This window comes from Umezawaea endophytica, assembly GCF_025061645.1.
Lineage (GTDB): Bacteria > Actinomycetota > Actinomycetes > Mycobacteriales > Pseudonocardiaceae > Umezawaea > Umezawaea endophytica.
This window is the reverse complement of sequence record NZ_JANYMP010000010.1, coordinates 114,757-160,091: the sequence shown is the minus strand read 5'-3', so window position 1 is coordinate 160,091 and position 45,335 is coordinate 114,757. Positions and strand designations below refer to the sequence as shown.

At 72.8% G+C, this 45,335-nt stretch carries 35 protein-coding genes and 2 pseudogenes (1 of these 37 running past the window's edge); 24 read left to right on the top strand and 13 right to left on the bottom strand.

Annotation, left to right across the window (positions count from 1 at the left end):
• Positions 1–25 precede the first annotated feature (25 nt).
• Complete coding sequence (locus tag NZH93_RS49930) at positions 26–976, bottom strand: winged helix-turn-helix domain-containing protein (RefSeq protein ID WP_308214223.1); 951 nt, start codon at positions 974–976, stop codon at positions 26–28.
• 410 nt (positions 977–1,386) lie between these two features.
• Between NZH93_RS49930 and NZH93_RS21710 the strand changes: the two genes are divergently transcribed.
• Both NZH93_RS21710 and NZH93_RS21705 read left to right on the top strand, forming a co-directional pair.
• On the top strand, positions 1,387–2,958 hold the full coding sequence (locus NZH93_RS21710; RefSeq protein ID WP_259624986.1) for a glycoside hydrolase family 76 protein: 1,572 nt from the start codon (positions 1,387–1,389) through the stop codon (positions 2,956–2,958).
• 18 nt (positions 2,959–2,976) lie between these two features.
• Positions 2,977–3,318: a DUF6968 family protein gene (locus NZH93_RS21705; protein ID WP_259624985.1), complete on the top strand. Its 342-nt coding sequence runs from the start codon at positions 2,977–2,979 to the stop codon at positions 3,316–3,318.
• 55 nt (positions 3,319–3,373) lie between these two features.
• Here NZH93_RS21705 and NZH93_RS21700 read toward each other — a convergent pair whose 3' ends face one another.
• The gene (locus tag NZH93_RS21700; RefSeq protein ID WP_259624984.1) at positions 3,374–6,040 is read right to left on the bottom strand and encodes a LuxR C-terminal-related transcriptional regulator; all 2,667 of its coding nucleotides are present in this window, start codon (positions 6,038–6,040) and stop codon (positions 3,374–3,376) included.
• Positions 6,041–6,113: 73 nt separating this feature from the next.
• Here NZH93_RS21700 and NZH93_RS21695 point away from each other — a divergent pair, with 73 nt between their 5' ends.
• From NZH93_RS21695 to NZH93_RS21665, 7 genes are all read left to right on the top strand, one after another.
• Positions 6,114–7,007 carry an MBL fold metallo-hydrolase gene (locus tag NZH93_RS21695; RefSeq protein WP_259624983.1) on the top strand — a complete coding sequence of 298 codons (894 nt, stop codon included), beginning with the start codon at positions 6,114–6,116 and terminating at the stop codon, positions 7,005–7,007.
• On the top strand, positions 7,004–8,185 hold the full coding sequence (locus NZH93_RS21690; RefSeq protein ID WP_259624982.1) for a carboxylesterase family protein: 1,182 nt from the start codon (positions 7,004–7,006) through the stop codon (positions 8,183–8,185). Before NZH93_RS21695 ends, NZH93_RS21690 begins: the two co-directional genes overlap by 4 nt.
• 127 nt (positions 8,186–8,312) lie before the next feature.
• Positions 8,313–9,467 carry a sensor histidine kinase gene (locus NZH93_RS21685; RefSeq protein ID WP_259624981.1) on the top strand — a complete coding sequence of 385 codons (1,155 nt, stop codon included), beginning with the start codon at positions 8,313–8,315 and terminating at the stop codon, positions 9,465–9,467.
• The gene (locus tag NZH93_RS21680) at positions 9,464–10,129 is read left to right on the top strand and encodes a response regulator (protein ID WP_259624980.1); all 666 of its coding nucleotides are present in this window, start codon (positions 9,464–9,466) and stop codon (positions 10,127–10,129) included. Before NZH93_RS21685 ends, NZH93_RS21680 begins: the two co-directional genes overlap by 4 nt.
• 93 nt (positions 10,130–10,222) lie before the next feature.
• Complete coding sequence (locus tag NZH93_RS21675; RefSeq protein ID WP_259624979.1) at positions 10,223–10,624, top strand: hypothetical protein; 402 nt, start codon at positions 10,223–10,225, stop codon at positions 10,622–10,624.
• 2 nt (positions 10,625–10,626) lie between these two features.
• Positions 10,627–11,994 (top strand): DJ-1/PfpI family protein, encoded by a 1,368-nt coding sequence (locus NZH93_RS21670; RefSeq protein WP_259624978.1) that lies wholly within the window; start codon positions 10,627–10,629, stop codon positions 11,992–11,994.
• Between the two features lie 39 nt (positions 11,995–12,033).
• Complete coding sequence (locus tag NZH93_RS21665) at positions 12,034–13,533, top strand: nitrilase-related carbon-nitrogen hydrolase (RefSeq protein WP_259624977.1); 1,500 nt, start codon at positions 12,034–12,036, stop codon at positions 13,531–13,533.
• Here NZH93_RS21665 and NZH93_RS21660 read toward each other — a convergent pair.
• A complete protein-coding gene (locus tag NZH93_RS21660; protein WP_259624976.1) occupies positions 13,496–14,494 on the bottom strand; it encodes an AraC family transcriptional regulator in 999 nt (332 codons plus the stop codon). The genes NZH93_RS21665 and NZH93_RS21660 overlap by 38 nt on opposite strands.
• Before the next feature lie 126 nt (positions 14,495–14,620).
• On the opposite strand from NZH93_RS21660, the gene NZH93_RS21655 reads away from it, so the two are divergent.
• The 4 genes from NZH93_RS21655 to NZH93_RS21640 all read left to right on the top strand — a co-directional run bounded on the left by NZH93_RS21655 (position 14,621) and on the right by NZH93_RS21640 (position 18,224).
• Entirely contained in the window at positions 14,621–15,436 is an 816-nt protein-coding gene (locus NZH93_RS21655) for a glycosyl hydrolase (protein ID WP_259624975.1), read from the top strand.
• A gap of 90 nt (positions 15,437–15,526) precedes the next feature.
• On the top strand, positions 15,527–16,036 hold the full coding sequence (locus NZH93_RS21650; protein WP_259624974.1) for a MarR family winged helix-turn-helix transcriptional regulator: 510 nt from the start codon (positions 15,527–15,529) through the stop codon (positions 16,034–16,036).
• A gap of 174 nt (positions 16,037–16,210) precedes the next feature.
• Complete coding sequence (locus NZH93_RS21645; RefSeq protein WP_259624973.1) at positions 16,211–17,680, top strand: serine/threonine protein kinase; 1,470 nt, start codon at positions 16,211–16,213, stop codon at positions 17,678–17,680.
• 58 nt (positions 17,681–17,738) lie between these two features.
• On the top strand, positions 17,739–18,224 hold the full coding sequence (locus NZH93_RS21640; RefSeq protein ID WP_259624972.1) for an ATP-binding protein: 486 nt from the start codon (positions 17,739–17,741) through the stop codon (positions 18,222–18,224).
• Positions 18,225–18,228: 4 nt separating this feature from the next.
• Here NZH93_RS21640 and NZH93_RS21635 read toward each other — a convergent pair whose 3' ends face one another.
• The 3 genes and pseudogenes from NZH93_RS21635 to NZH93_RS21625 all read right to left on the bottom strand — a co-directional run.
• Positions 18,229–18,516: a DUF1905 domain-containing protein gene (locus NZH93_RS21635; protein ID WP_259624971.1), complete on the bottom strand. Its 288-nt coding sequence runs from the start codon at positions 18,514–18,516 to the stop codon at positions 18,229–18,231.
• A 158-nt stretch (positions 18,517–18,674) separates the two neighbouring features.
• Entirely contained in the window at positions 18,675–21,101 is a 2,427-nt protein-coding gene (locus NZH93_RS21630; RefSeq protein WP_259624970.1) for a PP2C family protein-serine/threonine phosphatase, read from the bottom strand.
• 22 nt (positions 21,102–21,123) lie between these two features.
• Positions 21,124–23,547, bottom strand: a pseudogene (locus tag NZH93_RS21625) (response regulator); the annotation flags it as partial.
• On the opposite strand from NZH93_RS21625, the pseudogene NZH93_RS21620 reads away from it, so the two are divergent.
• The 6 genes and pseudogenes from NZH93_RS21620 to NZH93_RS21595 all read left to right on the top strand — a co-directional run.
• Positions 23,500–24,285 (top strand): annotated as a pseudogene (locus NZH93_RS21620) (glycosyltransferase); the annotation flags it as partial. The pseudogenes NZH93_RS21625 and NZH93_RS21620 sit on opposite strands and share 48 nt — an antisense overlap.
• Before the next feature lie 42 nt (positions 24,286–24,327).
• Positions 24,328–24,546 carry a hypothetical protein gene (locus NZH93_RS21615; RefSeq protein ID WP_259624969.1) on the top strand — a complete coding sequence of 73 codons (219 nt, stop codon included), beginning with the start codon at positions 24,328–24,330 and terminating at the stop codon, positions 24,544–24,546.
• A gap of 162 nt (positions 24,547–24,708) precedes the next feature.
• Positions 24,709–25,386: a response regulator transcription factor gene (locus tag NZH93_RS21610; protein WP_259624968.1), complete on the top strand. Its 678-nt coding sequence runs from the start codon at positions 24,709–24,711 to the stop codon at positions 25,384–25,386.
• Between the two features lie 96 nt (positions 25,387–25,482).
• Positions 25,483–26,583, top strand: a complete 1,101-nt coding sequence (locus NZH93_RS21605; RefSeq protein ID WP_259624967.1) for an NAD(P)/FAD-dependent oxidoreductase — start codon at positions 25,483–25,485, stop codon at positions 26,581–26,583.
• Positions 26,584–26,666: 83 nt separating this feature from the next.
• Complete coding sequence (locus tag NZH93_RS50750; protein WP_259624966.1) at positions 26,667–30,101, top strand: WGR and DUF4132 domain-containing protein; 3,435 nt, start codon at positions 26,667–26,669, stop codon at positions 30,099–30,101.
• Between the two features lie 332 nt (positions 30,102–30,433).
• Complete coding sequence (locus NZH93_RS21595; RefSeq protein ID WP_259624965.1) at positions 30,434–31,003, top strand: LysM peptidoglycan-binding domain-containing protein; 570 nt, start codon at positions 30,434–30,436, stop codon at positions 31,001–31,003.
• A gap of 249 nt (positions 31,004–31,252) precedes the next feature.
• On the opposite strand, the gene NZH93_RS21590 is transcribed toward NZH93_RS21595, so the two are convergent.
• From NZH93_RS21590 to NZH93_RS21565, 6 genes are read right to left on the bottom strand one after another with little or no spacing between them, the layout of a single operon-like run.
• Positions 31,253–31,450, bottom strand: coding sequence for a ferredoxin (locus NZH93_RS21590; RefSeq protein WP_259624964.1), 198 nt, complete (start codon positions 31,448–31,450; stop codon positions 31,253–31,255).
• Positions 31,447–32,634 carry a cytochrome P450 gene (locus NZH93_RS21585; RefSeq protein ID WP_259624963.1) on the bottom strand — a complete coding sequence of 396 codons (1,188 nt, stop codon included), beginning with the start codon at positions 32,632–32,634 and terminating at the stop codon, positions 31,447–31,449. Before NZH93_RS21585 ends, NZH93_RS21590 begins: the two co-directional genes overlap by 4 nt.
• A gap of 23 nt (positions 32,635–32,657) precedes the next feature.
• Positions 32,658–33,437, bottom strand: coding sequence for an ABC transporter permease (locus NZH93_RS21580; RefSeq protein WP_259624962.1), 780 nt, complete (start codon positions 33,435–33,437; stop codon positions 32,658–32,660).
• Complete coding sequence (locus tag NZH93_RS21575) at positions 33,434–34,387, bottom strand: ATP-binding cassette domain-containing protein (RefSeq protein ID WP_259624961.1); 954 nt, start codon at positions 34,385–34,387, stop codon at positions 33,434–33,436. Before NZH93_RS21575 ends, NZH93_RS21580 begins: the two co-directional genes overlap by 4 nt.
• A gap of 17 nt (positions 34,388–34,404) precedes the next feature.
• Positions 34,405–35,247: a DUF4097 family beta strand repeat-containing protein gene (locus NZH93_RS21570; RefSeq protein ID WP_259624960.1), complete on the bottom strand. Its 843-nt coding sequence runs from the start codon at positions 35,245–35,247 to the stop codon at positions 34,405–34,407.
• A gap of 49 nt (positions 35,248–35,296) precedes the next feature.
• A complete protein-coding gene (locus NZH93_RS21565) occupies positions 35,297–35,812 on the bottom strand; it encodes a YlcI/YnfO family protein (RefSeq protein ID WP_259624959.1) in 516 nt (171 codons plus the stop codon).
• A 403-nt stretch (positions 35,813–36,215) separates the two neighbouring features.
• Here NZH93_RS21565 and NZH93_RS21560 point away from each other — a divergent pair, with 403 nt between their 5' ends.
• The 3 genes from NZH93_RS21560 (at position 36,216) to NZH93_RS21550 (ending at position 41,557) form a co-directional block, all read left to right on the top strand.
• The gene (locus tag NZH93_RS21560) at positions 36,216–37,865 is read left to right on the top strand and encodes a P-loop ATPase, Sll1717 family (protein ID WP_372506736.1); all 1,650 of its coding nucleotides are present in this window, start codon (positions 36,216–36,218) and stop codon (positions 37,863–37,865) included.
• Between the two features lie 12 nt (positions 37,866–37,877).
• A complete protein-coding gene (locus NZH93_RS21555) occupies positions 37,878–40,049 on the top strand; it encodes a hypothetical protein (RefSeq protein ID WP_259624957.1) in 2,172 nt (723 codons plus the stop codon).
• Between the two features lie 368 nt (positions 40,050–40,417).
• A complete protein-coding gene (locus NZH93_RS21550; RefSeq protein WP_259624956.1) occupies positions 40,418–41,557 on the top strand; it encodes a GNAT family N-acetyltransferase in 1,140 nt (379 codons plus the stop codon).
• Here the strand turns inward: NZH93_RS21550 and NZH93_RS21545 are convergent.
• Positions 41,545–42,744 (bottom strand): glycosyltransferase, encoded by a 1,200-nt coding sequence (locus NZH93_RS21545; RefSeq protein WP_259624955.1) that lies wholly within the window; start codon positions 42,742–42,744, stop codon positions 41,545–41,547. The genes NZH93_RS21550 and NZH93_RS21545 overlap by 13 nt on opposite strands.
• A gap of 127 nt (positions 42,745–42,871) precedes the next feature.
• On the opposite strand from NZH93_RS21545, the gene NZH93_RS21540 reads away from it, so the two are divergent.
• Both NZH93_RS21540 and NZH93_RS21535 read left to right on the top strand, forming a co-directional pair.
• Positions 42,872–43,708: a carbohydrate kinase family protein gene (locus tag NZH93_RS21540; RefSeq protein ID WP_259624954.1), complete on the top strand. Its 837-nt coding sequence runs from the start codon at positions 42,872–42,874 to the stop codon at positions 43,706–43,708.
• Between the two features lie 237 nt (positions 43,709–43,945).
• Positions 43,946–45,335 carry the 5' portion of an ABC-F family ATP-binding cassette domain-containing protein gene (locus NZH93_RS21535; protein ID WP_259625170.1) on the top strand. It continues 233 nt past the right edge of the window, so 1,390 of the gene's 1,623 nt are visible here — the first part of the coding sequence; the start codon lies at positions 43,946–43,948; its stop codon lies off the right edge, out of view.

Sequence of the window (45,335 nt, the reverse complement as noted above, 5' to 3'; positions counted from 1 at the left end):
CGGGCGCCCCCCCACCCCCGCGGGATCAGCCCGCGCCCAGGAGCGCGTGGCCCCGCGAGGTCAGGACGTGCAGCACCGAGTTCCCGCGGCGGGTGGTGGAAATCAGGCCCGCGTTGCGCAGCGTCGTGGCGTGCTCGCTCGCGCTGGAGGTGGACAGGTTCAGCACCCGGCCGATCTCGCTGGTGGAGCGCGGGGTGGTGAGCGCCTGCATCACGCCCGCGCGCGTCCGGCCCAGCAGGGCGACCAGGTCGGGTGAGGGTTCGCGGTCGACGGCCAGGGTCGGGAACACCAGGACCGGGTCGAGTTCGGGGTCCGCCAGCGTCACCGGGGTGCGGCGGCAGAAGTGGGACGGCACCAGCAGGAGCCCGCGCCCCCGCAGGTACAGGTCCTGGTCGCGGGGGTACGGCGCTTGCAGGACGGGTTCCCGCCACTGGAGGCCCGGTGCCAGGTCGGCCAGCACGTCGTGCGCCTCGCCGACCGGCACGGTCCGGGCGCGCGGCTCGGCCGCCACCGGCGATCCGACGCGCGCGAGGTGCGGGCCGACCACGAGGTCGTAGTACCGGCGCAGTGCCGCGACCACGACGGCGAGGTGCCGGGAGCCGCCCTCCGCCAGTTCCCGCACCCACAGCGGCAGCCGGACCCCCTCGGCCAGTACCGCCAGTTCGCCGCGCACCCGCCGCCCCGGCGTGCGGAGCACCGCGTCCAGGCCCTGCTCCAGGGTCGAGAACCCGGTCGGGGTCAGGAAGTCCGGGGTGTAGCCCTGCGGCGGCACCAGCGTGAGCAGCCTCGTGACCGCGGCGGACTGGCCGGAGGACCGCACGACCCGGCGCGCGTCCCGCTGCCAGCCCACGAGGTCGGGGTCGGGCCTGCGGTGCTGCCACTGGTGCAGGCTGAGCACCACTTCCCACAGCGGGTCCGGCGTCGTGGCGACCCTGATCCGGAGCAGGTCGTCGGCGGAGAAGTGGATTCGGAGCACGGCCCCTCCCGGAGGACGCGGTCTCACGTCGTGCCCGAGAGGGTAGCGAAGTCGGCGGTGCTCCTCACCGCGATCGGCCGCTTGTCGGGAAAACTCCCACCACGCTCATTCGGGCCTGTCCGAAAGGACGTGATGCGCCGATCGGCGCTGACTACGGTGGACCACGCCGCGACCCGTTCGACCGCCGCCGGACCACGCACGTCGGTGACCCGGACACCACCGCGGCAGCAGGGGGGTGGTGCCGCCCGCGCGCCCGGTCGGGAGCGCGGGCGACGTCCGCGCGACGCGCCGTTCGGGCGCTGTCCGAAATGCGACAATTCCTTGACGCCTCTGTTGAGCGAACCCTAACCTCAAAGGTGAGAGCGCTCTCACTTTTCCCACGGCCACCCACCCCTGCACCGGGAGGTCTTGTGCTGAAAGCTGCCGTTCTCACGTCCCTCGTCCTGTCCCTCGTGATCGTCGTGCCGCCCGAGCGGACGGTCGCGGCACCCGCCGCCGACTGCGGCGCCTACGCCTACTGCGACACCCGCGACCCCGCGCTGCCGTCGAGCGCCCAGCGGGCCGCCACCCGCCCCGACGTCCCCACCCGGCCGACCGGCGGCCCGCCGTCGACCTCGCCAGCGTCACCGGCCGCGGCGGCCGTCGTCTGCAACAGGTACTGCGACGCCCGCGACCCCGCCCTCTCCCCCGCCGACCGGCTGACCCAGACCCTCAGCGCGGGCACGCGGCAGATCTCCTTGCACTTCAACGACACCGACGCCATGGGCTGGGCGCGGATCACCCCCACCTCCCAGGGTGACGCCCTCTGGCTGGACCGGTCGTTCGACGCGGGCGTGAGCTGGAACTCGGGCTCGCGGCTCGGTGACACCCGCAGCCCGGCCGGGGTCGGCGACTGGCGCACGATGATGTTCAACGTCGACGACTGGGCCGCCCGCGGCGTCGGCCTGCTGCGCGCGTGCGCCCAGCCCGCCGGGTCGACCACCATCGTGTGCACGAGTTGGTACCGCACGACGTGGAACGCGTGGAGCCGGAGCACGGCCGCCGCGACGGCGCTGATGGAGCGCTACAACCAGGACTGGGGCCTGTTCGAGACCACGAGCTGGTGGAACGGGGCGAACGCGCTCACGGCGATCATCGACAACGCCAGGATCACCGGGATGGGCAGCTACCGCTACGCCATCGCCCACACCTACGACCTCAACCTCACGTCGTGGGACGGGAACTTCATCAACGAGTTCAAGGACGACGTCGGCTGGTGGGGCCTGGCCTGGGTCGCCGCCTACGACCTGACCGGCGAGAGCCGCTACCTCGCCACCGCCCGCATCGACGCCGACGACATGGCGCAGACGTGGGACTCGGTCTGCGGCGGCGGGATCTACTGGACGTCCGCCAAGACCTACAAGAACGCCATCACCAACGCGCTGTACATCCAGTTGAACGCCGCGCTGCACAACAGGATCCCCGGCGACACCGTGTACCTCCAGCGGGCCAGGACGGCGTGGACCTGGTTCCTGAACAGCGGGATGATCAACAGCTCCAACATCGTCAACGACGGCATCGACTCCGCCACGTGCGCCAACAACGGGCGGAACGGGTGGAGCTACAACCAGGGCGTGCCGCTGGCCGCGCTCGTCGAGCTGCACCGCGCCACGGGTGACGCGAGCTTCCTCGACAAGGCACGGGCGCTCGCGAACGCGTCCACGACCAACACCGCCCTCAACCCCGGCGGCATCCTGGTCGACAACGGCGGCGGCCCGGACGTCCCGTCGTTCAAGGGCGGTTACGTCCGCGGGCTCGGGTTGCTGAACCGGACGCTGGCCGACCGCCCGTACACCGCGTACCTGCGGCGGCAGGCCGACTCGGCGTACACGCGGGACCGGTCCAGCAGCGACTCCTACGACCAGCCGTGGGCGGGGCCCTTCCAGTTCAGCGACGGCGCGCGGCAGCACAGCGCGCTGGACCTGATGAACGCCGCCGAGTAGCGCCGGTACGGTGGATCGATGACGAGCTACGAACTCGGCGCGATCGTCGCCGAGCGCCAGTTGGAGGGCGTCACCGAGGACGGCGCCCGCACCACCGTGACGATCGCGGTCGGCACGCCGCGACCGGATCCCCTGAGCGCGAACGGCGACTGGTGCTGCCCGCACCGGATCGTCGGCTTGGGCGGTGAGGCGGTCGAGGCGTCGTTCGGCGTGGACTCGTTGCAGGCGCTGCTGTTGAGCGTCTACGGGCTGCGGGTGAAGCTCGCCGCGCGGGCGGAGGAGGCGGGCGTGATGCTCGACTGGCTGGGGATGGCCGACCTCGGGCTGGCGGTCGTGCCGGAGACCACCGGGGCCGTCTAGGACCGGAGGCGTTCAGGACCGGCGAACCACCGTCGGGCCGCTCGTGGCCGAGTGGTCACGAGCGACCCGACGGAACGCCGTCGTGTTTGTTGGACGGCACGCCGTCGCGCCCGTTGGACGGCACGCCGTCGTGCCCGATTGACGGCGCGCCGTCGACGATGTCCCGGAGCTGGGCCCTGGCGGTGATGCCCAGCTTCGGGAAGCTCCGGTACAGGTGCGAGCCGACCGTGCGCGGGGACAGGAACAGGCGTTCCCCGATCTCCCGGTTGGTCAGCCCGCGCGCCGCCAGCCGGATGATCTGCTGCTGTTGCGGGGTGAGCGAGGTCAGCGCGTCCGGCGCGGCGGGCTCGGAGTCGACGCCCGCGGCCCGCAGTTCGCCCTGGGCGCGGTCGAGCCACGGCTGCGCGCCGAGGCGGCGGAAGACCTCGTTGGCCGCGGCCAGCTTCGGTCGGGCCTCGGCGATCCGACGGCGGCGGCGCAGCCACTCGCCGTGGTCGAGGAGCACCTGGGCCCGCTCGAACGGCCACTGGTCCCCCAGCGGGTCGTCCAGCGCCTCCCGGAAGTGGCTCTCGGCGTCATCGGGTTCCAGCAGCGCCCGGCTGCGGTGCAGCAGGGCGTGCGTGCGCGCGGACGTGTTGCCCGCCAAGCGCTTCTCGGCGCGCGCGAGGATGTCGGCCGCCTCGGGCCCGTGCCCGGTGCGGACCGCGGCGGCCGTCAGCTCGGCCAGCGCCACGAAGGAGAAGTGGTAGTGGACGGGGTCGCCGTCGGCGGTGAACAGCAGCCGGAACTGCTCGTAGGCGGTGACGTGGTCGCCGTCGGCGACGGCCGCCATGCCGAGCGCCCACCGGGCCCGCGCGCCGACGGCCCTGCTGGTGGCCGGGTCGATCGTGGCGAGCGCGCGGCCCGCCAGGTCGCGGGCGCCCGCCGTGTCGCCGGTGAGGACGACGGCCGTGGCTTCGAGGACCAGGGTCGCCGCGGTGAGGTGCGGGAGGTCGGCGTCGGCGGCCAGCGCCGCCGCGCCGTCGGCCGCCAGCCGGGCCTGGGCCCAGTCGCCGTGGTCGAGGTAGGCCCAGCCCGCGGAGCAGCCCAGTCCGGTCGGGAGCCGCCCGGCCGCGCGCCAGCGGTGCAGGGCGTCGTCGAAGATCCGCACAGCGAGCGCCGTCTCGTCGAGCACCCACGCCATCGCGCCGAGCGAGGTGAGCAGGGCGGGGTCCGAGCCCGCCTGCTCGACCAGCTCGGGGATCTGCGCGGCCAGCGCCGCCCGGTCCTCGTGCGGGTCGACGACCGCCGCCGTCCACGGGTCCCCGCCGCCACGGGCGCGCACCAGGTCGCGATCCCGTTCGTCGCCGGAGTAGTAGCCGGTCACGGCCGCCGCCGCGAGCGCCTGGCCGGTCAGGGACGGCTCGTCGGCCGCGCCCATGAGCAGGCTGATCGCCTTGGCGTGCCGGGAGGTCAGGGTGAGGACTTGGCCGACCCTCAGCGCGGCCGTGGCGGCCAGGAACGGGTCGTCGGTGAGGTCGGTCGCCGCCGTCGCGAGCCGGTCGACCCACTGCGCCTGGCCGGTGTGGACGGCGGCCCCCGCGGCCAGCACCAGCCGCCGGGCCCGGTCCTCCGGCGCCGGGCTCAGCTCGGCGGCGCGTTCGAGCGCGCCCGCCGCCGCCGCGTGTCCGCCCCGGCACCGGGCGCGGCTCGCGGTGGCCTCCAGCGCGGCGGCCACGGCCTCGTCGGGCCCGGTGGCGGCCGCGGCGAGGTGCCAGGCCCGCCGGTCCGGCTCGGCGGCGAGCAGGTCCGCGAGCGCGCGGTGCGCCTCGGCTCGTGCCGCGAGCGGGGCCGCGTGGTAGATCGCCGACCGCACGAGCGGGTGCCGGAAGCGGACCCGACCGGCGGTGAGGCGCACCAGCCCCGCCTGTTCGGCGGGTGCCAGCTCGGCGGCGCGGGTGTGCGCGACGAGGTCGGCCGTGTCCGCCGCGACCAGCAGCAACGCGGTCCGCGTCGCGGCGGGCAACCGGTCGAGGTCGGCGGCGTAGATCCGTTCGAGCCGCTCGGTCAGCGGCAGGATGTCGTCGTCGGCGCAGCCCGCCCTGGCGAGTTCGACCAGGGCCAGCGGGTTCCCCGCGGCCTGCGCCAGCACCCGCACGCGGAGGGCGTCGGACGGCCGTGACGGCTGGGCGTCGAGCAGCGCCGCCGCCGCGAGCGGGTCGAGCGGACCCAGCGCGACCAGCGGGAAGCCGGGGAACTCTGTCTCGTCCCGCGCTCCGACGAGCACGGCGAGCGGCTCGTCGCCGACGCGCCGGGCGACGAACGCGAGCACGTCGCGGGACCCCTCGTCGATCCACCGCACGTCGTCCACCACGACCAGCACGGGACCGCGTTCGCTCAGCTCCGACAGCAGCGAGAGCACGGCGACGCCGATGATCAGCCGATCCGGGACCCCCGCGTCGCCGCCGAGGCCGATCGCGCCGAGCAGCGCCGACCGCTGCCGCTCGGGCAGCCCGTCGGCCTCGGCCAGCACGGGCCGCAGGAGCTGGTGCAGCCCGGAGAACGGCAGGGTCGCCTCGCCGCGGCTGCCGGTCGCGCGCAGCACCCGGCGGCCCGGCACGGTGTCCGCCGCGAGGTCGAGCAGCGTGCTCGTGCCGACCCCCGGCTCTCCGGCGACCACCAGGACCCCGCTGGTCAGCGCCAAGACCGAGGCGGTCACGGCCTCGCGGCCCGTTGCTCTCACCGGTCGACTGTATCGGCGACTGCGGTCACGTGACCGATACCTCCGGCCCGGCCGCCCGTCGAGACTCGACCGCATGGACACCATCATCCTCGGCGACGTCGAGATCACCCGAGTCATCGAGCAGCCGCCCGCGGGCCTGCCCCGCGAGTTCGTGTTCCCCGACGTGCCCCGGCAGGCCTGGGAAGCGAACGAGAGCTGGCTGGCGCCCGACCACTGGAACCCCGAGCAGGACACCATGCAGGCCGTCATGCAGACCTGGCTGGTGCGCAGCGGCGGCCGGACCATCCTCGTGGACACCGGCATCGGCAACGGCAAGGAACGGCCCTACATGCCGTTCTTCGCGCACCTGGACACCGGTTTCCTCGACAACCTCGCGCGGGCGGGCGTCCGGCCGGAGGACGTCGACGTCGTCGTGACCACGCACCTGCACGGCGACCACGTCGGCTGGAACACCCGACTGGAGGGGTCGGCGTGGGTGCCGACGTTCCCCAACGCCCAATACCTGCTGTCCCGCGCCGACTTCGACTACTGGAACCCGTTGAACGAGCACCGGACCCGCGCGGGGCGCGGGATGCAGAACGTGTTCGAGGACAGCGTCGCACCGGTGCACGAGGCCGGGCTGATCACCCTGTGGGAGGGCTCGCACGTCCTCGACGGGAACCTGCGGATCGACCCGGCGGCGGGTCACACGCCCGGCTCGTCGGTGCTCACCCTGACGTCGGGCACCGACCGCGCCGTGTTCGTCGGCGACCTGCTGCACAGCCCGTTGCAGTTCGTCGAGCCCGACCACTGCCCGTCCTTCGACGAGGACGAGGCGGCGGCCACGGCCACCCGCCGCCGGGTGCTCGGCTGGGCGGCGGACCACAACGCGCTCGTGCTGCCCGCGCACCTGGCCGGGTCGGGCGCGGCCGAGGTCCGGCGGGACGGCGAGAAGTTCGAGATCAAGGAATGGGCGGCGTTCGCGTGAAGATCTCCACCACCTCCGGTGTCGTGTCCAGCGACACCGGCGTGTTCCACGGCGTCCCCTACGCCGCGCCACCGGTCGGCGCGGGCCGGTTCGCCGCGCCCGCTCCCCCCGTTCCGTGGTCCGGCGTGCGCGACGCGAGCACGTCCGGCCCGTCGGCCCCGGCGCCCGACCGCCGCTGGTTCGGCAAGACCGACATGGGCCCGTTCATGGGCGTCGACCGGGTGGCGGGCGACGACTACCTGACCGTCACGGTGTCCACACCGGACACCGCCGGTTCGGCCCCGGTCATGGTGTTCGTGCACGGCGGCGGGTTCCTGTCCGGCACGGCCAGCGCACCCGGCTACGACGGGTCCGCCTTCACCCGCGACGGGATCGTCCTGGTGGCGCTGAACTACCGCCTCGGCGCTCCCGGCTGGGTCAGCCTGCCGGGCGCGCCGGACAACCGCGGCGCACTCGACGTGCTGGCCGCGCTGGGCTGGGTCCGCGACAACATCGCGAACTTCGGCGGCGACCCGGACCGGGTCACCCTGTTCGGCCACTCGGCGGGCGCGATGGTCGTCGGCTCCCTCGCCGTCGACCCGGCCGCGCGCGGGCTGTTCCACCGCGCGATCAGCCAGAGCGGCGGACTCGTCGAGCTGGCCCCCGAGGACGCGGCGAAGACCGCGGCGGACCTCGCAGGGCTGCTCGGGATCGAGCCCACCCCGTCGGCGTTCGCGGCCGTGCCCGACGAGCGGCTGATCGACGCGGTGGGGCGCCTGCGGTCCGCGGGCCTGGCCGGGGTGACGCCGTTCGGGCCCGTCCGCGCCGGGCACGAGGGGACGCACGTCGCCGACCTGCTCGTGGGCACCGCCACCGAGGAGGCCAGGCTCTACCAGGACCCGTCCCGGTCGGCGGCGATCGACGCGCTGTTCGAGACGGGCAAGCGCCGCCTGGTCGAGGCGCACGGCGACGCGCTCACCTACGAGTTCGACTGGCGGGGCGGCACGTACGGCGCCTGCCACGGCGTGGAGCTGCCGTTCGTGTTCGAGACCACGGAACTGCCCGCGCTGCGCGGATCGCACGGCCTGCTCGGTCCGGACGTGCCGCCGTCGCTGGCGGCCGAGGTGCACGGCGCGTGGGTCCGCTTCGCGACCACCGGCGACCCCGGCTGGACGGGCCACCACCGCTTCACGGCGTGACGGGCCCGCGGCCGGTCGGACCCCTCGCTCCGACCGGCCGCGGGTGTGCGGCGAACCGCCCCTGTCAGGTGTAGTCGTTCCGCGTTCTTCACGTTCGGCGTTCGCGCGGTGAACAACGGACCGGGCGGTGAACGGATCTTCGGCCGCCCGGTTGACCTCGGTGTTCGGCCTCCAGCACAGTGGGCGCGTGCAGAGGGCGCTGAGCATCCTGACGGTGGTCGCGTGGGTGACGCTGCCGCTGGGCTCGGCGACCTACGAGCAGCGGTTGGTGCCGACGTTGGTGGTGGGGCTGGTCTACGCCGTGCTGGCCGTTGTCGGGTTCCGGTTCGTCGAGGGCCGCGGACGGGTGGTCGCCCTCCTGTACACCGGGGTCCAGCTCGTGCTGGGTTTCACGCTGTTCTCGCTGTCGGGCGCGGCGGTCGGGTCGATCCTGCTGCTGGTGGTGCTGGTCGCGCAGTCCGTGCTGCTGCTGCCGTTGCCGGTCGCCGCCGCCGTGGCCGCGGTGATCCCCCTGGTGCACCTGGGGATGGAGTGGGGCGCCGGGCTGCGGGAAGGGCTCGGCAGCCTGGCCGTGTCGGTCTTCACGCTCGTGGTCACCGAGTTGCTGGTGCGGGAGCAGCGGGCCAGGGCCGAGTTGGCCGAGGCCCACGAGAGGCTGCGCGGGTACGCGGCGCAGGCCGAGCAGCTCGCGACCACGCAGGAGCGCAACCGGGTCGCCCGCGACATCCACGACGGGCTGGGGCACCACCTGACCGTCGTGCAGATGCTGCTGCAAGCAGCGCGGGCCGTGATCCGCACGGCTGACGTCGAGCGGCTCGACGGGATGCTCGCCAAGGCGCAGGACCAGTCGAAGGAGGCGCTCGCGGAGGTGCGCCGGTCGGTCTCCGCCCTGCGCGAGCCCCGGCAGGCGCCGCTGGTGGACGCCTTGCGGGCGTTGACGGGTGAGGTCGGGGTGCCCACCGGCCTCGAGGTGCTCGGTGTGGCGCGCGAGGTCCGCGCCGAGGTCGAGGAGTCGCTGTTCCGGGCGGCGCAGGAAGGGCTCACCAACGTGCGCAAGCACGCCGACGCGTCGGCGGTGACGGTCGTGCTCGACTTCGGCCGCGCGGACCTGGTCCGGTTGGAGGTCCGCGACGACGGTCGGGGCCTGCCGCCCGATCCGGTGCCGGACACCGGGTTCGGCCTGGTCGGGTTGCGGGAGCGGGTGGCGGACCTCGGTGGGCGGGTGTCCGTCGACTCCCCCGCCGGGCACGGCGTGACGCTGGTCGTGGAGGTGCCGGGGTGACCGCGCCGGAGTTCCCCGTCCGCGTCCTGATCGCCGACGACCAGGCCCTGTTCCGGGAGGCGCTGGCCATCCTGCTGGAGGTGCAGCCGGAGATCGAGGTCGTCGGCGAGGCCGGGAACGGCGAGCAGGCCGTCGCGCTGGCGGCCGAGTTGCGGCCCGACGTCGTGCTGATGGACCTGCGGATGCCGGTCCTCGACGGGATCGCGGCCACCACCCGGCTGGGGGTCGAGCAGCCGGGGGTGCGGGTGCTGGCGCTCACGACGTTCGACGACGACGAGGACGTGTTCGCGGCGCTGCGGGCGGGCGCGGTCGGCTACCTGCTCAAGGACGTGTCGTCGGCCAAGCTGGTGGAGGCGCTGGTCGCCGCCCGTCGCGGCGAGTCGGTGCTCCAGCCGTCCGTCGCCGCCAAGCTCGTCGCCAGGGTGGCGCGGCTGCCGCGGGAGGACGTGCCGCGGCGGCAGCCGCTGGTCGTGCCGCTGACGGAGCGCGAACTCGACGTGGTCCGGCTGCTGTCGGAGGGGCGGAGCAACCGCGAGATCGCCGGGAGCCTGTTCCTGGCCGAGGGCACGGTGAAGAACCTCGTCACCAGCGTCCTGTCCAAGCTCCAGGTGCGCGACCGCACCCAGGCGGCGCTGCGGGCCAGGGAACTCGGCCTGTTCTGAGGTCACATGACCTCGCACATGACCATCGGCACCTGACCGCGCTCCTCCGGCGGCAGAGGATCCGTTGCACCACAACGATCCCGAGGAGACCCGATGAGTCCCGAACAGAGGGCCGAGCCGCGCAACGCCCGTCCCGCGCTCCGCTTCGCCCTGCACTTCCTGGAGATGGTCGTCGCCATGGTGGCGGGCATGCTCGTCCTGGAACCGGTCTGGTCGTTCCTCTGGCCCGACCTGTCCGACGTCGTGACCGCGCACGTGCTGGTGATGGCCACCGACATGGCGCTGGGAATGGCGCTGTGGATGAGGATCCGCCACCACGGGTGGGCGGGCATCGCCGAGATGTCGGCCGCGATGTACGTGCCGTTCATCGTGCTCCTGCCGTTCCACTGGACCGGCGTGCTGTCCGGGATGGCGCTGATGACCGCCGGGCACGTGCTGATGGTCCCGGCCATGCTGGTCGCGATGCTGCGCCGCCGTCACGAGTACGGGTGCTGACCGTGCGAACCCCGCTACACCTCCTCCTGCTCCTGCTCGCCGCGCTGGTCCTGCCCGTCGGGCTCGGCACCGTCACGGCCGCCGCCGCGTTCGACGACCTCGAAACCCCGAGGTCGGACGGCGTCACGGCGACGCCCGCACCAGCCCCGCACGACCCCGCCAAGCCGACCGCGGTGGTCGTGGTGGGCGACCGGGGCGCGGTCACGTCCGACGTGCTGGCCCCCTACGAGGTCCTGGCCTCCACCGGCGCGGTCAACCTCTACACCGCCGCGCCGTCGAGGCACCCGGTCCCGTTGGTCGGCGGCCTGGACCTGGTGCCCGACTACACGTTCGACGAGGTGGACCGGCTGCTCGGCGAGGACGCGCCGGACGTCGTCGTCGTGCCCGCGCTGCCGGACGTCGGCGAGAGCACGGCGGACCCGGTCACCGACTGGCTCCGCCGCGCGCCCGCACGGGGTTCGCTGCTGCTCGGTGTGTGCAGCGGCTCCGCGGTCCTGGCCTCGGCGGGGCTGCTCGACGGCCGGACGGCCACCTCCCACTGGTTCCGCCTCGACGGGTTCGAGGACCGCCACCCGGCGGTCCGGTGGGTCAGGGGGACGCGGTACGTGGACGACGGCGACGTCGTCACGACGGCGGGCATCCTGTCCGGTGTGGACGGCACGCTGCACGTCGTCGAACGGCTGCTCGGACCGGACGCCGCGGCACGGGCGGCCGACGCCACCGGCTGGCCGCACTACCACCGCGGCACCGCCTCGGCCATGGCGCAGGCGAGCCTCGCCCCCGCCGACGCCGTCGTCGGCGTCAACACCGCCTTCCGCTGGGACCGCCCCACGACCGGGGTGCTGCTCACCGACGGCGTCGGCGAGATCGAGCTGGCGTCGGCGTTCGACACCTACGCCCAGTCGCTGGCCGTCCGGCCGGTGGCCGTCGGCTCCGGACCCGTGCGGTCTCGCCACGGCCTGACGTTCGTGCCGCGGGCCGACCCGGCGGCGGCCGAGCTGGACCGGCTGGTCGTGCCGGGCGCCGACGCCGCACGACGGCACGCGGCCGACCGGTACGCCGACCTGGACCCGGTCTACCTCCACCACGACCCCGGCTTCCCGTTCGACGGCGCGCTGCTCGACCTGGCGCGCACGACCGACGTCGCCACCGCGCGGTGGTCCGCGAAGGTGCTGGAGTACCCGGTCGACCGCCTCGACCTCACCGGCCCGGCGTGGCCGTGGACGCCCGCGCTGCGGCCGTTCGGCCTCGCCGTCCTCGGCGTGCTCGTGGCGCTGGGTCTCCTCCGGCTGCGGACCTCAACGGTCACGAAAGGTGCGAGGTCCGGTCACAGCGGTACCGGCCCACCCGCCGATAGCGTCGTTCCGTGACCTGAAACCCCAGTTCACGGGCGCGAAGGCGGAGAAGTGATGATCACCGAACAGCTCGAACGACGGCAGGTCGCCGAGGAGCGGCCACCCGACCGGCGGCGGTGGGCCTGGCTGGGTGTCGGCGCCCTGCTGTGGCTCCTCGCCGTGCACGGCCGCTTCGACGTCCCCGTGGCCGCCTGGCTGTTCCCCGTGTTCCTCCTGCGGTTCACCCGCGCGAGCCGTCCCACCGCCCTGCCGCTGGTGTGGCTCGCCTCGGTCGCGGCGGGGGTGTTCTGGACGGTCGAGACGGCCGTGCCGATGACCGTGATCACCGTCGTGGGCGTGGTCGCGCTGAGCACCGTGGTGGCCCTGCCGTTCGCGCTGGACCGACTCGTCGCGCCGAGGGCCGGGCGGGTGGTGGGGCTGCTGCTTTTCCCGGCGGCGCTGGCCGCCTGCGAGTTCCTGATGACGGTGATCAGCCCGTTCGGCGCGGCGTTCGGGGTGCTCGCCCCGACGCAGCACGGAACCCTCGCGCTGCTCCAGGTGATCGGCGTGACGGGCCCGTACGGCGTCGCGTTCCTGATCGGCTGGGCCGCCACCGCGGCCAACGACGTGTGGGAGCGCGGAGTGGACCGCCGGGTCGTCGGCGTCTACGCGCTGGTGCTCACCCTCGTGCTGCTCGGCGGCGGCGCGGTGCTCGCGGCCTCCTCCCCCGGCTCCACGGTGCGGGTGGCCGGGATCAGCCCGGACACCTCCGTCACCCGTGAGCTGCGCGACCTCATCGGCGACGAGTTCACGCCGCAGGGCGTCGTGGACCGCGATCCCGCGCAGGTGCGGCCCGCGTTCGAGGAGGTCACCGCGAACCTGCTCACCAGGACGCGGGAGGCGGCACGGGCGGGCGCGAAGATCGTCGTCTGGTCCGAGCAGGCCGCGAACGTGCTCGCCGCCGACGAGGACGCCTTCCTCGCACGAGCCGCCGCGACCGCGCGGGAGGAGCGGATCTACCTCCAGGTCGCCGTGTACCTGTACCTCCCCGACGCGCCGTACGCGGCGAACCGCACGTACCTGTTCGACCCGACCGGCGGCCGGGTGTGGACCTACGACAAGTCGCACCCCATCCCCGGACTGGAGGGCTACCCGGCGGGTGAGGGCGTCGTCCCGGCGGTCGACACGCCCTACGGGCGGCTGGCCACGGTCACCTGCTTCGACGCCGACTTCCCGGCGCTGACCCGCGTGGACGCCGACATCCTGCTCGTGCCCGCGCGGGACTGGGCCGAGGTCGGCACCGTGCACAGCCAGAAAGCGGGCCTGCGGGCCGTGGAGAACGGGTACTCGGTCGTCCGCCAGGCGGAGTTCGGCACGTCCGGCGCGGTCGACCAGCGCGGCCGGGTCCTCGCGGCCCACGACTACGCGGGCTCCGAGACCCACGTCGTCCACTCCGACGTGCCGACCGAACGGGCCACCACCGCCTACGCCGTGCTCGGCGACCTGTTCGCCTGGCTGTGCGTGGCCGCCGTCGTCGTCATGACCGCGATCGGGGTGCGCCGCCCCCGGACCTGAGCGCGTGCCGCGCGCGGTACTCGCCCGGTGGACTGCCGACCCACCGGGCGAACGCGCGGCGGAACGCGCTGGGCTCGGAGAACCCCAGCCGCCGGGACAGGTCGTCGACGGACTCCCGGCCGCGTTCCAGACCGGCGACCGCGATGCCGCGCAGGACGTCCTCGCGGATCTCCTGGAACGACGTGCCCTCCCGGCGCAGGAGCCTGCGCAGGTGCTGGGCGCTGAACGCGAGCCGGGCGGCCACGGCGTCGACCCGGCCGCCGGGGTCCTGCTCGACGATCCGGCGCACGCGGTCGGCGGTCGTGGTGCCGTGGTCGCGGAGCATGATCACGTCCACCGGCGCCTCCCGGAGGAACACCTCCAGCGCCGCCTCGTCCCGCACGACCGGCGCGGTGAGGTGGGCGGCGTCGAAGCTCAGCGACGCCGCGGGCGCGTGGAACCCCGCGGCCACCCCGAAGACGTCCTCGTACTCGGCGCTGTGCTCGGGTTCGGCGAACGGGAACGCGAGTCCGGTCAGGACGATCCGCCGCCCCACCAGCCACCCGGCGAACCGGTGCGCGAAGGCGAGGACCGCCTCCAGCGCCAGCGGTTCGTCCACCACGTCCGGGTCCGAGGCGAACTCCACCCGGCAGACCCCGCCGTCCACCACCAGCCTGCCGCGCGTGTACCCGGTGGTCAGCGCGGCGAACTCGACCACGCGGCCCAGCGCCGTGCGCAGGTCCGGCGCGTGCACCACCGCCAGCGCGATCAGCCGGACGGTGCCGAGCGGGACCGGCCGCGGCCCGAGGCCGAGCAGCTCGTCACCGGTGAGCCGCCACAGCGACCGCACCAGCTCGACCACCCGGTCGCAGTCCACCCGCGACGCCCCGGCGTCGACGCCGACCTCGCGCAGCACCCGGCGGACGTCGGCACCACCCGCGGCCAGGGCGGGACGGACGAACTGGATCGCGACTCCGGACACGGGCACCCTCCACGTGGACACCACCAGCGTGCCATCCCCGGCGCGGGACGACACGGGGCCGTCCACTGCGGCACGATGTGATCAGCCCCGGCCCGCCGCCGCGCTGTCGTGGAAGGGACGTCCCGCATGCGCTCCGCACACCGGTCGCTGTCAATTCTGCTGGCCCTGCTCGCCGCGCTCACCCTGGTGCCCTCACCGGCGTCGTCCGTGCCCGCCGTGAAGAAGAAAGGGGTGAGCGCCGCCAACTTCTCCGGTGTCACGACCGCGCTCAGCGACGTGGGCGCCGGGTGGTTCTACACCTGGGCGTCGGACAAGCAGGGCATCAACAACCCGTCGAGCAGCGAGTTCGTGCCGATGATCTGGGGTTCCGGCGCGGTCAACCCGACCCAGCTCAACCAGGCGAAGTCACTGGGCACCAGCCTGCTCGCCTTCAACGAGCCGGACATGGCGGGCCAGGCCAACATGTCCGTCGACCAGGCGCTCCAGCTCTGGCCCCAGCTCCAGGGCACCGGGCTGCGGCTGAGCGCGCCCGCCGTGGCGTTCGGCGGCGACACGCCGGGCGGCTGGCTCGACCGGTTCATGAGCGGAGCCTCCTCCCGCGGCTACCGCGTCGACTTCATCCCCCTGCACTGGTACGGCAGCGACTTCTCCGCCGCGGCAGTCGACCACCTCAAGGGCTACCTCCAGGCCGTGTACAACCGCTACCGCAAGCCGATCTGGCTCACCGAGTACGCGCTGATCGACTTCACCACCAGCACGCCGCGCTACCCGTCGTCCGACCAGCAGGCCGCGTTCGCGAAGAACTCCGCCCTGATGCTCCAGGGACTGTCGTTCGTGGAGCGCTACTCGTGGTTCACCCTGTCCACCAGCACGCACCGCACCGGTCTGTACACCGGCACCACGCCCAACGCCACGGGCGTCGCCTACCGCTCGGTGGGCTGAGCCGGTCCGACGACCTCGCCCGCCGGGTACGCGGCGGGCGAGGTCGCCCGACCACGTCACGCTACGAATTCGAAGCAGTAGGATGAGGCCGTGACGGACGACGCACCACCGCTGGACGGCGAACAGCTCGGCGCCTACTTCGCGCTCATGGAGGTCGGCAGCCTCCTCCAGCACGCCGTGGAACAACAGCTCCGCGCCTCCGGCGACCTGAGCTGGGTGCAGTTCCAGCTCCTCGCGAGGCTCGCCGACGCCCCACGGGGCAGCAGGCGGATGACCGACCTGGCCGACGACGTCGTCTACAGCCGCAGCGGACTGACCTACCAGGCGGGCCTGCTCGACAAGGCAGGCCTGATCACCCGGCAGCCGTCGACCGACGACGAGCGCAGCACCACCGTCACGATCACCGGAGCGGGCCGCGCCGTGGTGGCGCGCGTCCTGCCCGGCCACGTCGACGTGGTGCGGCAACTCCTGTTCGACCCGCTGTCCCGCCACGACCTCGGCACCCTCGGCTCCGTCCTCACCCGCGTCCGCGACCACATGCGCGCCGCCCCACCGCGGTCGGCCAAACCCCGCTCCCGGACCAAACCCCGCCCGGAGTAGCGGCGCGAACCCGTTGGCGGACAACGAGATCCCACCCGAACAGCGCCGGGCACCCGTTCCGCGGACATCTTTTCGCCAACCTCCACCCCCACCGCCCTCACCACGCCATCCCACCCCCACCGCGCTCCACTACCATCGCCGCACCGCCAGAGCCCGCCAGACCAGGAGTCGCACGTGAGCCAGCAGAACCGGCTGATCGCCGGCCGTTACGAGCTGCGCGACCAGATCGGCGCGGGCGCCATGGGAGTGGTGTGGCGCGCGGGCGACCTGAAGCTCGAACGCGTCGTGGCCGTCAAGGAACTCCTGCTGCCGTCCCACTTCGACGCCCAAGCGGTCCAGCAGGCCAGGCGGCGCGCCCAGCGCGAAGCGCGCATCGCCGCGCGACTCCACCACCCCAACGCCATCACCGTCCACGACGTCGTCGAGCAGGACGGCCAACCGTGGCTGATCATGGAGTACCTGCCGTCCCAGAGCCTCGCGGCGATCCTCGCGGAACGCGGCCCCCTCCCGGTCGGCGACGCCGTGCGGATCGGCAAGCACATGGCCGACGCGCTGGCCGCCGCCCACAAGGCCTCCGTCGTGCACCGCGACGTCAAGCCCGGCAACGTCCTGCTCGGCGCCGAGGGCACAGTGAAGATCACCGACTTCGGCATCTCCCGCGCGCTCGACGACACCACGGCGACCGCCACCGGCCACTACGCGGGCACCCCGGCGTTCTTCGCCCCCGAGGTCGCCAGGGGCCAGGAAGCGGGCTACCCGTCCGACGTCTTCTCCCTCGGCGCCACGCTCTACAACGCCGTCGAGGGCGTGCCGCCGTTCGGCATCACCGACAACTCGATCGCCCAGCTCTACCGCGCCGCCGCGGGCACCATCCGGCCGCCGGAACGCGCCGGGGCGCTGACCCCGCTGCTCGCCAGGCTGCTCGACCTGGACCCCCGCGCCAGACCCACGATGGCCGAGGCCGCCGAAGCCCTCGACGTCCTCGCCAGGAGCACCGCACCCACCCCGACCCTCGTGGTGGACCTGCGGGACCAGCTCACCTCGTCCTTCACCCTGCCGCCCCGCTCCCCCTCGCACGAACAGCGCAGCAGGCGCCGAGCCGCCGCGGGCCTCGCCGTCGCACTGGTGGTGCTGATCGCGGTCGTCTCGGGCGCGTTCTACTACGCCAACGTCGCCAAGCGCTCCGAAGCCTCGACCCCACCACCGAGCAGCTCGTCCAGCGCTCCGCCGAAGTCCACCTCCGCCAAACCGCCCGTCACCGCGCCGCTCGTCGTGGAGTCGTCCGGCAAGTGCCTCGACGTGCCGGGCAAGGCGACCGAGAACGGCACCGCGGTCACCATCTTCGACTGCAACGGCGGGGACAACCAGCTCTGGACCCCCACCGCCGCGGGCGAACTGCGGGTCTACAACGGCGCCAAGTGCCTGGACGCCCGACTGGCGGGCACCGAGCCGGGCACGAGCGTCGACATCCACGACTGCAACGGCGGCGCCAACCAGAAGTGGGCCCTCAACGCGGACCGGTCGATCACCGGCAAGCAGTCCGGGCTGTGCCTCGACGTCCTCGCCTCCGGCACCGACTACGGCACCCCCGTCGTCCTCTGGACCTGCGCCGGAGGCACCAACCAGCGCTGGTCGCACCGCTGACCCGAAACCGGTCCGGAAAAAACCGAACCGAGGGCACCACTCCCGACGAACCAACGGGATGGACCTCTCCGAGCCCGACGGCGCGCCGGAGCCACTGGTGACCGGCTCGCTGAGCCAGGCCGTGGCCCGGCTGGTCGCCGAGGCCCAGGACGTCCTCGCCCTCGTGGTCCTGCCCTGGGAGAACGACCTCCGCGCCCGCCCCGACCTGCGCTCGGTCCGCGCGGGGGTGCGGCGGCACCTGGCGGACGCCGTCCACCCCGACGTGCTCGGCGACGTGCTGCTGGTGGTCGGGGAACTGGTCGAGAACGCCTACCGCCACACCGCGGCCCCGCACCGGCTGCGGGTCAACCGCGAGGGGTGCGCCGTGCGCGTCGAGGTCACCGACGGCGACCCGACCGAACCGGTCCTCCACGTCGCCGCTCCCGGCGAACGCCACCGCCACGGACTCCTGCTCGTCCACCAGGTGTGCCGGGAGTGGGGCTTCCGCCCCACCGTCGACGGCAAGACCATGTGGGGCGTGCTCAGCGGGCACCCCGCGTGCTGACGCGTCACACGTGGACGGTCAGCGTCACCGTCGGGGTGTCGCCCTCCTCCAGCCCCTCGGCGCGGCGCACCGCGGCCTTCACCGGCACGACGTAGCGACCGTCCTTGGGGAACAGCGACGTCGTCCACTCGCTGTCCCCGATCCGGGCGGCGACCGGGATCATGCCCCAGCCGTAGCTCACGGCCGACGACTCGGCCTGGATGAGCGCGCAGTCCTCCTCCGGCACGGTGATGAAGTACCAGGGCGCGGGACCCCGCCAGAACCACAGCTCGCCGTCGAACTCGAACTCCACCGGTCACCCTCCTCAGCGGACCAAGGCCCACGACAGTACCGACAGGACTCGTCGTGGCCTGCGGGTTCCCGTTTGTTCCCGGAGGACTGTTTTTGGTTGACACTGAAGCAATTGTGACCACTGGTCAATTTTTTTGCCCGAGCGCACGCCTCCCGTGCTCAGCCGAGGTGGAGGCCGACGATGCAGGCGTCGTCGTCGGTGTCGGACTCGCTGCGGGCGAGCAGGTCGTCCAAGCGCCGCTCCAACGAGCCGGTGAAGGCCTCGGACGCCGTGACCAGCCACCGGACGCAGTCGTCGAGGTCGACGTTCCGGCGTTCGACCAGCCCGTCGGTGTACAGCAGCAGGGTGTCCCCCGGCCGCAGCTCGACCCGCCCCTCCTCGTACTCGGCCTCCGCGAGCGCGCCGAGCATCACCCCGCGGAGCATCGGCAAGGTGCTTGCCCGCCCGCCGCGGACGAGCACCGGCGGCAGGTGCCCCGCCCGCGCCCACCGCAGCACCCTCGTGTCCGGGTCGTACAGACCGCAGACGGCCGTGGCGAAGAGGTGGTCGGCCAGGTGGTGGGCGACGAGGTTGAGCCACGTCAGCAGTTGGCCGGGCCCGGCGCCGGTCGCGGCGAGACCGCGCAGCGCGTTGCGCAGCACCACCATCCCCGTCGCGCTCTTGATGCCGTGACCGGTGATGTCGCCGACGGACACGAGGACCCGTTCGGACGGCAGGACGGCGGCGTCGTACCAGTCGCCGCCGACCAGGTGCTCGATCTCGGCCGGGCGGTAGCGGACGGAGATGCGCAGGTCGAACGCGTCGACCGTCCGCTGGGCGGGCGGCATGATGGCCTGCTGGAGTTGCAGCGCCAGCCGGTTCTGCTCGGCCGCGAGCCGCTCGGAGTGGGCGAGCTGGTCGCGGGTGGCCGACAGCGCGACCTCGGTCCAGTGCTGCGCGGAGGCGTCCTGGTAGGCGCCGCGCACGGCCACCAGCCGTCCGTCCGGGTCGAGCACCGGTTCGGCGATGACCCGGATGTGGCGGGTGATCTCGTCCGGGCGGCGCAGGCGGAACGCGGTCGACGCGGGCTTGCGGTGGTGCAGGACGGTCCGCAGGAACCCGTGCAGCGCGGCGGCGTCGTCCGGGTGGGCGTGGGCGGGCAGCTCGGCCAGCGGAACGGGCGTGGCGAGCCCGTGCAGCGCGTACAGCGAGCTGTTCCAGGTCACCAGGCCCTTCGTCACGTCCTCCTCGAACCCGCCGATGCGGCCGAGCCGCTGCGCGTGCTGCAACAGGTCGGCGAGCAGCGCGGTCTCGTCCAGCGGGCGCCAGACGAGCAGGACGCGGTCGCCGTGCCTGCTGAGGCCCGCGCTCGCGGTCACGGTCAGCGGGACGTCGTCGACCTGGACGGTGAGCGCCATCCGTTCCGCCCGGAACGGCTCACCGGTCGCGTGGACGCGCTCGACCGCGTCGAACAGCCCTCCCCCGGTCGCGGCGAGCGGGTACGCCTCCAGCAGCCGCGCCCCGGTGAGGGACGCCCGCGACCGGCCCGCCAGGTCCTTGAAGTGGGCGTTGAGGTGGTGCAGGCGGAAGTCGACGACCCGGCCGTCCCCTGCCGTCTCCGGGAGCAGCACCAGCGCCGGGTCGAGGAGCCCGTCGGCGAGGTCCACCAGCTCCACGAGCGACGGCCCGTGCGGAGCCGGTCCGGCGAGGGCGTCGCTCTCCACCGCGTGGGCACACAGCTCCGCCAGCGCCTCGACCTGGCGGACGACCGACGGCGGCCGTCGCGGCGGCGGACCGGGCCAGCAGATCTCCAGCACGCCGAGCACCCGCCCACCCGCGGCGGCGAGCGCCACCACCCGACCGCCGGGCAGGTGCCGGTCGCCGATCGACACCAGCCCCGCCCCGGCGAGGTCCTCGATCCGCACGGTGCCCCGCTCGGTGAGCGCCCGCCGAGCCGCGGTGGGCACCCCCGGCGGCACGTACCGCCACCGCCCGGCCTCCCCGACCGCGAACCCCGCCGCACCCGCCAACGACAGCGAGGAATCCGCGCCAACCGCCCAGACCGCCACCGCGACAGCACCCAACGGCCCGAGCGCATGCCCCAACACCGCCTCGGCCACAGCCTGACAGTCCCCCGCCCCGAGCACAGCACTCTCCGCCACCCGCAACCGCACCGAGGCGGACCACGTCTCCTCCCCCGCTGACGCAACACGACCATCGCCGCCGACGACCCGCCGCCCCTCACCCGCTGCCGCCCCGGCGGTGTCGGGACGGCGTTCGGCACCGTCCCCGCGCCCGTCCCCGGCGGCGTCGGCGAGTCGGTCCTGTGCCGCTCGACCCACGATGTCCGCGGCCAGTTCCAGTTCCGCCACCCCCGCCCGCTCGGCGAGCGCGGCGAGCTGCCGGGCCGCCTGCGCCGGGCCGCAGCGGAGGCGTTCCACGAGCACTCCCCTGGCCAGTTCGACGACCGCGCGCCCGTCGGCGGCGGCGCGGGTGCGGCGGAGTTCGGCCGACAGCCGTTCTACCGTCGCGGCCATCCTGCGCAGCGCCGACGCCTCCGAGACCCGCGCGACCCGCCCGTCCGCCGGGTCTTCCCGGATGTCCACCGGACTCGTCCTCCGCGGTCGCTCAGGTGTCCAGCCAGCGCTGGATGCACGCCACGAGGTCGTCCGCGTCCACGGGCTTGGTGACGTAGTCGTTCGCCCCGGACGCGAGGCTCTTCTCCCGGTCGCCCGGCATGGCCTTCGCCGTCACCGCGATGATCGGCAGTCGCGCCAGCTCGGGCATGGCGCGGATCGCGGTGGTGGCCGCGTAGCCGTCCATCTCGGGCATCATCACGTCCATCAGGATCAGGTCGACCGACGCCGGTCCCGACAGCGCCTCGATGGCCTCGCGGCCGTTCTCGGCGTGCACGACGTCCACCCCGTGCAGTTCCAGGATGCTGCTCAGCGCGAACAGGTTGCGGGCGTCGTCGTCGACGATCAGCACGGTCCGGCCCGTCAGCTTCCCATCGTGCCGCCGCGGGGCCGGGACGACGGGTTCCTCGGCGCGCACCAGTGGGAGCACATCGCCCGGCGCCTCGGCGGTGAGGTGCAGGGCGATGCGCTCCCGGAGTTCGTCCAAACCGGACAGCAGCTCCAGCGGTCTGCTGCCCGTGCGCGACTGGAGGCGGCGCTCCTGCTCCGGGTCGAGGCGCCGGTTGTTGTGCGCCAGCACCGGAACGCCGCGCAGCGCCGCGTCGCCGTCCATCGCCTCCAGGAACGCCACCGCCGCCCCGTCCGGCATGTCCAGCTCCAGCACGACGCAGTGGCACGCCTGCGCGGCCAGCGCGGCCGCCGCGTCGGCGGCTCCGACCGCGGTGACGACCTCGACGGGGCCGCGCGGGTCGCGGCTGTCGGCGAGGGCCGTGACGGCGCTCTCGGCGACCAGCGAGAGCAGGCCGCGCGCCCGTTCCTCCACGACCAGCAGCCTGCGCTGGTGCGGGGTCTCGGCCTGCGGCTCGGGGGCGGGCGTCCGGACGAAGCGGGTGGGCAGGACGGGGTGCGCCCTCGCGGGCCGCTGCGGCGCCTGGAAGTCCGGGCGCGCCACGGGCAGGTAGAGCGTGAAGGCGCTCCCCCGGCCGAGGGTGCTCTCGGCCTCGATGGCCCCGCCGAGCAGGTAGGCGATCTCCCGGCTGATCGACAGCCCCAGCCCGGTCCCGCCGTACTTGCGGCTGGTGGTGCCGTCGGCCTGCTGGAACGCGCCGAAGATCGACTCCAGTTGCTGCTCGGCGATGCCGATCCCGGTGTCGACCACGCGGAACGCGATGGCCGAACCGTGGTGGCGCACCGACGCGGGCAGCTCGGCCGAGTCGACGGGTTCGATGCGCAGGTGGACGCTGCCCGTCTCGGTGAACTTCACCGCGTTGGACAGCAGGTTGCGCAGCACCTGGCGCAGCCGCGGGTCGTCGGTGAGCAGTTCGGCGGGGACACCGGGTGCGGTCGTCACCTCGAACCCGAGGTTCTTCTGCGTGGTCATCGGCCGGAACGTCACCTCGACGTAGTCGAGCAGCCTGCGCAGCGGCACCTGTTCGGGGGTGATGTCCATCTTCCCCGCCTCGACCTTCGACAGGTCCAGGATGTCGTTGATCAACTGGAGCAGGTCCGAGCCGGCGGAGTGGATGATCCCCGCGTACTCGACCTGCTTCGGGGTGAGGTTGCGGCCGGGGTTCTGGGCCAGGAGCTGGGCGAGGATCAGCAGGCTGTTGAGCGGGGTGCGCAACTCGTGGCTCATGTTGGCCAGGAACTCCGACTTGTACTTCGACGCCAGCGCCAACTGCTGCGCACGGGCCTCCAACTCCTGGCGGGCCTGCTCGATCTCCAGGTTCTTGGCCTCGATGTCGCGGTTCTGGGTGGCCAGCAGCGCCGCCTTCTCCTCCAGTTCCGCGTTGGAGCGCTGGAGCTCCTCCTGCCGGACCTGGAGTTCTCCCGACCTGGCCTGGAGTTCCGCCGCCAGGCGCTGCGACTCGCCGAGCAGCTCGTCGGTGCGGGCGTTGGCCACGATGGTGTTGACGTTGACCCCGACGGTCTCCATGAGCTGGTCGAGGAAGTCGCGGTGGATCGCGGTGAACCGGTGCACCGACGCCAGTTCGATGACGCCCAGCACCTGCTCCTCGACCACGATGGGCAGCACGACCAGGTTCGCGGGCGCGGTCCGGCCGAGCCCGGAGGACACCGTGATGTAGTCCGCGGGCACGTCGTCCACCGCGATCGTGCGACGGCTGCGCGCGGCCTGGCCGACCAGCGACTGGCCGAAGCGGAACCGCGTGCGGCGGTGGTCGTCCGGGCCGTCGGGGTGGCCGTAGGAGCTGATCAGCCGCAGCTCGGGGTCGTCGGGGCTGTCGTCGGCCAGGTAGAAGCCGCCGTACTGCGCGGACACCAGCGGCGTCAGCTCGTCCATGATCAGCTCGGCGACGACGGCGAGGTCGCGGCGCCCCTGCATCAGGCCGGAGATGCGCGCCAGGTTCGACTTCAGCCAGTCCTGGTCCTGGTTGGCCTTGGTGGTCTCGCGCACGAGTGGGGCCTGCCCGCGGGAGCGGTCGCCGCGCGGCGAGCGGGCATCCCGAGCCTCTGGCACGGCTTCGGCCGCATGTTCCCGGACGACATCGGCCTCGCCGTCCCGGCGCCCGGCGCCCCGCACGTCGACATCTGCCCGCCGTCCTTGCAGGATAAGGACTTCCTCGCCACCGCGGACCGGATCGCCCTGCGCCCCGTCCCGTACTCCACGCCGAGCGGCTGGACCGCCCCGAGCGGGTCGCGACCGCTGGTCTACCTGACGCTCGGCACCGCGTTCGGCACGGCGGAACTGCTCACCACGGCCATCCGGGGGCTGACCACCCTCGGCGTGCGCGTCGTGGTCGCCACCGGCCGGGTGCCGGTGAAGGAGCTCGGCGACCTGCCGGACGGCGTGACCGCGGAGGCCTGGGTGCCGCAGGCGGACCTGCTGCCGCACGTCTCGCTGGTCGTGCACCACGGCGGCAGCGGCACCACGCTCGGCGCGCTCGCCGTGGGCGCCCCGCAGTTGCTCCTCCCGCAGGGTGCCGACCAGTTCGCCAACGCCGACGCGGTCACGGCGGCGGGTGCCGGGCTCAGCCTCGCGCCGGTGGACGTCACCGCGGACGCCGTCGCCGACCAGGTCCTGTCCCTGCTGGGGCACGCCGGGCACCGCGAAGCCGCCCGCGCGGTCGCCGAGGAGATCGCGCTCATGCCGTCCCCGGACGAGGTCGCCCGCGCCCTGCCCGACCACGTCTGAGCCGACCTGCCCGCACCGCCGACCGGTGGCAGACTCGGGATCATGAGCCCACGTGAGGACGAGGTGGCGTCCCGCGCCCACCTGCTGCCGGAGGAAGAAGCCGCGGGTGGGAGCGCGGACCCGGAGGCGCAGGCCGAGGCCGTGCTGCGGGAGTCGGAGGAACGGGGCGACGCCCTGCTCCCACTGGCCGACGGCGAGCAGGGTCCACGGCCCGAGGACCCGGACGACCGGGAGCACCGCCGGTCCGAGGAGACCACCTGACGAGCGGGCACCCGGCCCACCGACCGTCCTCCCTATACTCCCGGCCGTGATGTCCCGACCGCGTGGGAGCGCTCTCCCCTGGCACGCGCGGCCTGCTGACGGGCGCCGCGACGGCGACGGGTTCGTCCCGCACGCGCGGGTGCCGATCCGACCGGAGGTCGTGTGACCACGAGGGTGCTGGTGTGCGACGACCAGGCCATGATGCGCGCGGGGTACGTGACCATCCTGTCCTCGCAGAGCGACCTGGAGGTCGTCGGCGAGGCCGCTGACGGCGTCCAGGCGGTGACCGAGGCCCTGCGGCTGCGGCCCGACGTCGTCGTCATGGACATCAGGATGCCGAAGCTGGACGGCATCGAGGCCACCCGGCGGATCGCCGGGCCGGACGCGGTCGACCGCGCCAAGGTGCTCGTGGTGACGACGTTCAACCTCGACGAGTACGTGTTCGAGGCCCTGCGGGCGGGGGCGAGCGGGTTCCTGCTCAAGGACACCCCGCCGGAGGAGATGATCGCGGCGGTGCGGACCGTGGCCTCCGGCAACGCGCTGCTGGCGCCCGAGGTCACCCGTGCCCTGATCGGCAGGTTCGGCGAGCGGATCCGCGACGACGGAGGCACGCGACGGCGGCGGGAGGAGACCCTGGCGGGCCTGACCGCGCGGGAGGTCGAGGTGCTGCGGCTGGTCGCCGACGGGCTCTCGAACGCCGAGATCGCCGCGGCGCTCTTCCTCGGCAGGGAGACCGTGAAGACGTACGTGTCGCGCATCTTCGCCAAGCTGGACCTGCGCGACCGCGTCCAGGCCGTCGTGCTGGCCCACCGGATCGGGCTCGCCGACCCGGACGCGTGAGCACGGCCCGTTCCCCCCGAAGCGTGAGCCGAAGTCCTTTGTCCGCAACGACTCCTGGCGGTTGACTGGGCCCGGCGGCCGTGCCAGGTTTCGAGGGTGGTCGAGCACGTGGTGGTGATCGGTGCCGGTGTCTACGGCGCCGCGGTGGCGGCATCCCTGACCAGGCGCGGCGCCCGCGCCACCGTCGTGGACTCGGGAGCGCCCGCGGGCGGCACCTCGGGCGCCACGTTCTCGTGGACCAACTCGTGCGGCAAGGAACCCAGGGCGTACCACGACCTCAGCGTGGCGAGCATGGAGGCCCACCGGCGGCTGGCGACGCTCGGCGACTGGTACCACGAGGGCGGCAACCTGGAGTGGGCCGACGACGACGCCGGTCGCGAGCGGCTGCGCGGGAAGGTCGCGGGCGTCCAGTCCTACGGGTACGAGGCGCGGTGGCTGGACCGGGCGGACGTGCTGCGCCTGGAACCCGACATGGACCCGGCCGCGCTGCCGGAGGACGGGATCGCCTACTTCCCGCGCGAGGGTTGGGTCGAGCCGACCCGGCTGGTGGGCCACCTGCTCGCGGCGGCGGCCTCGCGCGGCGCCGAGGTCGTGCGCGGCGACGCCGTCACCGCGCTGGAGACCGGTTCGGGCGCGGTGCGCGCGGTCCGGCTCGCGTCGGGTCGGGAGATCGACGCGGACGCGGTCGTGAACTGCGCGGGCCCGCGGGCGGCCGAGGTCGCCGCGATGGTGGGCCTGTCGCTGCCGATGAGCAACACGCACGGGGTGCTGGTGTACACCGCGCCGGCCGCCGTGTGGGTGTCCCGCGTCGTGCACGCGCCACGGGTGCACCTCCGCCCCGACGGTGCCGGGCGGCTGCTGCTGCACACGCACGACGGCGACAGCGCGGTGCACGTGTCCGACACCGGCGACATCACCGTCGACCGGTCGGCGGTCGACGACGTGGTCGCGGCGGGGCGCGCGCTCTACCCCGGTCTCGGGGACACGGCCGTGGAGAGCGTCCGGGTGGGCGAACGCCCGATCCCGGCCGACGGCCTGCCCGTGCTGGGCCGGGCGGAGGCGGTGCCCGGCTTCCACTTCGCCGTCTCGCACAGCGGCGCGACGCTGAGCGTGCACGCGGGTGACCTGGTGGCCGCCGAGGTGCTCGGCGACGACCAGGGCGGCGTGCTGGCCCCGTTCCGGTTCGAACGCTTCTGACCTGCGCCGTCCGCTCGTCCCCCGGAATTGTCGGACCCCGTCGGTAGGGTTCCGCCGAATCCGGACAGGACAAGGGGAGCGGCGTGCGCAGGTGGGAACTCGTCAACGGCGGAACGGCCAGGTTCTGGGAGGTCGGCCGCGCGGAGCAGGAGGTCTCCGTCCGCTTTGGACGGTCGGGGGCGGCCGGGCGGTCGACGACCGCGGTGTTCGACTCGGAGGCGGCCGCGGTCGCGCACGTCGAGGAATCGGTGCTGGAGAAGGAAGCCGAGGGGTACGTCGAGGTGGGCGGGCCGAGACCCTCCGCGGAGGCGGTGTTCGCCGTGCCCAAGGCGTGGCGGCCGCACGTGCACGTGCGGCGCGGAGGCGGGGTGCCTGCCGCCGTGGCGGTCGATCCCACCGCGCCGGAGAAGGTGCGGGCCGCGCTGGCGGAGTCGATGGCCGACATCGAGGGCGTGCTCGCCGGGCCGGAGAGCGAGGCGCCGCTGGTCGCCGCGGCCCGCGCCTACCTGGCCGGTGAGGCGACACCGCTCGGCGCGGCGGCGGTCGCCGTCCTGGCGGAGGAGAACCCCGCGACGCGGGACGTGCTCGGGCTGGTGGCGTCCGCCTGGGTCGCGGAGCACGGGCTGCCGTTCGCCGCGCGGGCGGCCGTCGAGGCGTTCAGCGTGCAGGTGTACCGGGAGCACTACCCGCGGAAGCGGCACGTGCTGTGGCACATCCCGCCGGAGGGCAGGCCGAACGGCACGTCCTGGCCCGTGCGCGGGGTGATGCGCCAGGTGCGGTCGTTCCTGGCCGCCGCCCCGGAGGCCGAGTACGAGGCCGCGGTGTCCGCCGTGGGGCCGCTGCGCACCGGGATCCGGCCCGTGGTCGCCGCGGCGTACCTGCTGCCCAGCGAACGGGGCTGGGTGGACGAGGCGTACGAACGGGTCGAGTGGACGAGCACCCAGACGGACAAGTACGCGCTGCTGTTCTCGATCGGCTCGGTCGAGAACCTGGACCGGGCGGTCAAGACGCACGCGATGTGGTGGAGCTTCCACGACAAGGAGGTGGTGTTCACCGTCGCCGACGCGGTGGGCGTCGCGCTCGCCCCCACGCTCGTGCCCCTCCTGAACCCCGACCTGGAGGCGTACTTCCGCGAGCGGATCCTGGAGACGGTGGTCGAGTTCCCGACCGCGGAGGCGTTCGACCTGCTGCTGGCCAGGGTGGCCGAGCAGGGTGTGCTGCCCGCCCTGCTCGACATGGGCCGCCGCTACCCCGCGCTCGCGCTGGAGCGCTTCGCCGTCGCGGGCGGGCCCGTGCTGAGGCACCACCTGAGGTCCTACCCCGATCTGGCCGCCGAGGCCGACCTCCCCGAGGAGGCGCGCGCGTTCGTCGAGGAGGCGCGCGCGGCGCGGGCGGCCGTCCGGGAGGCGCCCGCCGCCGCCCTGCCCGCCGTCCTGGTCGATCCACCGTGGACGGTGGCGCGGAAGCCCGTGAAACCCGCGGTGGTCAAGGGGCTCACCGCCGCGGACCACCGGGCGGTGGAGTGGGAGCCGGGCGAGCGCGAGGCGTGGGCGGAGGTGACGTTCCCCCACTACCTGGGGGACGTGGTGTGGGAGGACGAGATCGAGGCGTACCGCTCCGGCGGGCGGCCGAGGTACGGCGACGACGTGCTGTTCTTCGCGGGCCCGGTCGAGGCGCTCCGGCCGCTGGTGTCGGGGTGGCGTCCCCAGGCGCGGTGGTCGAGCGGGTTGATGGCCAAGGCGGTGCTGGCGCGCTTCGGCGTCGACGCGCTCCCGGTCGCCCTCCACCTCGCCCCGAACCGGCGCGACGAGATGGAGGACCTGGTGCTGCCGCTGGTGTCGCTGGACACCGCGCGGCTCGTCGCGGACTGGTTGCTGCGGCTCAAGACGGCCCGCGACATCGGCACCCGGTGGCTGCGGCGCCACCCGCTGGCCGCCGCCAGGTTCCTCGTGCCGGACGCGGTGGGGCCCGCGGGGGCGCAGCGCCGGGCCGCCGAGAAGGCGTTGCGGCTGATCCCGGTGGAGGCGCGGGCGGCGGCGGGCGAGTACGGGCCCGCCGCGGAGGAGGCGATCGACCGGTTCCTGTCGGTGGACCCGCTGCTGGTGCTGCCCAAGGCGGTCCCGGTGCCCGGCGAGTGGGCGGCGCCTGCCGTGCTGCCGCCGGTCGTCCTGCGCGGAACGGGGCTCGCGCTGCCCGCGGACTCCGTCCGCCACCTGCTGACCGTACTGGCGCTGTGCACCCTGGACGACGTGTACGCCGGTCTGGAGGTGGTGCGCGCGGCGTGCGACGAGGAGTCGCTGGCGCGGTTCTCGTGGGAGCTCTTCGAGCTGTGGAGGCTGAACGGGATGCCGTCGAAGGACGGCTGGGTGCTGACCGCGCTCGGTCTCCTCGGCGACGACGCCGTGGCGCGCGCGTTGACGCCGCTGATCCGGGCGTGGCCGGGCGAGGCCCAGCACAAGAGGGCGGTGACCGGGCTGGACGTGCTGGCCGCGATCGGCACCGACGCGGCGCTGGGGGCGTTGAACAGCATCGCGCAGCGGGTGAGGTTCGCCGGTCTCAAGGAGCGCGCGCGGGAGAAGATCGGCGAGGTCGCCGCGGCGCTGGGGCTCACCGCCGAGCAGTTGGCCGACCGGCTCGTCCCCGACTTCGGCCTGGACGACGCGTCCACGCTGACGATCGACTACGGGCCGCGCCGGTTCACCGTCGGCTTCGACGAGAACCTCAAGCCGTTCGTGCTGGACGAGACCGGCAAGCGGCTCAAGGACCTGCCGAAGCCGGGGGCCAAGGACAACCCGGAGCTGGCTCCGGCCGAGCACAAGCGGTTCGGGCAGGTGAAGAAGGACGTCCGCACGATCGCGGGCGACCAGATCAGCAGGCTGGAACGGTCGATGGTGACGCTGCGCCGCTGGCCCGCGGCCGAGTTCCGCGAGTACCTGGCGGGCCACCCGCTGCTGTGGCACGTGGTCCGGCGGCTCGTGTGGACGACGGCCGACGGCCGCTCGTTCCGGACGGCGGAGGACCGTTCCCTGGCGGACGTGCACGACAACCGGTTCGACCTGCCGGACGACGCGCTGGTGGGCGTCGCGCACCCGCTGCACCTGGGCGCCGAGGTGGCCGCGTGGGCCGAGGTGTTCGCGGACTACGAGATCCTCCAACCGTTCCGGCAGTTGGGGCGTCCCGTGCACCGGCTGGAGGAGGACGAGCGGACGGCGGTGGTGCTCGACCGCTTCAAGGGGCTCCAGGTCGACGTGGGCAGGCTGCTGGGCCTGACCAAGCGCGGCTGGTCGCGCGGCGCGCCGATGGACGCGGGCTTCGAGCACGAGATCACCAGGCCGCTGCCGGGAGGCGGCGTGGTGGAGGTGGCGCTCTCGCCGGGCATCGCGGTGGGCGTGCCGCACGAGTGGCCGGTGCAGCACCTGCTCGGGGTCAGCCTCCACGCGGGCGGCCAGACCTTCGACGACCTGGACCCGGTCACGACCTCGGAGGTGCTGGCCGAACTGACCAGCCTCACGGACTGACCCGCCCGTCCTCCTGGTGGGGCCCCACCAGGAGGACGGGCGGCCACACGAGCGGGTCACGCCGACCGCCCGAAACCGCCAGACTGCTTGCCACACGGTGAGATCGACCGCCACCCCCGCCACCGCCGCCAAGTCGACTTCCCCACGCCAGAACCACTTCCGCCTGCACACCAACCGTCACGCCGCCAGGCCGACTGCTCCCGCGCCGTCCGCACCATCCGCCTCGTCCTGCCGCCCGGTGGGGTGATGTCGTGGGGCGCCGTCCGGTGGCGTGGTCCGAATGGCGGTAAGGTCGCGGTGATTCGTTGATCAATTCGGAAGAGGCTCAACAAGTGGACACCTTGCAGGCAGGGCAGAACCTCGCGGTCGGTCAGTCGCTCGACTCGGAGAACGGCTACTCGCTCGTCTTCCAGGCGGACGGCAACCTGGTCCTGAACGACGGCGGCGACGTGGTCTGGGCTTCCGGCACCAACGGTTCCGAGGCGACCACCGCCACCCTGCAAGAGGACGGCAACTTCGTCCTCTACACGGCTTCCGGCAACTCCGTGTGGTCGAGCGACACCAGCGGCAACCCCGGTTCCCGGCTCGTCGTGCAGGCCGACCGCAACGTGGTCGTCTACAACAGCGGCGGCACGAGCACCTGGGCGTCGGGCACGAACACCGACAACCCCCGCCCGGTCCCGACCCCGGCCGCCGTCGAGACGCCCGCTCCCGCCGCGGTCGAGGAAGCACCCGCCGCCCCGGCCCAGCAGACGTGGACCGTCGACCCCGGCGACACCCTGTGGGCCATCGCCGAGAAGGCCTACGGCGACGGCAACCAGTACCAGCGCATCGCCGACGCCAACGGCCTCGACAACCCGGACCTGATCCAGCCCGGCCAGGTCCTCGTCATCCCGGCCTGACGTCTCGTCCACCGTGGAGCTTCCGCGCGCCGGAAGCTCCACACCGGACGTACAGCGCCCGCACGCTCACCCCTCCAGGCAGGTGACCGCCCCCGCGGCCTCGCCCACCTGCCGCTCCACAACGGACGGTCGGCGCCCACGCGGCCTCGCGCGCCACCTGCCGCCTCACAGCGGACCGTCAGCTCACCGTCCTCGACGGCGACCGCCCCGCAGCCTCCCCCACCTGCCGCCCCACAACGGACCGCCAGCTCACCCGTCCAGCAGGGTGACCGCCCCGGAGGGGCACACCGCCGCGGCCTCCCGCACGCCCGCCCGCCGCTCCACCGCGGGTGTCGGGTCGAGCAGCAGCACGGTGCCGTCGCCCTCGTCCTGGTCGAACACCGTGGCCTCCGCCAGCACGCACATGCCCGCCCCGACGCACCTCTCCCGGTCCACCGAGACCCTCACGGCACGTCCCAGGTGACCGGAAGGCGTTGCACGCCCAGGATGTCGACGTCCGACCGCAGCGGCACGTCCCGCGGCGCGACGGTCGGCCGCAGGGTCGGGAAGCGCTCGAACAGCGCGGGCAGGGCGACGCGCATCTCGACGCGCGCCAACTGCTGGCCGAGGCACTGGTGGATCCCGTGGCCGAAGGACAGGTGGCCCGCGGCGTGCCTGGACAGGTCGAGGCGGTCGGGGTCGGGGAACTTCGCCGGGTCGCGGTTGCCCGCTTCCAGGGAGATCGTGACCGTCTGGCCCGCCTTGATCAGGTGCCCGTCCAGCTCGACGTCCGCCAGCGCGACGCGGACTCCCGTGTGGGCGATGCTCAGGTAGCGCAGCAGCTCTTCGACGGCTCGGTCCGGGTCGGCGCGCAGCAGCGCGATCTGGTCGGGGTTGGTGAACAGCGCGAGCGTGCCCAGCGCGATCATGTTGGCGGTGGTGTCGAGCCCCGCTCCCAGCAGCAGGAACGCGACGTTCGCCAGTTCCTCGTCGGTCAAGTCGGTCTCGGTGAGGTCGCTGAGCAGGTCGTCCGTCGGCCGGGCGCGCTTGGCCAGCACGAGGTCGTGCAGGAAGCCGCCGAACGCCGCCATCGACTCCGCCTGCCGCTCCGCCGTGGCCTCGTGGTCGTTGAACGTGGCCGTGTGCTCCAGGAAGAAGTCCCGGTCGGCGTAGGGCGCTCCCAGCAGCTCGCAGATCATCAGCGCGGGGATCGGTTGGGCGAACGCCGTCACCAGGTCCGTCGACGGGCCTCGGCGTTCCATGGCGTCGAGGTGTTCGACGGTCACCTCCTCGACGCGCGCGGACAGCAGGCGCATGCGGCGGACGGTGAACCTGCCGGTCAGCAGACCGCGGTAGCGGGTGTGCTCCGGCGCGTCGGCGTTGATGAACATGCCGGGCGGGACGGGCGGCATCTCACCGTCGAACCCCTCGCGGGGCAACGGGAAGTGCGCCAGTTCCGGCCGGGAGCTGAACCGCGGGTCGGCTAGGACCGCGCGGATCGCGGCGTGGCCGGTGGCCAGCCAGCCGACGTGGCCGTCGGGGTAGAGCAGCGGGCGCAGCGGCTGTTCGTCGCGCAATGCCGCGAGTTCGGCGGGTGGGTCGAAGGGGCAGCCCGTCGGGCGTCCCGTCGGCATGGTCGTGGTGTGGTGCATGGCTTCTCCCCCAGGGACTTCGGTCAGCGCGTGCGGTTGTAGAGCTTCTTCGCCCACAGGTAGCCGCCGAGGGCGATGACGACGCACCAGCCGAGAGCGAGGTACGCGCTGCCGCCGATCGGCGTGCCTAGTAGCAGACCGCGCAGCGTCTCGATGACGGGCGTGAACGGCTGGTACTCGGCGAACCACCGCAGCGCGGTGGGCATCGAGTCGGTGGGCACGAAACCGCTGCCCAGGAACGGGAGCAGGATCAGCGGCATGGGCAGGTTGCTCGCGGTCTCGACGCTCTCGGACACCATGCCCAGCGCGACCGAGAGCCAGATGAGCGCGAACGTGAGCAGCACCAGCACCCCGATCACCGCGAGCCACTCGACCGGCGTTGCGGTGGGCCGGAAGCCGATCAGCAGCGCGACGCCGAGCACGATCACCATGCTGATCATCGTCTGGACGAGGCTGCCGAGCACGTGCCCGGTCAGCACGGAGGCGCGGGAGATCGCCATGGTGCGGAACCGGTTGACGATGCCCTCGGTCATGTCCATGGCGACCGAGATCGCCGTTCCCTGCGCGGCGGCGGCCACGGTCATCAGGATGACGCCGGGCACCAGGTAGTCGATGTAGTCGGCCCGGCCGCCGGTCGGACCGCCGATGCCCGCTCCCAGCGCGCCGCCGAAGACGTAGGCGAACAGGAGCAGGAACACGACGGGCATGCCGGCGAGCATGAACGTCAGGGACGGGTAGCGCTTCATGTGCCGCAACTGGCGGCGCAGCATCGTGGCGGAGTCCGCCAGGGCGTGGGTGGTCATCTCACGGATTCCTTCTCGTGCTGGGGTTCACCGGTGATGGCGAGGAAGACGTCGTCCAGGTCGGGGGTGTGCACGGTCAGCTCCGCGACCTCGATGGCCTGCTCGTCGAGGCGGGCGAGCAGGCCGCGCAGGGACGCCACTCCCCCGTCGCTCGGCACCCGCAGGACCAGGGCGTCGTCGTCGCGGGGGACGTCGCCGAAGGTGCGGACGGCGGCGTCGAACGTGGTGGGGTCGGTGAAGCGCAGGCTCACGTGACCGCCGGGGACCAGGCGCTTCAGCTCGCCCGCCGTGCCCTCCGCGACCAGCTTCCCGTGGTCCAGCACCGCGATCCGGTCCGCGAGCTGGTCGGCCTCCTCCAGGTACTGGGTGGTGAGGAAGATCGTCACGCCGCCCGCGACGAGGTCTCGGATCATCTGCCACATGTCGCGGCGGCTGCGCGGGTCGAGCCCGGTGGTCGGCTCGTCGAGGAACACGACGCGCGGGTCGCCGACCAGGCCCATGGCGAGGTCGAGCCGCCGCCGCATGCCGCCGGAGAACGTCGACGCCAGGTTCTTCGCCGAGTCGGTGAGGTCGAAGCGCGCCAGCAGGGCGGCGGCGCGGCGCCTGCCCTCGGGCCTGCCCAGGTGGTGCAGGTCCGCCATGAGGATCAGGTTCTCCTCGGCGGTCAGCAGGTTGTCGACGGCCGAGAACTGGCCGGTGACGCCGATCGCGGCGCGCACGGCGTCCGGTTCGCGGGCGGGGTCGTGGCCGTCGACCGAGATCAGGCCGCCGTCCGCGCCGATCAGCGTGGACAGGATCTGCACGGTGGTGGTCTTGCCCGCGCCGTTGGGGCCGAGCAGCGCGAAGATCGTGCCGCGCGGGACGTGGAGGTCGATGCCGTCGAGGACGACTTTGTCGCCGTAGGACTTGCGCAGCCCGGTGACGACGATCGCCGGTGGTCTGGTGTTCATGGGATCCGCCTTCGTGGTCAGGAGCGGTGGATGGTGATGTCGCCGCACGACGTGTCCGCGCGCACCTCGACGGTGTCGGTCGCCTCGGGCCGTGCCGCGGACTCGTCCAGCGAGTTGCGCAGACGACCGGAGGAGGTGTGCACGTCGAGCCAGGCGGCCGTGCCCTCGCTGATGCCGAGGTCGATGTCGCCCATCGCGGACTTGAGCACGACGGTGCCGCGGACCACCTCGCCGATCCGGATGGACCCGTTGGCGGACTTGGCGTCCACGCCCGCGCCCGCCTCGGTGACGGTGATGTCGCCGTTGGACGCGCGGAGCTTCAGGTCACCCGCGATCCTGCCGATCGTGCTGGGCCCGTTGGAGTTCTTCACCACGGCGCCGCCGCCGACCTCGCCGATCCGGAGGGTGCCGGACGCCGTCGAGACGTCGGCGTCACCGTCGATCGCTTCCACGGTGACGTTGCCCGTCGAGGTGTGCAGCCGCAGCGGGCCGGTCCGGTCCACGTCGACGTGCCCGGTGCCGGTCTTGATCCGGCACTCCCCCAGCACGCCGGTGAAGCGGACGTCGCCCATCCCCGTCTGGCCGCGGACGCTCGACCCGGTGGGCACCTCGACCCGGACGTCGACCGCCCACTTCTTCCAGACGTAGGTCAGCCCGCCCGTGGGCGTCTTGACCAGCAGCCTGCCGTTCTCGTACTCGACGCGGGTCTGGTCGGCGCCCTCCACGTCCTTCGGGCTCTGGTCGTCGGCGGGGCGGACCTCGACCACGGTGTCGGCGCGGTCGGTCGCGATGACGCGGATGTCCCCCCACGGGATCTCGATGGTCACGTCGATGGGCGATGGCGTGTCGAAAATGGGCATGGCTGTCCCCTGTGAGTGTGTCGGATTCGAGTTCTGGCTGGTGGGAGGGTTACTGCACCCAGCCGGTGAAGCGCTGCTGGGTGCGCTTGCCGGTGCTTTCCGGCGCGGGGCGGCGGTCCGGCTGCTGGAGGGCGGCCGACGCGGCTCGCACGAGCCACGCGTTGACCGAACGCCCCTCCTTGGCGGCGGCCTCCTCGATGGCGGCCTTCAACTGCTCCGGGAGCCGGACGTTGATCCTGGACGTGGCGCCGTCCTCGGCCACCGGGACGTCCTCGACCCGCACGGCGGGAGCGGCTTCCGGGGCCGCCTCCGGCTGCTCGGACGGCGGGGGTGTGACGACGAAGTTCGGGTCGCGGCCCCGCAGGCGCAGCTCGACCGAACCGGGTGCCAGGTCGAGGGTGATCTCGTCGGCGGCGGCCGACAGCGTCTCCAGCAGCGTCAACCGGATCGCCGATTCCAGCGCTCCGCTCAGGCGCTCGACCAGCGCACGGGCGTCGTCCCCGCCGGTCTCGGCCAGGAGCGCCAGTTCGCGACCAAGGTTGTCGACATATGTGCTCAGGTCCATGGCACAACTATGACGCATCGATGGCACCACCGCAAGTCCAGTTGGCACCATTTTGGCACCACGAGTGGCAACTACGGCCATCCGCGCAGGTCAGCAGGCATGAGCCAGGGTGGCTCACCAGGTGCCACAGTCCAGCGGAGGCTTCACGTCCGACGCGAACCGCCGACGCGCAACGGACGCCACCGGGTCACGAACCGATTCACCCGATTCCTTTTCAATTGGACTCGAACAACGCGACAATGCGGATTCCGCGATATCACGGCACATACCATCCGATCGTGGGAACAATTCTGCTCCATCCGAGTGAGCCGACCTCGAAAATCAACCACCGAATACGACCGGGAAGGGTATAAAAACGTCGAGAACCCCGCATCGAACCACCAGTCAGACCAGTGGAGAAGCAGTGGTCAGCAGGAGCAAACCACACCAGCACAACGGTCTGAGGCAGGTGTTGACCGACCAGCGGCCTTTCGGGCCCGGTGACACGGAATCCGTCGTCCACCACGGGCTGGCCAATGTCGATCGCCTCTTCGACCGGACGAACCTGATCTACGCGCAAACCGTGGCGGACACGCGGCCGACGTACATCATCGGGCGCAAAGGAGCGGGCAAGACCGCGTTCCTCGTCGGCTCGTCGATCTCCGGCAGGCCGTTGAGCGAAGTGCTCAAGACCGACAGCGTCTACCACGCGATGTCGAAGGTCCTGCGCGAGTACAGCCGGGCGCACGGGCCCCTCTTCGTCGACCAGAGGGCGGACATCTGGCAGGCGCTGTTCGAGCAGATCGCGCTCGTCCACGCCTGGCGGACGGCGTCCCGCCGCGATCCCGCGCGCGAATTGCAGATCCTGTCCGACTACGTCGGCAGGCCGACCGGGCCCGCGGACCCCACGATCGTGGCGGAGCACTTCCTGGCCGAACTGCTGCGCCACGCGGCCGAGCGGCCCTCGATCGGCCTCCAGGAGACCATCGCGGGCGTCACGAGCGGCGGGATCCGCTTCGACGAGGCCAGGGCCGCGATGCACACCGTGCTGGACGGCCGGGTGGAGACGCCGGTCATCGTGATGGACAACCTGGAGGACCTGCACGTCCGGCTGCACGAGCTGACCGAGGTGCTGGCGGGCCTGTTCCGGTGCGTCGGCAGGCTGATCGCGATGAACCCCGGCAACCGCCCGTTCGGCACGCAGATCTGCCTGCCGTCCGAGCTGTTCGACAAGATCCACGAGATCGCGGCCGCACCGGAGAAGGACCTCCAGGGCCGGTACCTGAAGATCTACTGGACGGCGCCGGAACTGCTGCGGCTCACCGGCACGAGGCTCATGCTCTTCCTCCAGACCCGTCACCCCGAGCAGTTGGAGCGGCTGCGGCGGCGGGCCGACCAGGTGGACGAGTCCGACCCGGCCATCGCCCTGCTCCGGGCCGCGCTGCCCGCGCGGATGCTCAGCGGCCTGGACATCGAGGAGGACCCGCTGGCGTACCTGCTGCGCCACACCCAACTGCTGCCCAGACACCTGATCCAGATCCTCAACAGCGTGTTCTGCCGGACCGACCGGGGGTCGACGCCGTGGGCAGTGACCGCCGACGCCGTGCGCGCGGGCACGAGGCACGCGGAGCAGCTCCTCGTCAGCGGCATCTTCAACGCGCACCTCGCGTCGTTCCCGTTCGCCTCGGCGGGGGTGCGGCAGCTCACCGGCAGGCTCGACATCTCCTTCCCGGCGAGCGAGCTGCACAAGGTCTACAACCAGCAGGGCATCCGGAGGCTGACCGGCCTCGACTTCGACGACTTCCTCTCGATGCTGTTCACCCTCGGCGCCGTCGGCGTCCGGTTCGGCCAGACCGGCAGGTACAACAAGGCGCACTTCCAGTACACGTTCGACTACAACCTGACCGTCCAGGAGGATGTCGACGTCCTCTGCTTCCACCCGCTCTTCACCCGCTTCCTGCACGAGCGGTCGCTGCCGCGGCTGCGGGCGGCCCGCGCGCACGCGACGTACCCCTACGGCTGCGACCCGAAGGGCGAGGACTACCGACACTCGTTCGGCTACACCGGAACGTGAACCGGGACTGACATGCCATTAGCACCACGCACCACGCACGACCTGCCCAGCCTCGCCGAGGAGTACGCCGACTCGCCGCCCCAGGACATCCGGATCGGGATCGCCCTGTCCGGCGGCGGGATCAGGTCGGCGGCCTTCAACCTCGGCGCCCTCCAGGCGTTGCAGCAGCAGGGAGTCCTGCAAAGCGCCGAATACCTCGCCGCGGTGTCCGGCGGCAACTACGTCGCCAGCGCGCTGACGATCTCCGCGGCCCACACCGACCCGGACTGCGAGAACGGGAAACCGCCGTGGGGCCGGGGTTCCCCCGAGGAGCGGTACCTGCGCCAGCACACCGACTACCTCGCGCCCGGCCGCGCGGGCAAGCTGTGGATGGCGGCGAGCGTCGTCTACGGGTTCGTCCTCAACTACCTGCCGTTCGTGCTGTGCGCCATGATCATCGGGCGGGTCGCGGGCTGGCTCCTGCACCTGCTCGGCGTCCGGTTGGCCGACCTCCGGCTCAACGGACTGGCGCTGCCCAAGTCCTCGCTGCTCACCGTCCTGCTGATCGCCGCGTCGGTGTGCGTCGGCCTGGCGATCCTGCTGGTCGCGTACCGGCGCTGGTTCAAGGACGGGCATCCGGGCAACTACGGCGAGTCCCACGCCGAACGCATGGCGTCGCTGCTGCTCACCGGCGCCGCGGCGGTCGGCGTCTGCCTGCTCCTGCCACCGCTGGCCGAGGTGTACGCCACGTCGTCGACCAGCCTGCTCTCGACGTTCGTCGACGAACGACCGGAGTCGTTCCAGACAGCGGGCGGCCGCATCGTGATCGCCATCGTGTGGCTGCTCGTGTCGTGCGTGCTCGCCGTGATCGCCCTGATGCTCGGCAGACGCTTCCGCGCCCTGCGGCTCATGCTCGTGCTGTCGTCGATCTCCAGCGCCGGCCTCCTGCTCGTACCGCTGCTCTCGTCACTGGAGTACTCCACCCGCCACGGCCTGCACACCGCGGGCGACGCCGTCGGCCTCGTCCTCGCGGTCGTCATCGTGCTGGCGATGGCCGTGAAGGTGCACAACCGGCGCTACTCGATGCACCTGTTCTACCGCGAGCGGCTCAACAGCGCGTTCGCGCTGAAGCGGCGCAGGGACGGCAACCGGATCGTCGCCGAGCCGATCGGGTACGAGGAGAAGCTGTACTTCTCCGAACTGTCCCCGAAGGGCAACCGCCGGATGCCGAAGCTGGTGGTCTGCTGCGCGGTCAACCTGACGACGGACGACGTACCGGTCGGCCGCTTCGCCGAGTCGTTCACCTTCGAATCGCATCGCAGCGGCGGACCACTGTTCAAGTACCACGCCACCGAACGGTTCGAGGGCCGCGCCGGTTTGGCGGGCACGCAACTCACGTTGCCGTCGATCATGGCGGTGTCCGGGGCCGCGCTGTCACCGCTGATGGGCCGCTTCACCTATCCACCGTTGCGCTTCCTGATGGCGCTGACGAACGTCCGGCTAGGGGTGTGGATCAAGAACCCCCGACACCGGAACTGGCAGTCGACGGCCTCGGACGACACCGAACGCCCTGGCATAGGTGCGAGGCTGTGGAACTCGATCCGCGATGGATGGCACGAGCCAGGAGCGTTGTACGTGCTGCGGGAGGCGCTAGGTGGGGCCAAGTCGACCCACCGGTACATCTACCTGACCGATGGGGGGCACTGGGAGAACCTAGGGTTGGTAGAACTGCTGCGACGACGCTGCACCCACGTGCTGTGCTTCGACGCAACCTGCGATCAAACCGGCGACGGGTTGGACATCGGACGCGCCATCGCTTTGGCAAGAAGCGAACTGAGCGCCGACGTAGACCTGGATCCCCGACCGGTGATGCCGGATTCCGACGGCCTGAGCCAGAGCATGGCGGTGGCCGGCTCGGTCCGGTACCCGATGCCTGACCAGGAGGCGAAGCTGGTCTACGCGAAGGCCGTGCTGACGGCGGGATCCAGTTGGGATCTCCAGGCGTTCAAGAGGAGAGATCGCCGGTTTCCGAACCACTCGACAAGCCAGCAGATGTTCACGGACGAGCAGTTCGAGGCCTATCGGACGTTGGGATATGAGGCGGGCAAGAAGGCTTTGGAACTGCTCAATATCCCCGAACCGTTGTTGAGGCCCTCGACGGCGGAGGACCTATTCGAGAGAGATGGGGTGGGCCACCTGCGGTAGGCCGGTCGGTGTGGAGGCACCGTCTTTCCTACGAACCTCGACCCACTACGGCACGCAAGTAGACGCACGCAACCAACCCGGCACACACTTCCCCCGCCGCCCCCATCCCCAGCGCCCTTCGTGCCTCGTTTGCTTTGTCAAGGCATCTTTCCCGCCTTGACAAAGCAAACGAGGCATCGAAACAATTGCGCGAGCCGGGGTGGCGGGGGAACCACCGCGGGCCAACCCAACCCACCACCGACCTCGTTCACTTCCCAACAACATCCCCCTCCACAATGGACCACAAGCGGCCCCCATTCCAAGTTCACCCCGCGAACACCCCTAAAACCGCTAGCCCACCAACCTCCCCCTTCGACACAATCCCAAGAATGGACTTGCGCCCGGCGGAACCGCGTGACCTGGACCAGATCGGCGCCCTTCTCACGGAACGGGGCGAGCCGGAGGACGCGCTGGACCACCGGCTAGTAGTACAGGACCCGGACGAAGGCTGGTCCTCCTGCGCCGTAGTCGTAGACGGAGACCGGATCGTCTCCACGCTCACGCTCCTAGACGAGACCCTGGTGCTAGGCGGGGTGCGAATCCCAGCAGGCCAGGTCGAACTCGTCGCGACGGACCGCGAGTACGAGGGTCGCGGGCTCGTGCGGCGGCTCATGGCGTGGGCGCACCAGCGGTCGACCGACCTGGGCCACCTGGCCCAGGTGATGATCGGCATCCCGTACTTCTACCGCCGCTTCGGCTACGCCTACGCCATCCCGATCCCGCCCACCCGCAAGGTCGTCCTAGCGCCACCCCCGGTAGCCGGGCACGTGGTGCGGCGGGCCGGGCCCGCCGACATCGCGGCGATGGCCGCCGTGCAGGACGGGCTGCAAGCCGAACTGGACCTGCGGATGCCGCACTCGCCGGCGTGCTGGCGGTGGCTGGTGGCGCGCGAGGGAAGCACGCAGTGGGTGGTCGAGCGCGACGGCGCCGTGGTGGCCGTCGGGCGGCTGACCGACTCGCACCTCACCGAACTCGCGGGCGTGGACGCGGCCGCCGAGCAGGCGCTGCTGAACCACGTCGTCGGGCTGGTGGAGGGCGTCGAGGTCACCGACCGCCTCGGGAACCGGCTGGGGCGGTTCCTCGGGCCGTTGCCGGAGGACGCCGAGATGTACTACGCGAGGCTCCCGGACACCGCCGCCGTGCTGGACCGCCTGCGCCCGCTGCTGTCCCGCCGCGCGGCCGGGTACGACGGCGAGGTCGTGGTCTCGTTCTTCGGTTCCCACGTCCGCTTCCACTGCGCGAACGGCGAGGCGGGCCCCATGACCACCGGCGGACCGATGCAGGGGCCCGCCTCCGTCGGTGGGGCGGGGGTCGCGCCGGATCTCGTGCCGTCGCTGCTGTTCGGCCCGCACGGCATCGAGGGGCTCGCCCGGCTCCACCCGGACGTCTACCCCGGCCCGAACCGCAAGCTCATGGCCGCCCTGTTCCCGCCCGTCCGCGCCGACCTGCTGACCTACTACGTGCCCTGAGCCGTCACCAGCCCGGCGGCGACGGCGGCGCCGTCCGCCCGCACCTCGACCGCACGGGCGCGAACCGCCACCTCCGGCCGGAGCGCGTCGGCGAGCGCCGCCGTCAGCGAGCCGATCGTCGGCACGGACGGCGGGTGTGCGCTGCCGATGCCGAGGTCGCGGACCCGTCCGGCGAAGTAGTGCTGGTCGTACACCTGCGGGACGACGACCTGCGGCGCCCCGGCGCCCGTGGCGGCGGTGGTCGTGCCCGCGCCACCGTGGTGCACGACGGCCGCGACCCGCCGGAAGAGCGCCTGCTGGTTCACCTCGCCGATCGACAGGCAGTCGGACCCACCGTCCACAAGGGACAGATCGGCCCACCCCCTCGACACGACGGCCCGACGGCCGAGCGCCCGTGCCGACTCGACCATCGTCCTGGCCAGGTCGTCCGGCGCGCGCATGCTGCCGAAGCCGAAGTACACGGGCGGTTCACCCGCGTCGAGGAACGCCTCCAGCTCCGCGGACAGCGGCCGCTCGTCGGGCAGGACCCACGCCCCGGTCTGGACGACCTCCTCGCCTCCCGGCCACGGGGCCAACACCGGGTCGGCGGCCAGCCAGGGGCGGTCGGTGAAGACGTGCCCCCGCACGTCGGTCACCGGCTCCTGCCCCGCCGCCGCGCGGTGGGCGTTGAGCGCGGGACCCCAGGTGGTGTTCCAGTGCCGGGCGTCCTCCTCCCACAGCGCGCCGTGGTCCACCGGGCCGTTCGCGGGCTCCTGCCCGAGCAGGCTCAGCACGGGCGGCGAGTGGTGCGGCGACGGCAGCGAGACCGGGACGTAGGCGGCGTAGGCGTATCGCATCCCCCGCCGTTCGGCGATCGACCGCGCGGCGACCTGCAACGCCCCGCAGGCCACCAGGACGTCACAGCCCTCGGCCGCTTCCGCGACGGCCGCGAACTGGGCGGCGACCGTGCCCTCGATCATCCGCCGCACCTGCTCGGGCGACGGCCGGGTCGTGGCACCCGGCTTCGCGGTCCCCCGCAACTCCGGCCCGACGGGCGTGAAGCCGATCCCCAGCCCACCGATCCAGTCACCGAAGTCGGGAGGCGCGCACACCCGCACCTCCTGCCCCGACTCCCCCAACCTCCGCGCCAGCGCCACCACGGGCTGGACGTCACCCCGCGACCCGATCGTCGACAGCAGGACCCGCATCGGAACTCCCCTCCGCTGTTCGTGAGCCCGCGAAGTCTGGGCCCGCACCGGGGTCTTGCCGCAAGTCCCCCTGTCGGCTATAAGTTCCAATGGGGCCAACGAGAACGCGCTGATCCACAATGGCGGGATGAAGCCGACGGTGTTCATCGCGGGTCCGGTGTCCTGGAACCACCTGGTGTCGGTGGACGAACTGCCCGCGGCACGTCCGCACACGGCGTTCGCCAAGGCGCACCGGAAGGCGGTCGGCGGCACGTCGGCGGGCAAGGCGCTGAACCTCGTGAAGCTCGGCGCGCGGGTCACCCTGCGGACGGTGGTGGGCGACGACGAGCCGGGCCGGGCGGTGCTCGCGGTGCTCGCCGGGGCCGGGGTGGAGGTCATCGCCGAGGTCGCCGACGGGCCGACCGAGCAGCACCTCAACCTGATGGACCCCGTTGGCGGCCGGGTGTCGATCTACCTCGAAGTGCCCGAACTGCGCGAGCCGCGCCACGACGAGCGCGCGGCGGCCGCGTTGGAGGTCGCCGACGCGGCGGTGATCGACCTCGCAGAGCACTCCCGGCCGCTGCTGGGCGCGGCGCGGGCGGCCCGCGTCCCGGTCTGGTGCGACCTGCACGACTACGACGGCAGGTCGGCGTTCCACCAGGACTTCCTGGCCGCCGCGGACTACCTGTTCCTCAACGACGACGGCGTCCCGGACCGCGCCGAACTGGAGGCGCTGCTCGTCGCGGCCGGGGCCCGTGTCGCGGTGGCGACGCTCGGCGCGGACGGCGCGATGGCCGCTGCGGCGGGCGCGGTGCACCGGGTCGCCGCGGTCCCGGTCGAGCGGGTCGTGGACACCAACGGCGCGGGTGACGCGTTCTTCTCCGGTTTCCTGGTCGCCCACCTCGCGGGCGCGGGCGTCCCGGACGCGCTCACGGCCGGGGCGACCGCCGCCGCGCGCTGCCTCGGATCACCGGACCTCGCCTGATCGGGCGGTCGACGGGCGCGCGGTCGGGTCGACGGGTTATCGTGGACGACGAGTGATCGCGATCCAGGGAGCAGCGAAGTGGCAGGCGAAGACGACGTCTCCGGGTGATACCGGAGTGCCCTGGCCGTAGAGCGAACGCGCGTGAGCGCCGCCGCCGCGGCCGGTCAGTCGTCCCCCCACGTCCTGGTACCAGCCGGGCGGTTCCAGCGCGCCCGCATCGCACGCGAGGTCTTCGGCATGTCCATCACCTGTTCCTCCCTGTCCTTCTCCTGGCCGGATGACACCCCGGTCTTCGACGCCCTGTCCTGCACGTTCACCGGTGGCCGCACCGGGCTGGTCGCGCCGAACGGCGCGGGCAAGAGCACCCTGCTCAAGCTGATCGCGGGCGAACTCCGGCCGACCGCCGGGTCCACCTCCGTGGACGGCGTGCTCGGTTACCTCCCCCAGAGCCTGCCGCTCGACGGCGCACTGACCGCGGCCGAGGTGCTCGGTATCGCGCCGCAGGTCAGGGCCCTCGCCGCGATCGAGTCCGGGGACGCGAGCGAGGAGCACTTCGCCACCATCGGGCAGGACTGGGACGTCGAGGAGCGCACCCGCGCCCAGCTCGACCGGCTCGGCCTGGAGGACGTCGACCTCACCCGCCGCCTCGGCACGCTCAGCGGCGGCCAGGTCGTCTTCCTCGGCGTGGCGGCGCAGTTGCTGAAGCGGCCGGACGTGCTGCTGCTCGACGAGCCGACCAACAACCTCGACCTCGACGCGCGCCGCAAGCTCCACGCCGTGATCGAGGACTGGCCGGGCACGCTCCTGCTGGTCAGCCACGACCGGGAGCTGCTCGACCGGATGGAGCGCATCGCCGAGCTCGACCGCGGCGAGGTCCGGTTCCACGGCGGCGACTTCACGTCGTACGAGGAGGCGACGCGGGCCGCGCGGGAGGTGGCCGAGAAGAACATCCGCACGGCCGAGCAGGACGTGAAGCGGGAGAAGCGCGAGATGCAGCAGGCCCGTGAGCGCGCCGAGCGCCGGGCGGGCACCGCCGCGCGGAACCTGAAGAGCGCGGGGCTGCCGAGGATCTTCGCCGGGACGATGAAGCGCGGCGCCCAGGAGTCGGCGGGCAAGGCGAGGGAGACGCACTCGTCCCGCGTCGACGACGCCAGGGCCAGGCTCGACGAAGCGGGCCGCGCCCTGCGCGAGGACCAGAAGATCGTGCTGGTGATGCCCGGAACCGCCGTCCCGCCGGGCCGGACGGTGTTCCAGGGCGAGGGCGTCCAGGTGCGGTACGGCGACCGGCCCCAGTTCGCGGGCGACGGCGTCGACCTGACGATCCGGGGGCCGGAGCGGATCGCGTTGACCGGCCCGAACGGCGCGGGCAAGTCGACGCTGCTGCGCGTCCTCACCGGTGAGCTGGAGGTGACCGGCACCAGGCGCGCCGACGGCCGGATCGCCTACCTGTCCCAACGCCTCGACCTGCTCGACCTGGACCGCACGGTCGCCGACAACCTGGCCGCGTTCGCACCCGCCATGCCGGAAGCCCAACGGCTCACTCTGCTGGCCCGCTTCCTGTTCCGCGGCACCCGCGCCCACCTCCCCGTAGGCGTCCTGTCCGGCGGCGAACGCCTCCGCGCCACCC

Coding starts and splice junctions, on each gene's coding strand:
- NZH93_RS21570 (WP_259624960.1), bottom strand. CDS start 35,247: ATGCCCATTTTCGACACGCCATCGCCCATCGACGTGACCATCGAGATC.
- NZH93_RS21585 (WP_259624963.1), bottom strand. CDS start 32,634: ATGCACCACACCACGACCATGCCGACGGGACGCCCGACGGGCTGCCCC.
- NZH93_RS21575 (WP_259624961.1), bottom strand. CDS start 34,387: ATGAACACCAGACCACCGGCGATCGTCGTCACCGGGCTGCGCAAGTCC.
- NZH93_RS21705 (WP_259624985.1), top strand. CDS start 2,977: ATGACGAGCTACGAACTCGGCGCGATCGTCGCCGAGCGCCAGTTGGAG.
- NZH93_RS21695 (WP_259624983.1), top strand. CDS start 6,114: ATGGACACCATCATCCTCGGCGACGTCGAGATCACCCGAGTCATCGAG.
- NZH93_RS21665 (WP_259624977.1), top strand. CDS start 12,034: ATGATCACCGAACAGCTCGAACGACGGCAGGTCGCCGAGGAGCGGCCA.
- NZH93_RS21640 (WP_259624972.1), top strand. CDS start 17,739: ATGGACCTCTCCGAGCCCGACGGCGCGCCGGAGCCACTGGTGACCGGC.
- NZH93_RS21565 (WP_259624959.1), bottom strand. CDS start 35,812: ATGGACCTGAGCACATATGTCGACAACCTTGGTCGCGAACTGGCGCTC.
- NZH93_RS21655 (WP_259624975.1), top strand. CDS start 14,621: ATGCGCTCCGCACACCGGTCGCTGTCAATTCTGCTGGCCCTGCTCGCC.
- NZH93_RS21555 (WP_259624957.1), top strand. CDS start 37,878: ATGCCATTAGCACCACGCACCACGCACGACCTGCCCAGCCTCGCCGAG.
- NZH93_RS21550 (WP_259624956.1), top strand. CDS start 40,418: ATGGACTTGCGCCCGGCGGAACCGCGTGACCTGGACCAGATCGGCGCC.
- NZH93_RS21615 (WP_259624969.1), top strand. CDS start 24,328: ATGAGCCCACGTGAGGACGAGGTGGCGTCCCGCGCCCACCTGCTGCCG.
- NZH93_RS21545 (WP_259624955.1), bottom strand. CDS start 42,744: ATGCGGGTCCTGCTGTCGACGATCGGGTCGCGGGGTGACGTCCAGCCC.
- NZH93_RS21675 (WP_259624979.1), top strand. CDS start 10,223: ATGAGTCCCGAACAGAGGGCCGAGCCGCGCAACGCCCGTCCCGCGCTC.
- NZH93_RS21540 (WP_259624954.1), top strand. CDS start 42,872: ATGAAGCCGACGGTGTTCATCGCGGGTCCGGTGTCCTGGAACCACCTG.
- NZH93_RS21580 (WP_259624962.1), bottom strand. CDS start 33,437: ATGACCACCCACGCCCTGGCGGACTCCGCCACGATGCTGCGCCGCCAG.